The following is a 57,671-nucleotide window of genomic DNA, read 5'->3' as shown; positions in this document are numbered from 1 at the left end:
TTCTCCCGCTGCGCATCCGGCAACACCCGGACGGTCCGGCCACGTCCACACAGGGTTGAACACTGCGCCCAGTGAGTCGATGCGCTGCAGGCGATCCTCGAGCGCGGTGCGGTCGGTGACGTAGATGTTTCCGGTGCCGTCGGTGCAGACGTCGCCCGCCGTACCGATACCGCTGAGCGCGATCTGCGGTCGCGGCGGGTTCGTTGTCGGGGACAGCGAGGTCACCCGTAACAACTTGCCGGACAGCGAGTTCGGGCTGGCAGCCGCAGCCGGATCGCCGTTGTCGCCGGTGAGGACGAGCAGTTCGTTCGGCGTGTAGAAGTCGATCGCCCCGCGATTGCCCGTCGCGCCGCGGGGGATACCGGTCAGGATGTCCTTGGGTACATCGCCCTGGGCCAGGCGGACCACCCTGGTGTCCGCGGATGTGGTGATGAGGGCGTAGAGCAACCCGTCCTCGATGTACGTCGGGGACAACGCGATGTCGAGAAGGCCGCCGTCTCCGGTGCCGTCGACATCGATTCGCGCCACCTCGACCGGCGTCCGGCCGGCGGTGACCTCCATGATGCGACCGGTGCGACGCTCGGCAACCAGCGCCGACTGTCCGTCGGGGAGCGCTACCAGCCCGCCCGTGGTGTCCAGGCATGTCGCGATGACCGCCGGATCGGGGTCGACGCACGGACCGGAGGGCGGTGGCGGTGCATCGGGATCGGACGGCGGCGTCGTCTCGCTGGGGGTCGTCGGTTCCAGTTCGGCCGCGCCCACCTCCGGCGCAGGAGTGAACGGCGACGCATTCGAGTCGTCGAATCGGGCGCACCCGGCGAGCAGGGCAGCGGTCATCGATAGGGCGACGACGGCAGCGGTTGCAGTTCGTGGCGACGCTCCGACCGGCTTCATACTTCGAACGGTACGGAACGCCGGGGAAGACTCGCCACGCGGCCGTGAGCGTCAACGTCGGTGACGAGCACTCATCGGCTCTAGTGTGGAGAGGTGACCGATACACCGCGCGACCCCAACCGGCCGGATACGTCGTACGAACCGGCCGAGAGCCCGTACGACAACCCCACGGAGAAGATTCCACCCTCGCGTTCCACCTCCGAGACGCCGGCGTCCGACCGCACCGACACCTCGGGTGCGCCGACCACGGCGTTCGGCGCTCAGCGTTCGGACCGACTGCCACGAACCGACGACGAACTCGACTTTCCGCACTCGTCCTCGTCCGATTCACGCTCGGCCGATGCACAGCCGACGGAGAAGATGCAGGCATATCGCCCGTCCGCCTTCGCCGAATCGTCGACCGACCGCCCATCGGCCTCCGACAACACGTCGTCGAGTGCCTATTCCGATCGCTCCACCGAGTATCTGGGCACCACCGCAGCCGCGGCTCCGGTAGCAGCAGTCGCGTCCGAGCCGGAGATTCGTACGGAGACCGTCGAGGTTCCCGCGCGCCGCGGCAGCACCGACCTGGGCCTGTTCATCCTTCGCGTCACCATCGGCGCGGTGTTTCTCGGTCACGGACTGCAGAAGCTCGTGGGACTGTGGAACGGCCCCGGCCTCGACGGATTTCAGAACCTGCTGGAGACTTCCGGATTCCGCTACTCGGAGATCCTCGCGATCGCGGCCGCGGCAGGCGAAACCCTCGGCGGCGCGCTGCTGATCCTGGGTCTGGCAACACCACTGGCAGGTGCCGCTGTGCTGGCCACGATCATCAACGCCTGGTGCTTCAAGCAAGCCGTCGAGCCCGGACTGCAGTTCTCGGGCACCGGCGGCGTGGAGTACGAGACGGTTCTCGGCTTCGCCGCTGCCGCGATCATTCTCACGGGCCCGGGCAAGATCGCATTCGACGGCCGACGCGGATGGGCCACCCGGCCGCGGATCGGTTCGTTCCTCGCACTCGTCGTCGGTATCGCCGCGGGCGTGTGCATCTGGATCTTCCTCAACGGGGCCAACCCCGTCGTCCGCTGACTCCGGACACCGTCCAGACCACGTGAGCGGAACCTCGTAGCCTGCTACGACGTTCCGCTCACGTGCGTTTCACCCTCAGGGGACGTAGCGAACAGCACCCTTGTCCGCGGATGTCGCCAACGCCGCGTAGGCGCGCAGAGCGGTGGTGACCGTGCGCTGACGGTCGACCGGCTGCCACGGTCGCTCGGACGCGTTCATCTTCGCTCGCCGCGTCTCGAGGGTCTCCTCGTCGACGAGGATCTCGAGGGTGCGGGTCGCGACGTCGATCCGGACCTGGTCGCCGTTCTCCACGAGCCCGATCACACCGCCGGCAGCGGCCTCGGGGGAAATGTGTCCGATGGACAGTCCCGACGTTCCGCCGGAGAAGCGGCCATCGGTGATCAGTGCGCAGACCTTGCCCAGACCGGCACCCTTGAGGAAAGCCGTCGGGTGCAGCATCTCCTGCATGCCCGGACCGCCCTTGGGTCCCTCGTAGCGAACGACCAGCACGTCACCGGGCTGAATCTTCTTCTGCAGGATGGCCGAGACGGCTTCTTCCTGCGACTCGACGACCAGTGCCGGACCCTGGAAGGAGAACAGGTCCTCGTCGATGCCTGCGGTCTTGAGGATCGCACCGTCGACGGCGATGTTGCCGCGCAGTACCACCAGGCCACCCTCGACCGTGTAGGCATGTTCGAGATCGCGGATGCAGCCGCCTGCGGCGTCGGTGTCGAGCGAGGACCAGCGGTTTCCCGTGGAGAACGGTTCGACGGTGCGGACTCCGCCCGGGGCGGCGTGGAACAACTCGACGGCCTCGGCGGACGCCTTGCCGGATCGGATGTCCCACGTGTCGAGCCACTCCTCGAAGCTCTTCGTGTGCACGGTCGAGACGTCGGTTTCGAGGAGGTTCGCGCGCCGCAGTTCGCCGAGGAGAGCCGGGATTCCGCCGGCGCGGTGCACGTCTTCCATGTGGTAATCGGAGTTTGGGGAGACCTTCGACAGGCACGGGACCTTACGGCTGATGGCGTCGATGGTGTCCAGATCGAAGTCGACCTCGCCCTCCTGTGCGGCGGCGAGGGTGTGCAGCACCGTATTGGTTGACCCTCCCATCGCCACGTCGAGAGCCATGGCATTACGGAACGCGGCCGGAGTGGCGATGTTGCGGGGGAGTACGGATTCGTCCTCGTCGCGGTAGTACTTCAGTGCGGCCTCGACGATGGTGGTGCCGGCACGCGTGAACAGTGCTCGACGGGCCTGATGAGTGGCCAGGGTGGAGCCGTTGCCGGGCAGTGCCAGGCCGAGCGCCTCGGTGAGGCAGTTCATCGAGTTCGCCGTGAACATGCCCGAGCACGAGCCGCACGTGGGGCACGCGCTGCGCTCGACCTCGTCGAGGCCCGCCTCGGACACGGCGTCGTTGGCACTGGCGGAGATCGCGGTGATCAGGTCGGTCGGTGCCTGCGCGACGCCGTCGACGACCACGGCCTTGCCCGCCTCCATCGGTCCACCGGAGACGAACACGGCGGGGATGTTCAGGCGCATCGCCGCATTGAGCATGCCGGGAGTGATCTTGTCGCAGTTGGATATGCAGACGAGCGCGTCGGCGGTGTGCGCATTGGCCATGTACTCGACGGAGTCGGCGATGATCTCGCGGCTGGGCAGCGAGTACAGCATGCCGCCGTGGCCCATGGCGATCCCGTCGTCGACGGCGATGGTGTGGAACTCCCGGGGGACTCCGCCTGCCGCTCGGACGGCGTCGGCGACGATCTCGCCGACGTTCTTCAGGTGCACGTGGCCGGGGACGAACTGGGTGTACGAGTTCGCGATGGCGACGATGGGCTTTCCGAAATCCGAATCGGTCATTCCGGTGGCGCGCCACAGCGAGCGCGCGCCCGCGGCATTGCGTCCGACAGTGGTGACCCGTGAGCGTAGCGGCGGCATAGTGCGTTGTCCTCGTTCGTTGCGGCGGTTTCTCGCAGCGACGAGGTTACTCGCCGCCGACTACTGCTCCTTCGCTGCCTGTTCGTCGCCGTTCTCGCGGTCCTCGCCGTCCTCGCCGTCCTCGCCGTCCTCGAGGTCTCGAGCTTCGGCCTCGGCTTCGGCTTCGGCTTCGGCCGCGGCTGCTGCAGCGGCATAGGGGTCGGTGATCCGGCCGCCACTGGCCGCGGCGAGTTGGGGGAGCAGATCGAATCGCACCAGCGGCAACGACTTCTCGCTCTTGTCGGTCAGGACCACCCGCGCCCAGCGGCGATCCGGGAAGTGCAGACCCGCCACCGATTCCCACGCGATCACATCCGAACCCACGAACCGTCGAGCCGTGATCGCCTCGGGAGAGATGACCGTGCGCACTCGAAACACCCAGATGCCCGCGACGATCGGCAGGATCAGCAGCCATCCCATGGCCGCGGGCCAGCTGGCGGCAGTCAGTCCGGTGCCGAACAGCAGCAGGCCGACGCCGAGGAGCGCGAGGCGCGGGACTCGAATGACCTGGGTTCTCGATGGTTGCGCTCCCTCGGCACCGTTCGGTGACTCGGGTGCGGTGTGGGATGATGGCCGAGGTGGTTCGGACTGCTGCGAAGACGACACCCATTCATCTTCGCATTGCATCTACGCGATCTCACATAATGGGATTGCGTCGTGACGAGTTTGACTCTTCCCTGTGCGCGCGCCTACCGTCGAGCGCGTGAAGCGGAATTGGATACTCGTAATCGGCCGGCGCGTCAACGCCTGAGCCGGTTGTTCAAACTCGCATCGACGCGCCACCCTCGTACAGCTCACGCTGACGGGGGTTTTTTCTTGCCCAGAGATCGCCCAGCAATTTCACATTCCTGAGGAAGCAATCAGTGAGCGCACCAACCGCACGCCCAGGGCCCACGACCCGTAAGTCGGGGACAGCCTCCAGCCCGTCGACCAGCCCGTCCGCAGAAGCGGCGACCAACGGTTCGCGACGCCACGTCGCACCGGAGAAGGTCACCGGCGCACAGTCGGTCGTCCGAGCCCTCGAAGAACTCGACGTCGACACCGTATTCGGCATTCCCGGTGGCGCGGTTCTCCCGGTCTACGACCCGCTCTTCGACTCCGTGAAGGTGCGCCACATTCTGGTGCGCCACGAGCAGGGTGCGGGCCACGCCGCGACGGGCTACGCCCAGGCGACCGGCAAGGTCGGCGTCTGCATGGCGACGTCCGGTCCCGGCGCGACCAACCTCGTGACCCCATTGGCCGACGCTCAGATGGATTCGGTTCCGGTCGTCGCGATCACCGGTCAGGTCGCCCGCAGTCTGATCGGGACGGACGGCTTCCAGGAAGCCGACATCTCGGGTATCACGATGCCGGTCACCAAGCACAACTTCCTCATCACCGACGGTGCCGACATCCCGCGCATCATGGCCGAGGCGTTCTACATCGCCTCCTCCGGCCGTCCCGGTGCCGTGCTCGTCGACATCCCCAAGGACGTGCTGCAGGCGCAGACCACGTTCTCGTGGCCGCCGGAGATGCGTCTGCCCGGATACCGTCCGGTCACCAAGCCGCACGGCAAGCAGGTCCGCGAAGCTGCCCGCTACATCGCCGACGCCAAGCAGCCGGTGCTGTACGTGGGCGGCGGCGTCATCAAGGCCGACGCCTCGGCGGAACTGCTCGAGCTCGCCGAACTGACCGGAATCCCGGTCGTGACCACTCTGATGGCTCGCGGCGCGTTCCCCGACTCGCACAATCAGAACCTCGGAATGCCGGGTATGCACGGCACCGTCGCCGCGGTGGCCGCGTTGCAGCGGAGCGATCTGCTGATCACGCTCGGTGCCCGGTTCGACGACCGCGTCACCGGTCAGCTCTCGTCCTTCGCCCCCGATGCCAAGGTCATTCACGCCGACATCGACCCGGCCGAGATCGGCAAGAACCGCTACGCGGACGTGCCGATCGTCGGCGACTGCCGTGAGGTCATCACCGAACTCATCGAGGCGCTGCGGGCGGACCGCGCGACCGGAACCACGCTCGACCTCGAGCAGTGGTGGGTCTACCTGAACGGCATCCGCAAGACCTACCCGCTGAGCTACGACCGCCCGGCCGACGGATCGATGTCACCGGAGTTCGTCATCAGCTCGGTCGGCAAGTTCGCCGGACCCGACGCTATCTACTGCGCCGGCGTCGGTCAGCACCAGATGTGGGCCGCGCAGTTCATCAACTACGAGAAGCCGCGCACGTGGCTCAACTCGGGTGGCCTCGGCACGATGGGGTACGCGGTCCCGGCCGCAATGGGTGCCAAGAGGGGCCTCCCCGACGCCGAGGTGTGGGCCATCGACGGTGACGGATGCTTCCAGATGACCAACCAGGAACTCGCGACCTGTGCGGTCGAGGGCATCCCGATCAAGGTCGCCCTCATCAACAACGGCAACCTCGGCATGGTCCGCCAGTGGCAGACGCTGTTCTACGAGGAGCGCTACTCCAACACCAACCTCGGTACCCACGGTGCCGTCCGCATCCCCGATTTCGTGAAGCTCGCCGAGGCGCTCGGTTGCGTCGGGCTGCGGTGCGAGCGGGAAGAGGACGTCGATGCGGTGATCGCGCAGGCACGAGCGATCAACGATCGTCCGGTCGTCATCGACTTCATCGTCGGAGCCGACGCGCAGGTGTGGCCGATGGTCGCTGCCGGAACGGGCAACGACGAGATCATGGCCGCCCGCGGAATCCGTCCGCTGTTCGACGAGGACGAGACCGTGGGCAGCGAGCCAGGCCTCGACGAGGCCATGGAGCGCGAGCAGGCCCCGCACCCGCAGATCGACGACGTGAAAGGCACCGACAAGTGAGCACGAGCCATACCCTCAGCGTCCTCGTCGAGGACAAGCCAGGTGTGCTGGCCCGCGTCGCCGCGCTGTTCTCGCGCCGTGGATTCAACATCTCCTCGCTTGCCGTCGGCGGCACCGAGATTCCCGAGATCTCGCGGATGACGATCGTCGTGACCGTCGACGAATTCCCGCTCGAACAGGTGACCAAGCAGCTCAACAAGCTCATCAACGTCATCAAGATCGTAGAGCAGGACGACGACTCCTCGGTGGCTCGCGAGTTGGTGCTGATCAAGGTCCGCGCCGACGCCAGTGTGCGCAGTGAGGTCATCGAAACGGTGAACCTGTTCCGCGCCAAGGTGATCGACGTGTCTCCCGAGGCCGTGACGGTCGAGGCGACGGGCACCCGCTCGAAGCTCGATGCGTTGTTGAAGATGTTGGACCCCTATGGAATTCGAGAAATAGTTCAGTCGGGAGTCGTTGCCGTCGGACGTGGACCGAAATCGATCACAGCGTCGCGCTGAGCGGCGGACGTGATTTTCAGCGAAATCGAAGAGGAAAGGTTACAAACAGTGGCAGTCGAGATGTTCTACGACGACGATGCTGATCTGTCGATCATTCAGGGCCGCAAGGTCGCTGTGATCGGTTACGGAAGCCAGGGCCACGCGCACTCGCTGAGCCTGCGCGACTCCGGTGTCGATGTGCGCATCGGCCTGGCAGCGGGCTCGAAGTCCCGCGCCAAGGCGGAGGAGCAGGGCCTGAAGGTCGGCACTCCCGCCGAGGTGTCCGAATGGGCCGACGTGATCATGGTGCTCGCACCGGACACCGCACAGGCCAAGATCTTCTCCGAGGAGATCGAGCCCAACCTGAAGGACGGCGACGCGCTGTTCTTCGGCCACGGTCTCAACATCCACTTCGACCTGATCAAGGCTCCGGAGTTCGTCACCGTCGGCATGGTCGCACCCAAGGGCCCCGGCCACCTCGTGCGTCGCCAGTTCGTCGACGGCAAGGGTGTTCCCGCGCTCATCGCCATCGACCAGGACCCCAAGGGCGAAGGTCAGGCACTGGCCCTGTCCTGGGCCAAGGGTATCGGTGGAACGCGCGCAGGCGTCATCAAGACCACGTTCAAGGAAGAGACCGAGACCGACCTCTTCGGCGAGCAGGCCGTGCTGTGCGGTGGCACCGAGGAGCTCGTCAAGACGGGCTTCGAGGTCATGGTCGAGGCCGGCTACGCGCCCGAGATGGCGTACTTCGAGGTGCTGCACGAGCTCAAGCTCATCGTCGACCTCATGTACGAGGGCGGCATCGCTCGGATGAACTACTCGGTGTCCGACACCGCGGAGTTCGGTGGCTACCTCTCGGGCCCGCGCGTGATCGACGCAGGCACCAAGGAGCGCATGAAGGCCATCCTGGCCGACATCCAGTCGGGTGAGTTCACCCGTCGCCTGGTCGCCAACGTCGAGAACGGCAACACCGAGCTCGAAGGCCTGCGCAAGGCCAACGCCGAGCACCCCATCGAGGTCACCGGCAAGAAGCTGCGCGACCTGATGAGCTGGGTCGATCGCCCGATCACCGAAACGGCTTGATTCTCATCGAATCACGTTCGCACGCATGCTGATCGAAGGGCACCCCTGCATCGGTAGGGGTGCCCTTCGGTGCGTGCACCAGGTGGCGTCGCAGCTCGACGTCTCCGGCCTCTAAACTGTTTCTGCTGCACCAGCTCCGAATTTTCATCGACAACAGTCTCGAACCGACATAGGGAGTTTTTCACGTGAGCCAGCCAGGCCGTCCTGTCGTTCTGATCGCCGACAAACTTGCGCCGTCCACCGTCGAGGCATTGGGCGACGGCGTCGAGGTCCGTTGGGTCGACGGCCCGGATCGCCCCGCGCTGCTCGCCGCGGTTCCCGAGGCCGACGCGATCCTGGTGCGTTCCGCGACCACGGTCGACGCCGAGGTTCTGGCCGCCGGAACCAAGCTCAAGATCGTCGCCCGCGCCGGTGTCGGCCTGGACAACGTCGACGTACCTGCAGCCACCGAGCGCGGTGTCCTCGTCGTCAACGCCCCGACGTCCAACATCCACACCGCTGCCGAGCATGCGGTGACGCTGTTGCTCTCCGCCGCGCGCCAGATTCCCGCTGCCGACGCCACCCTGCGTCAGCACGAGTGGAAGCGCAGCAAGTTCAACGGTGTCGAGATCTTCGGCAAGACCGTCGGCGTCGTCGGACTCGGCCGCATCGGTCAGCTGTTCGCGCAGCGTCTCGCTGCATTCGAGACCCACATCATCGCCTACGACCCCTACGTCTCGGCCGCGCGTGCCGCCCAGCTCGGCATCGAGCTGGTGAGCCTGGACGAGCTGCTCGAGCGCGCCGACATGTTCTCGGTTCACCTGCCGAAGACCCCGGAGACCAAGGGAATCATCGGCAAGGAAGCCCTCGCCAAGACCAAGCCCGGTGTCATCGTCGTCAACGCCGCTCGCGGTGGACTGGTCGACGAGCAGGCCCTGGCCGACGCCATCACCTCCGGCCACGTCTTCGCCGCGGGAATCGACGTGTACGCCTCCGAGCCGTGCACCGACAGCCCGCTGTTCGAGCTGCCTCAGGTCGTCGTCACCCCGCACCTCGGCGCGTCGACGACCGAGGCCCAGGATCGCGCGGGCACCGACGTCGCCAAGTCCGTACTCCTCGCTCTCGCAGGCGAATTCGTGCCCGACGCCGTCAACGTCAAGGGTGGTGCCGTGGGCGAGGAGGTCTCCCCGTGGCTCGAGATCGTGCGCAAGCAGGGTGTGCTGCTCGGCGCTCTGTCCACCGAACTTCCCACCTCGCTGTCGGTCGACGTCCGCGGCGAACTCGCCACCGAGGACGTCGAGATCCTCAAGCTCTCGGCGCTGCGCGGACTCTTCTCCGCCGTCATCGAGGACTCTGTCACGTTCGTCAACGCCCCCTCGCTCGCCGAGGAGCGTGGCGTCACCGCCGAGGTGACCACAGCCTCCGAGAGCGAGAACCACCGCAGTGTCGTCGACATCCGCGCCGTCTACGGCGACGGTTCGGTGCTCAACGTCGCGGGCACGCTGACCGGCACCACGCAGGTCGAGAAGATCGTCAACATCAACGGTCGCAACTTCGACCTCCGTGCCGAGGGCAAGAACCTCATCGTCAACTACGCGGATCAGCCCGGCAGCCTCGGCCGGATCGGCACCCTGCTCGGCGATGCCGGCATCGACATCCAGGCCGCCGCCCTGAGCCAGGACTCCGAGGGCGACGGTGCAACGATTCTGCTGCGCGTCGACAAGGACGTTCCGGAGGAGCTGAGCGCGAGCATCGCATCGGCGGTCGGCGCGTCCACCATCGAGCTGGTCGACCTGTCCTGAGCATCGCTCGCAGTCGATCGAACGAAGTCGAACAATCACGAGGAGTGAGATGAAGCTGGCCGTCATCGCCGGGGACGGAATCGGACCCGAGGTCGTCACCGAGGCGCTCGCCGTGCTCGACGTGGTTGCACCCGGAGCCGAGAAGACCGAGTACGACCTCGGTGCTCGTCGCTACAACGCCACCGGAGAACTGCTGCCGGACTCGGTGTTGGCAGAACTGCGTGAGCACGACGCAATTCTGTTGGGAGCCATCGGAGATCCGTCGGTGCCCAGCGGCGTGCTCGAGCGTGGACTGCTGTTGCGAGCTCGGTTCGAGCTCGATCACCACATCAATCTGCGTCCGGCCAAGCTGTACCCCGGAGTGGTCGGGCCGTTGGCCGGTGACAAGCAGATCGACGTCGTGGTCGTGCGTGAGGGCACCGAAGGTCCGTACACCGGAAACGGTGGAGCGCTTCGCGTCGGCACGCCGCACGAGGTGGCCACCGAGGTCAGTGTCAACACCCGCTACGGCGTCGAGCGGGTGGTGCGCAACGGGTTCGAGCGGGCTCTGACACGGCGCAAGCACCTGACGCTGCTGCACAAGACCAACGTGCTCACGTTCGCCGGCAGCCTCTGGGCTCGGACGGTGAACGAGGTCGCGACGGAGTTCCCGGACGTCGAGGTCGCGTACCAGCACATCGATGCCGCGATGATTCACCTCGTGACCGACCCGGGCCGGTTCGATGTCATCGTCACCGACAATCTGTTCGGCGACATCGTGACCGACCTCTCGGCAGCGGTGACCGGTGGAATCGGTTTGGCCGCAAGCGGAAACATCGATGCCACCGGTACCAATCCGAGCATGTTCGAGCCCGTGCACGGCAGCGCTCCCGACATCGCAGGGCAGCAGAAGGCCGATCCGACGGCGGCCATCCTGTCGGTGTCGTTGCTACTCGATCATCTCGGCGATGCGGCGGGAGCGGCGCGAGTGGAAGCCGCTGTCGCAGCGGACCTCGCGCAGCGTGGAACCACGACTGCGTCGACGAAAGAGATCGGCGCACGAATCGCCGCTCGCCTCTAGCCGAACCGACACGAATGCCACGGTAGGCCGACCGGCCACCGTGGCATTTCGTGTTTCCGGACATCCCCACCGTGCTGGATCAGCCGGCGCGGTCGGAATTCTTTTCGGGACTGTCGGCCTTCTCGTCGGGACTCTCGGGACGTGGATCGTCGGGGACGATCGGCACGGAGAGTGCGGGGAAGACCGCCGACACCAGGAATGCGACGGGAAAGCTGACCGCCGCGAGGGCCCCGAACACCGGCGGCACGGCCGACGCGAACACGTATTGACTCGTGTTCTGCACGCCGAGGGCGCGTCCGCTCCAATACGGTCCTGATATCTCGGCAACAGCGGTGAAGGCAAGCCCGTTCGGGGCAACGGTGGCGACCGACGCGACGACGAGCATGACGATCGCGACGGGGGAGTCGAACCAGTCGGCCACTCCGAGTCCGAGCATGCTGACGGCGGCAGTCACCGCGACCCACCGGAGGGGCCGCATGCGGCTGCCGACCCGATCGGACAACGCGCCGACGCTCATCCGGCCCAGTGCGCCGAGAATCTGCGTCACCGTGACGAGGACGCCCGCCGCCGCTGCCGTCCATCCTCGGTCGGTCATCAGCCATACGAGCGCATACGTCCAGACCACGTACTGCGGCACCACCAACAGGATCGAGGTGGCGTGAATGCGCCACAGCTGCCTGCTGCCCCGGTACGGGTTGTCGAGCAGACCCTGCTCCGCGGCATCGATGCGATTGGGACGCGGGGGGTCGACGACCGCCAGACACATCACTGCGGCTGTTGCGCACACGGCCGCGGGTACGAGCAGTGCCGCGCCGACGCCGTGGTCCCGGGCGATGGGTGGGATGGTCAGGGCTGCGATGGCGACGCCCAGAGGGACCGACATCTGTCTGATTCCCATGGCCAATCCACGACGCTGCGGCGGAAACCAGCCCACCACCACACGTCCGCTGGCGCTGTTCGCACTCGCCGCTGCCATTCCGCCGAGCAGGAGCAGGATTGCCAGCAGAGCAACGGACGTGGTGAACACGGCGGCTACAGCGGCGAGCGCCGTCAGGCCGAGCCCGACTGCGAGAACCAGTCTTTCGCCTATCCGATCGACCAACACACCCCAGGCGATCAGGGTGAACATGATGCCGACGGTGGGCATGGCGACGACGAGTCCGGCGGCGGGCAGGCTCAGGCCGCGGTCGTCGTGCAGGGCGGGAATGAGAAACGCTGCGCCGTTGATGAACACCGCGCCTGCGGTCTGCGCGAGCATGCCGAGGGCAAGCATGAACCATCGCCTGAACTCGCCGATGTCGGACAGCTGCGCGGTGGCGTCCATCGATTCTCCATCTCAATATATGGACGTGGTTTCTTGCAATATGGAACCGAAGTTCGACCCTACACCGGCCCGAACCGCGCTGAACGGACGGTGGCGGAGTGCACACCACGCTTGTCGATAGACTTCCGACATGCGTCTCGGTCGAATTGCAAGTCCTGATGGTGTGGCATTCGTGAGTATCGAAGGTGAGGGTGACTCGCAGACTGCGAAGGAAATCGCCGAACATCCTTTCGGCACACCCACGTTCACGGGTCGGTCGTGGCCACTGGCCGACGTGCGACTGCTCGCGCCCATCCTCGCCAGCAAGGTCATCGCCATCGGTAAGAACTACGCCGCGCACGTGGCCGAGATGGGCGGTGAAGCACCGAAGGACCCCGTGATCTTCATCAAGCCGAACACCTCCATCGTCGGCCCCGGTGCGTCCATCGTGTTGCCGCCGTCCTCGAACGAAGTGCACTTCGAAGGAGAACTGGCGATCGTCATCGGCCGTCCGTGCAAGGACGTCCCCGCCGCCAAGGCGTACGAGGTGGTGCTGGGATACACCGTCGCCAACGACGTCTCGGCCCGCGATCACCAGAAGCACGACGGGCAGTGGACGCGCGCCAAGGGACACGACACCTTCTGTCCGCTCGGGCCGTGGATCGAGACCTCGCTCGACCCGACCGATCTCGAGATCAAGACCGAGGTCGACGGCGTGGTCAAACAACGGAGCCGCACTTCGCTTCTGCTGCATGACATTCCGAAGATCATCGAGTGGGTGTCCGCGGTGATGACGCTGCTCCCCGGAGATGTCATCCTCACCGGAACCCCCGAGGGAGTCGGACCCATCACCGACGGAGACAGCGTGTCGATCACTGTCGAGGGAATCGGTACCCTCACCAACCCCGTCGCAGCGAAGAAGTAGGGCGAACATGACCACACCAACAGATGTCCGCGTTCGGTTCTGCCCGTCGCCCACCGGTACCCCGCACGTCGGCCTGGTCCGCACCGCACTGTTCAACTGGGCGTTCGCCAGGCATCACGGCGGCACCTTCGTCTTTCGCATCGAGGACACCGACGCCGCACGCGACTCCGAGGAGTCCTACGCCGCCCTGCTCGACGCGTTGCGCTGGCTCGGCCTCGAATGGGACGAGGGTCCCGAAGTGGGTGGCCCGTACGAGCCCTACCGTCAGTCGTTGCGTCGCGACCAGCACCTCGCCGTCGTGCAGCAGTTGCTCGACGCCGGGGAGGCCTACGAGTCCTTCTCCACGCCGGAGGAAGTGGAAGCCCGACACAAGGCAGCCGGACGCGACCCCAAACTCGGCTACGACAACTTCGACCGCGATCTGACGCCGGAGCAGCGACAGGGATTTCTCGACGAGGGGCGCGGCGCCGTCGTGCGACTGCGGATGCCCGATCATGATCTGACATGGAACGACCTCGTGCGCGGGGAGACCACGTTCAAGGCGGGGACGGTGCCGGACTTCGCTTTGACCCGCGGTAACGGAGTTCCGTTGTACACATTGGTCAATCCGGTCGACGACGCACTGATGAAGATCACCCACGTCCTGCGCGGCGAGGATCTGCTGTCGTCGACGCCTCGTCAGCTCGCTCTCTACGAGGCATTGATCCGGATCGGTGTCGCAGAACGCACCCCCGAGTTCGGGCACCTGCCGTTCGTCATGGGCCAAGGCAACAAGAAGCTGTCCAAGCGTGACCCCGAGTCCAACCTCTTCATCCACCGTGATCGTGGTTTCGTGCCGGAGGGATTGCTGAACTACCTCGCGCTACTCGGATGGGGTATCTCGGACGATCACGACGTGTTCACGCTCGACGAGATGGTGGCGGCGTTCGAGATCTCGTCCGTCAATTCCAATCCGGCGCGCTTCGATCAGAAGAAAGCCGACGCGATCAACGCCGAGCACATCAGGATGCTGGCAGCGGAGGATTTCGCGGCGCGTTTGCGCGAATACCTCGTCGCACAGGGCCATCTCACCGAGCCGGTCGACGAGAAGGTCTTCGCTGTCGCGGCCGATCTGGTGCAGACCCGCGTCGTCGTCCTGTCGGACGCATGGGGACTGTTGAAGTTCCTGTTCGTCGACGAGGCGGACTTCGAGATCGCCCCCGCAGCCGCGGCCAAGAACCTCGGTGCCGATGCCGCACCCGTTCTCGACGCCACTGTCGAGGCACTGACGGCGTTGCAGACCTGGACCACGGCCGACCTGGAGGCGACTCTCAAGGACGTGTTGATCGAGAAGCTGGAGCTCAAGCCGCGCAAGGCTTTCGCCCCGATCCGGGTGGGAGTGACCGGGTCGCACATCAGCCCACCGCTGTACGAGTCCATGGAATTGCTCGGACGCGAGAAGACCTTGGCGCGCCTGGCTGCGGCACGCGCCCAGGTGGCGTGAGGGCGCACGGCCGCCGGCGCACCCCGGTCCTCGGGGAGAGCCTCGAATGAGTTTTTCCGATCGACTGGATCGACTCCAGCGCAGGCGGCCGGTTCTCGGATACCCCATTGCGGTGGTGTACAAGTTCGTCGACGATCAGGGTGGCTACCTCGCTGCCCTGATCACCTACTACGCCTTCGTCTCGCTGTTTCCCGCACTGTTGCTGTTCTCGACGGTGCTGGGAATCGTATTGGCCGGTAGTCCGGAACTGCAGCAACAGATCCTGAACTCGGCACTCGGTCAGATCCCGGTGATCGGGGACGAACTGGGCAGGCCCGACCGCATCGGCGGAGGCACCGTGGGTCTGGTGGTGGGTGTCCTGGGCTCCCTGTACGGCGGGCTCGGGGTGGCCGTGGCGCTCCAGAACGCGATGAACACTGCGTGGACGGTGCCGAAGAACCTACGGCCCGATCCCATCCGCGCCCGGGTGCGCGGCTTGGGTCTGCTGAGCACGGTCGGTCTGGCCGTTCTGGCCATCACCGCGCTCAATGTGCTCAGTGCCGCAGGATATTTCGGTCCGGAATCGGGCCTCGTGGTGTTCGTGGTCGGCACGTTCTTCTACGTCGGTGTGTTCGTCGTGGCGTTCAGGCTCGCCACCGCGAGGTCGGTGTCGATCCCACAGGTTCTTCCCGGGGCCGTCGTTGCCGGTCTGATCTGGCAGCTGCTGCAGACCTTCGGCAGTGTGTACGTGAAGTACGTCGTCAGCAACGCGACCGTCACCAACGGTGTGTTCGCTGTCGTTCTGGGACTGCTGGCGTTTCTGTACGTGACGTCGGTGTCGATCGTGATGTGCATCGAGATCAACGTGGTTCGCGTCGATCGGCTCTTCCCGCGCGCGCTGCTGGCCCCGTTCACCGACGACGTCGAACTGACCCAGGGCGACAAGCTCACGTACACCGGGCAGGCAGAAGCGCAACGCAGCAAGCCGTTCGAGGACATCGACGTGACGTTCGTCGACCCGCCGCGAGCTCAGTCCGAATCCAGCTCGGAACCGGCAGCCGAGGCACCGTAGAAGCGGTCGACTCTGGTCTCCATCGGAAACCGGACGGCCGTGTCACCGAACACCAGCCGAGTGGCCGACAACGCCGATCCTGCAATCGCTTCGGCGACACGACCCGACTCGGCGATCGCACAATGCACCACCACTTCGTCGTGCTGAAAGAACACCAACTCGCTGCCGCTTCCGGAATTCTGGTCGCTCCTGCGGGCTCCGCTCCCTTCGTCGGAATTCTGGTCGCTCCTGCGGGCTCCGCTCCCGGCCAACCGACCACGCAGATCGGCCAACAAACACAACGCCCACTCGGCGGCGGTGGCCTGCACGACGAAATTGCGAGTGAACCGGCCACGCGCATGGGCGTCACCGGTGGACCACCACTGCGCCGAGGGCGGTGGGCAGGCCCGTCCCAGCCAGGAACGAACGACCTCGCCCCGTTCACCGGCGCGGGCGGCCTCCTCCACCAGTGCAACGGTACCGGGGAACTTGGCCCGTAGTCGCGTCAGCAGAGCGCGCGCGTCACCCGAGGTTGCGCCGTACAGCACCCCGAGAACGGCGACCTTGGCGTGGCTGCGATCGCCGTCGAACGATTCTGCGGCCACCGGTGCGTACAGATCCGCGGTGCCTGCCGCGGCGACCATACGGGGATCGCCGGACATCGCCGCGAGGATGCGTGGTTCGAGCTGGCCGGCGTCGGCGGCCACAAAGGTGTGGCCGGGATCGGCGATCACACTGGCGCGCAGGGGTTTCGGGATCTGAAGGCCGCCCCCGCCGCGACTGGCCCACCGACCCGACACGATAGCGCCGGGAACGTAGACAGGCCGGAAACGATCGTCGCGGACCCACGCGTCGAGCCACGCCCACCCGTTCGCGGCATGCAGCTTCGAGAGGTCACGGTGCCGCAGCAGTAGCGGAACCGCCGGGTGGTCGATGTTGCGGATGGTATGCGCGCGAGTCGATGTCAGTTCGATACCGACGCGCGCGAACGCGGCGACCAACTCCACGGGCGAGGCAGGATTGACGCGTCGGCCGAACGCCGAGGAGATTTGATTCTCGAGCTCTACGAGGGCCGGGGGAGGGGATCCATCGAGCGGCCGGGTACCGAGCATCGTCTTGAGATGACGGCGATGCGCCGACGCCGAGAACGGCAACCCGTCGAAGGTCATCTCCGCTGCGGCCAGTCCTCCGGCCGACTCGGCCGCTGCCAGCAGGTGCAGTGCGCGATCGTCACCGACGCCGCGGAGCTGACGCCGATACTCGGCGAGAACCGCCGCCGGATCGGAGTTCGGGTTCGCGTCGAACAGACCCGGCCTCAGGTCGGCGGGAGCCGACGGGACAGTCGCCGAGCCGGCCCGCATCGACAGAATGGCACCGACCAGTGCGAGATCGTGACAGCGGCGTACGCGCACTCCTCGTTCGAGCAGCCGAGGGTAGATCCGGCTCGTGTCTTCCCACACCCACCTCGGCCGTTCGTCGCGCTCGAGCTCGGCTACGGCCGCGATGAGATCCTCGGCCACGGTGGGATCGCTCAGCATCGAGCCGTCGTCGGCGAGGTGGGTCAGCACGGCCTGCTCGCCCTGAGGGACGAGCAGAACCTTCATCGGACTCGGCCGGGTCTGCGATCGGTCACGGAGAACAAGTCTGCTCCACTCGTCGGCCGAGGTGTGTAGGGGGCTCTTCCGGTCTCCACTCGACGGTGCCTCGGCCGCCCCCGACGCGTCCACGGCGCGGTTTCGGTGGCTCTGAGCAGCCGATTTGGAGAATGGGTAGTCACCTTTGATAGTCTCTATCCCGGCTCGAAACGCAGTGCACATCGATCGTGATGAGCAATTCGATTCAAGTCCATTGGGGTATGGTGTAATTGGCAACACAGCGGTTTCTGGTACCGCCATTCTAGGTTCGAGTCCTGGTACCCCAGCGAGCAGGTGAAGGCGATTTTGTCGCCGAGGCCGAGGCAGTTAAGCTGGCTCAGCACGTACAAGCTCGAACACAATGCAGGTGAAGTTCCTGGCCCCGTCGTCTAGCGGCCTAGGACGCCGCCCTCTCAAGGCGGTAGCGCGGGTTCGAATCCCGTCGGGGCTACAACTGACAACACCCTCTCGATCCGCGGATCGGGAGGGTGTTGTCGTTTCGGTGCGTGCGTCTCAGACGCTCTTGCGGCGGAACATCTTCTGATGGTCGGCCGGACCGTGGACGTTGTTGACCTTCGGTCCACCGTCCTTGTGTTCGACGGAATTGTGGGACTTGCTGTTCTTCTGTTCCAGAACCTCGCGGAACTTCTTCTTCAGTTCTTCACTGCCGGATTCGGGCATGGGGTGACTCCTCGCAGTCGTCGACCGACCGGGTAGGCCGCTCGAGACGAAGGTACCCCACTCTCGCAGCTCGATCAGCTCGTTTTACTCGGGCCGACGGGGCTGCGGTTTAACTCAGAGTCGCTTGTGCAGAGCGTCCGCGGCGGCAAGAAGATCCGCGGCCCACCGCGCTCCGGGCTTGCGTCCGATTCGATCGATCGGTCCGGATACCGAGATCGCCGCCACCACAGTGTCGTTGCCGTCTCGCACGGGCGCGGCGACGCTCGCGACGCCCGGTTCGCGCTCGCCGGCACTCTGTGCCCATCCGCGCCGCCGAACTTCGAGCAGAACACGCTCGCTGAATTCTGCATCCGGCAGAACTGTTCGTTGGGTCTGCGAATCTGCCCATGCGAGAAGGACTTTGGCACCCGATCCAGCCGTCATCGGCAGACGTGCGCCGACGAGTACGGTGTCTCGAAGTCCGGTCGGCGGCTCCATGGATGCCACGCACACCCGCACTGTCCCTTCGCGCCGATAGATCTGCACACTCTCACCGGTGATTTCGCGCAGGCGTGGGAGGACCGAGGCGGCAGCGTCGAGCAGGGTGTCCGATGCGCTCGCCGCAAGCTCTCCCAATCCCGGGCCGGTCCGCCACAGGCCGTCGGCATCCCGTACGAGAAGGCGGTGGGTCTCCAGTCCTACCGCGAGGCGGTGGGCCGTTGCCCGGGGCAGGCTCGTTCGAGCGCACAGGTCGTTGAGATTGCAGGGCGTCTCCGCCACCGCGTGCAGCACCGTCATCGCCTTGTCGAGGACACCGATACCGCTCGATTTGTCGACGAGGCCATTGGGGCTATGCTGTCTCATAGAACGATATTAGCCTCCCGAATGCTGAGATTGCACAACTACGAGATCTTCAGTGCGTGCCGGGGGCATGATGTCGAGACGATCACGCGAGGTGGACCAGCCCGTTCATCGGCGCGACGACGACAGGGAAGACGAGGTCCGCGACAGCGATGTCCGAAACACCGAAGACTTTGGCGGAGAAGGTATGGGACCAGCACGTGGTGGTCCGAGGCGGCGGAGAAGGCGGAGCGCGTGAGCCGGATCTGATCTACATCGATCTCCATCTGGTGCACGAGGTCACCAGCCCGCAGGCGTTCGACGGCCTTCGGCTGGCCGGCCGCGGACTCCGACGTCCGGATCTGACGATCGCGACCGAGGACCACAACGTCCCGACGGCCGACATCTTCGCGCCCATCGCAGATCTGGTCTCGCGCACACAGGTCGACACTCTTCGCCGCAACTGCGAGGAATTCGGTGTTCGGCTCTACCCGATGGGCGATCTCGATCAGGGCATCGTGCACATCATCGGGCCGCAGTTGGGTCTGACCCAGCCCGGCATGACCGTGGTGTGCGGAGACAGCCACACCTCGACGCACGGTGCCTTCGGCTCGATCGCAATGGGCATCGGTACCAGCGAGGTCGAGCACGTCATGGCGACGCAGACTCTGTCGCTGCGTCCTTTCAAGACGATGGCGATCAACGTCGACGGTGAGCTCGCCCCCGGTGTGACGAGCAAGGACCTGATCCTTGCCGTCATCGCACAGATCGGCACCGGCGGTGGCCAGGGCTACGTCCTCGAGTACCGCGGTGAGGCCATTCGCAAGCTGTCGATGGAAGCGCGAATGACCATCTGCAACATGTCGATCGAGGCCGGTGCACGGGCAGGCATGATCGCACCCGACGAGATCACGTACGAGTACCTGAAGGGACGCCCGCACGCTCCTCGAGGAGCCGACTGGGACGCGGCGGTGGCGGCGTGGGACGAACTGGCGACCGATCCGGATGCAGTGTTCGACAACGAGGTCCACATCGATGCCAGCACGTTGACGCCGTTCGTCACCTGGGGAACGAATCCGGGTCAGGGTGCGCCACTGGGCGATACGGTGCCCGATCCGGAGGCGATGGTCGACGAGAGCGAGCGGGCGGCAGCCCAGAAGGCTTTGCAGTACATGGGCCTGGAAGCGGGTACACCCATCCGCGAGATCGCTGTCGACACCGTGTTCGTGGGCTCGTGCACCAACGGTCGAATCGAGGATCTGCGGGCCGTCGCGTCCGTTCTCGAAGGGCATCGGGTTGCCGACGGAGTGCGAATGCTGGTGGTACCCGGGTCCATGCGGGTGCGAGCGCAGGCGGAGGAGGAAGGCCTGGGTGAGATCTTCACGGCCGCAGGAGCGGAGTGGCGTCAGGCCGGTTGCTCGATGTGCCTGGGAATGAATCCGGATCAGCTGGCGGCGGGCGAGCGATCGGCGTCGACGTCCAACCGGAATTTCGAGGGTAGGCAGGGCAAGGGCGGTCGCACTCATCTCGTGTCGCCTCTGGTTGCCGCCGCTACCGCAATCCGCGGAACCCTGTCCTCTCCGGCGGATCTCGCGTAACGCGCGTCCTCGCTCGGATCGATCGAACGCATAGGAGCACATTCGATGGAAGCTTTCACTCGACACACCGGTATCGGAGTTCCGCTACGGCGGTCCAACGTCGACACCGACCAGATAATCCCCGCGGTCTACCTCAAGCGCGTCACGCGCACCGGATTCGAGGACGGGTTGTTCGCGGCGTGGCGCTCGGACCCGAACTTCATCTTGAATCTCGAGCCCTACAACCGAGGTTCGGTGCTCGTTGCCGGGCCCGATTTCGGTACGGGATCATCACGCGAACATGCCGTCTGGGCACTCTCGGACTTCGGATTTCGGGTTGTGATCGCCTCTCGCTTCGCCGACATCTTTCGCGGAAACTCGGGCAAAGCCGGACTGTTGGCCGCCGAAGTCGATCAGTCGGACGTCGAATTGCTGTGGAAAGCCTTAGAAGAACAGCCCGGTCTGGAATTAATTGTCGACCTCGTCGACAAGACCGTAACGGCTGGAACGTTGGTGGTGCGCTTCGCGATTGACGACTACACGCGGTGGCGTCTGCTGGAGGGTCTCGACGACATCGGATTGACGTTACGCCAGGTAGAGGCCATTACGGAGTACGAAAAGTCAAGGCCTTCATACAAACCCCTGACCCTCCCGGCGCGGATCGAGACACCCTCCGAAGGCTGACCTGGCACCGGTCCGACACGCTTTGGGGCCGTGAACCATTCCGCGACACCGGAATGAAAATTGGCGTGGCGCATAGACTCTTGACGACTTGGGGTTTACCGTTGTAGTAGTCGGTCCGACGATGGACCACCATATAGCGGAGGAAATCCATGAACAAGGCAGAGCTGATTGACGCCCTGACCGAGAAGTTGGGGTCTGATAGGCGGAGCGCCACAGAGGCTGTCGAGAACATCGTCGACACCATCGTGCGCGCGGTCCACCGCGGCGAGAGTGTCACGATCACGGGCTTCGGCGTGTTCGAGCAGCGTCGTCGCGCAGCGCGTGTCGCCCGCAACCCCCGCACCGGTGAGACCGTTCGCGTGAAGCCGACCAACGTTCCGGCATTCCGTCCGGGCGCGCAGTTCAAGGCCGTCATCGCCGGTGGACAGAAGTTGCCCGCAACCGGACCTGCCGTCAAGCGCGGTTCGGCTGCAGCTCCGGCCAAGAAGACTGCGGCAGCGAAGAAGACGGCCGCCAAGAAGGCAGCGGTGAAGACGACCGCCCGCAAGGCCACCACCGCGGCAGCCAAGAAGGCAGCTCCGGCAAAGACCGCCGCCAAGAAGGCAGCTCCTGCAAAGACGGCCGCCAAGAAGGCAGCTCCCGCGAAGACCACCGCGCGCAAGACCACGACGGCTGCTGCCAAGAAGGCTCCGGCCAAGACGACCGCACGCAAGGCCGCAACCACGACGACTCCTGCCAAGAAGGCTCCGGCCAAGACAGCGGCCAAGAAGACCGTCGCCAAGAAGGCCCCGGCCAAGAAGGCTCCGGCCAAGAAGGCACCCGCGAAGCGCGCAGCGAAGAAGTAGAGCCTGCAGGTTTTCACTCGTGAGGCGCAGCCGCTGAAGCGGCAGCGTGAGTGAGACAGACTGTGGACGGCAGAAGGCCCCCGACTCCGAAGATCGAGTCGGGGGCCTTCTGTTTGTCGTTTGGCCGCTCAGCCGTCGGCGGCGAGGGTGGGCAACGGACTGGCGATGTGATCGGCCGAGATGAGCCTGCCGTCGCGGCGTGAGAGCACCCATACGCTGCCCTTGCGATTTCTGTTGGCCGGCAACGTGATTCCGTCCTTCTCGGCCCACCAACGCATCAAGTCCGGGATCACTTTTCCCTGGCTGCAGACAACGGGGGTGCCGGGCAGTTCGGCGATGTCGCGAGCGCGATGGCGGCCCTTGCGCGGGTCGTCGGCATACCCTTCCTCGGACAAGAGGTGCTCGGGAGTGATGTCCACCCCCAACGATTCCGCGAATGGAGCAACGGTCTGCACACACCGAGCACGGTCGGCTGCGTACACGGCATCGCCGCCGAAGGCACGAAGCAACGACACCAGGGATTCGGCCTGTCGGCGTCCGATCCTGTCGAGTGGACGGTCGACGTCGTTGCCCTTGAACCGTGAGCGCGACCCGGCACTGCCGTGCCGAACCAACAGCACTGTGGAGGTGTCTGCAGGCTTGGCCACGAACCGGCGAAGGATCTTGTGGTCCATGGGATACGAGAGTTCGCGGCCGACGTCCTCGGGCGCTACCCAGCGCAGTTCGTCGACCTCGACATTGGGGACGAACTCACCCCCGGTGACCTCCGCTGCCCAGTACAGAACTTTCTTGACCCGACGGTGCCCCGGAATCGGGTACGTGACGTAGGACAGAGACCGTCCGAGTCTCGAGTCGAATCCGGTCTCCTCCTTGACCTCTCGGACTGCTGCGTCGACAGCTGTTTCGCCGGGATCGAGCTTTCCCTTGGGAAACGACCAGTCGTCGTATTTCGGCCTGTGCACCAAGGCGACCTCGACGCCCGAGCCGCCGCTCGGTGAGCGTCGCCACAGGATCGAGCCCGCCGCGAAGATGTTGGCGCGGGGTGAGCCGTCGGAAGTGCCCATCAGGAGCCCTGATTCCTCCGACTGCGCATCAGGTCCACCTGATGCTCACGAACTTTCTCACCCCGAGCCGGTGACGCGACCCAGCCGCCGTCCGGTCCCAGCTCCCAGCATCGAGTGGTGGGGTCGAGTGCAGAATCGAAGATGTCGCTCAGTTGGTTCGCCAATCGAGGATCCTTGACCTGAGCCATCACCTCGACTCGGCGATCGAGGTTGCGGTGCATCATGTCTGCGCTGCCGATCCAGAATTCGTCCGCACCCTGGAAGTGCAGAACACGCGAGTGTTCGAGGAATCGGCCGAGGATGGAACGCACTTCGATGTTCTCCGACAGACCGGGAACGCCTGGCTTGAGTGCACAGATTCCGCGCACCACCACCTTCACCGGCACTCCTGCCATCGACGCTCGGTAGAGCGCGTCGATGACCTGCTCGTCCACCAAGGCGTTGGCCTTGAGGCGAATTCCGGCGCTGCGGCCCTCCTTGAGGTGCTCGACCTCCGCCTCGATGCGCTCGACGATGCCGCGCCGAACTCCGTACGGTGCGACGAGAAGGTTGCGGTACTTGGACTTTCGCGAGTATCCGGTCAGCGAGTTGAACAGATCGGTGAGGTCGGCCCCGATTTCGGGCGACGACGTCAGCAGGCCCACGTCTTCGTAGATTCGCGCTGTCTTGGGGTTGTAGTTGCCGGTACCGATGTGGCAGTACCGGCGAATGACGGATCCCTCTCGGCGCACCACGAGGCACGTCTTGCAGTGCGTCTTGAGCCCGACGAGTCCGTACACCACGTGTACGCCCGCCTTTTCGAGCTTGCGTGCCCACTCGATGTTCGCCTGTTCGTCGAAACGCGCCTTGATCTCGACCAGCGCAACCACCTGCTTGCCCGCGCCTGCGGCATCGACGAGCGCGTTGACGATCGGGGAATCTCCGGAGGTCCGATAGAGCGTCTGCTTGATGGCGAGCACCTGCGGGTCGGCCGCGGCCTGCTCGATGAAGCGTTGAACGCTGGTGGAGAAGGAATCGTACGGATGATGGACCAGGACATCGCCGTCGCGCAGGGTGGAGAAGACACTCTTGGGGGTCTCGCGCTCACCGAATGCCGGGTGGGTGGCCGGAACGAAGGGTGCGTCCTTGAGGTTGGGGCGGTCGACGCTGTAGACCTGCCACAGGCACGACAGGTCGAGCAGTCCGGGAACCTGAATGACGTCGCCTGGATCGACATCGAGTTCGCGGAGCAACAATTCGAGCATGTGCTCGGTCATGTCGTCGGCGATCTCGAGGCGGACCGGAGAGCCGAAACGCCTACGGGCGAGCTCTCGCTCCAGTGCCTGGAGGAGATCCTCGTCGCGGTCTTCCTCGACCTCGAAATCGGCGTTGCGCGTGATCCGGAACGCGTGAGACTCGACGACCTCCATCCCGGGGAAGAGCACGTCCAGATGAGCCGAGATCAACTCCTCCATCGACAGGAAGGCGTCGATGCGGTGGTTGCCCTCGCCGCGCTTGACCCGCACGAAGCGATCGACGTTGTCGGGCACCTTCACGCGGGCGAAGTGCTCACCGGTGGTGGAGTAATCCTTCACTGTCACAGCGAGATTCAGGCTCAGCCCGCTGATGTACGGGAAGGGGTGGGCCGGGTCGACGGCCAGCGGTGTGAGAACCGGGAAGACCTGCTCGGTGAAGTACTCCGACAGCCGGGAGCGCTCGTCGCTGTCCAGGTCGGACCACCGGATGATCGCGATGCCCTCGGCGGTGAGCTCGGGCAGGATCGAATCCAGCAGCACTCGCGCATGTTTGAGCGCGAGCTCCTGGGTGCGTTGACCGATCACCGCGAGCTGCTCGCGTGGGGTCATGCCGTCGGCGGAGCGGACCGACAGTCCGGTTTCGTCACGGCGCTTGAGGCCCGCAACCCGAACCATGTAGAACTCGTCGAGATTCGACGCGTAGATCGCGAGGAACTTCGCCCGTTCGAGCAAGGGGAGCGACGAGTCCTCCGCGAGCGCGAGAACGCGCGAGTTGAAATCGAGCCAGCTCAATTCCCGGTTGAGATAGCGATTTTCGGGGAGCACGGTGGCAGCGTCGACGGATTCCGGTGTGGCGGCCGGAAGCGCGGAGGGAATACTCGGCATCGTCGCCGCGATCGGAGCGCTCCATGCCGGGTCCGAACCGGTGGCCTTTCCGGTATCGATCGGAGGATCCTGGTTCGCTGACTGCGCGTCGTCTTTGCTCACCGCACGATCATCCCCCATACCGGGCGTCGGTGAAACTCCGATGGCAGAACTCGAGTCTCCGTTCACTCGACTCCCACGGCGGTACGCGCCGTCAGGCAGTCGTCGCCGATGCTTCGTCACTCCACCCGAGCGAGTGGAGCACGGCCGCCGTCGCCGGTCCGACTCCCAGACGGTGCGCTCTGCGGACGTCGTCGGCGGTGTCCACGTCCAGTCGAAGACCCGGCCAGGTGCCGTCGAGTTCCAGTGCGCCCGAGACGGTGTGGCGACGCGCGGAGTCCCGTCCGAACAATGGTGCCAACTCGTCGGGGGAGTCCTTGAGGATCAGGGCGGCGGTCCCCGTGCCGTGATGGTCGATCACGAGCGATCGGCCTCCCCGGCGGGCACTGGCGTAGGCCTGCGCGAGTTCTGCCGAACGCATCGCAGGCAGGTCTGCTTGCAACGCGATGATGTCGACGCGGCGCGCGGCGACAGTCTCGCCCCCACCTACATCCACACCGACATCCACACCGACGTCACCGTGACGCAGTACGTGCGCTGTAGCCGCGAACGCGTGGTTCAGGCGTTGGTCCGGTTGCAGCGCAGGGTCGCGGACCGGTTCGTCGAACACCAGTGCACCGATCCTTCGGGCCGTCTCTGCGACGAGAGGATCGGGGGTGACCACCGTGACCGAATCGACCACCGAGACGGCGTCGGCGGCCGCAACGGTGTCGCTGAGCATCGCGAGCACCAATCGAGTCCGATCGGGTGCCGAGAACTCCGCCGCCAAGCGCGACTTCGCCGCGGTGAGATCCTTCACCGCGATGAGAACCCTGACGACACGGTCGCCGTCGTCGTCTCGTGATGCACCCATGGTGCTCGATCCTGCCAGCGTCACCGATCTGTGCCGACTCCGACCGCCCGAGCAGGTCTGCGAGTTAGGGTGATGCGCGCGTGGACAGGGCATCGGCGAAGTAGGCGAGGGGTTGGCGGAATGAGCAGAGCAGCGGTATTGGGGTCGGGTTCGTGGGGGACCGCATTCGCCAAGGTGTTGGCCGATGCCGGAACGGACGTCACCATGTGGGCCCGCCGCGAGGAACTCGCTGCATCCATCACCGACGACCACGAGAACAAGGACTACCTTCCGGGAATCGAGCTACCGTCGTCCATCCGCGCGACGAGTGATCCGGTCCGTGCCCTCGACGGAGCCGACATCGTGGTTCTCGCCGTGCCGTCGCAGAGTCTGCGGGCCAATCTGGGGGCGTGGACCGACTCGATCCCGCCGCAGGCAACGCTGCTCTCCCTGGCGAAGGGAATCGAGACCGGAACGCTCATGCGGATGAGTCAGGTGATCTCTCAGGTCACCGGTGCCGATCCCAGCCGGGTGGCGTGCCTGTCCGGGCCGAATCTTGCGCGCCCGATCGCCGAGGGGCAGCCCGCAGCCACCGTCATCGCCTGCTCCGACTCCCAGCGAGCCCTCGAGATTCAGAAGTCCTGCGCAACCGGATATTTCAGGCCTTACACCAACAGTGACGTCATCGGTGCCGAGATCGGTGGTGCCTGCAAGAACGTCATCGCCCTCGCCTGCGGGATGGCCGCAGGCGTCGGATACGGAGAGAACACCCTCGCGTCGATCATGACCAGGGGTCTGGCCGAGATCATCCGCCTCGGAGTGGCGCTCGGTGCCAAGCCGTCGACGCTGTCGGGCCTGGCCGGCGTGGGCGACCTGGTCGCCACCTGCTCGTCGCCTCTCTCGCGCAATCGCACGTTCGGAGAGCGACTGGGTTCGGGTGGCTCCCTCGAGAGTGCGCAGGAGGCAGCGCACGGGCAGGTGGCCGAGGGCGTCAAATCCTGCACCTCGGTGCGAGCGCTCGCCGAGAGTTACGACGTCGAGATGCCACTGACCGACGCGGTGCATCGGGTGTGTCACGGCGGCATGTCCGTTCCGGATGCGGTCGGGCACCTGCTGGGACGTCGTATCAAGCCCGAGTGAGGCAGTGATCGCGGTCTCGCGACGAACAGGGCGAATCCGCGTTCGATGAGCCGCGACGGTACGGTTTCTCATCGTGAGTACTCCCCGCATCAAAGTTGCCGTCGTCTTCGGTGGCCGCAGCAGCGAGCATGCCGTGTCCTGTGTATCGGCAGGTAGCGTGCTGCAGAACCTCGATCCGGCCAAGTACGAGGTTGTTCCGGTGGGGATCACCGCGGACGGTGCCTGGGTACTCGGCTCCTCCGACATCGATGCGCTGGCGATTCACGACAGGGTGCTGCCGACCGTCGACAAGACGGGAGCCGCGCTTGCTCTCAGTACCGACCCCGGCCACGCCGGTGCTCTGCTCGCGCTCGGCGAGGGGGAAGGCGGGACGGTGCTTGCATCCGTCGACGTCGTGTTCCCCGTTCTGCACGGACCGTACGGCGAGGACGGCACCCTGCAGGGTCTGCTCGAACTAGCCGGTGTTCCGTACGTCGGGCCGGGCGTGTTGGCCAGCGCTGCAGGCATGGACAAGGAATTCACCAAGAAGCTGCTCGGAGCCGAAGGACTGCCGATCGGTCGCCAGGTCGTACTCCGACGCGCGGTCGACGACCTGACGGCTGCCGAGCGTGACCGAATCGGCCTGCCCGCATTCGTCAAACCGGCCCGAGGTGGATCGTCCATCGGAATCTCGCGCATCACCGCGTGGGACCAACTACCCACCGCGATCGCCGTCGCACGCGAACACGACCCCAAGGTGATCGTCGAGGGCATGATCCACGGCCGCGAGGTCGAGTGCGGAGTGCTGGAATTTCCCGACGGCACCGTACGCGCGAGCGCCGTCGCCGAGATCCGAATTCCCGACGCGGACATCGACGATCATGCTTTCTACGACTTCGACACCAAGTACCTCGACGATGTCAGTGAGTTCGACATCCCGGCGGCACTCGACGACGCTACCAGCGACCGCATACGTGAACTCGCCGTCGCGGCCTTTCGGGCGTTGGACTGCCAAGGCCTGGCGCGCGTGGATTTCTTCGTCACCGAGAACGGTCCGGTCATCAACGAGATCAACACGATGCCCGGGTTCACCTCGATCTCGATGTACCCCAAGATGTGGGCGGAATCGGGCGTCGACTACCCGACGCTCATCGCGACTCTGATCGACACCGCCCTCGCCCGCGGCACCGGCTTGCGCTAGAGCCGTTGCGGCCCAGCGCTACTGCAACGGAGCCGGGTCGAGAGGTTGCTGGGGCAGCGCATCCGACACGGCCGAGGACGCGTCCTGCAACGGGGTGGGGCCCGAGTCGCCCGGAATCGTCAGGGCAACATAGACGCCGCGATCGACGACGAACCATGTGCTGGCATCGATCCCGTCGTCTTCCCCGGACACCTCGAACCACTGAACGCCGTTGATCACCTGCAGCGGTGCGGCCACATCGAACCCGATGGGCCGGGGCAGGCCGCACCGCAACACGACCGGCTCGGCGTTCTCCACGTCCGAGGCCCACGCGCGGACTCCGACCGGGGCCGGGTCGGCCAACTCGGCTCCGGTGTAGTCGCCGAGGTTTTCGGGCAAGGCGTCGAGCAGGGACGTGCACTGCGCGCTCGCGGCATCGGGGGAGTCGACCGGGCCCAGCGCGACCGGATCGCGGACGGGTGAGCGGTTGACCGCGATGGCGGCAACCAAAACCCCGACGACCAGCGCGACCGGCAACGCGATCGCGGTGGCGATGACTGCGGGATGGCGCTGCTCGCGAGTGCTCTCGGTCTCGGCCGGGCTGTCTTCGGTGCCGGCGTCGTTGCCGGTGTCGGGTGAATTCACGAGCTATCCGACGGACGTCGTCGACTGCGGGGCCACGGGGCAGGTGAGGGTGCGAGTGATGGCATCGACCTTCTGGATGCGCGAGACGATCTCGGCGATCTCGGCGTCGGAGGCACCGTCGGCGCGCGCGATCACGTCGTAGGGCCCGACGACGGCCTCCGCCGACACGACACCGTCGACGGCCTCGATCTGCTGTGCGACGGCCGTCGCACGGCCCACCTCGGTCTGAACGAGAACGAATGCTTGCACCATCGGTGGTCCCTTTCCCCTGCCGGACTTCTCGACTGTAGGTTGGTTCGACTACGTTCTCTTCGCACGTAACCTGCTGCATCGGTACTGTCCCGACCGCCGCTAAAAGGTACCGCAGGCTCGGCGCGCGCTCCGCGTGAGACCGTCGCGCACGCACCGCGTTCTCAGGGAGGAACATCATCGACGACACCGTCACCGACTCGTCCACCGGCAGCGAGCGCACCGTCGCGCAGGTCGGTGAATTCGACGTGATCGCCCGCGCAATCGCAGACCGTGTGCAGCCACCGTCGACCATCGTCGGGCCGGGTGACGACGCAGCCGTCGTCGCCGCCTCCGACGGCCGGATCGCGGCGTCGACCGATATGTTGGTGCACGGCAGGCACTTTCGGCTCGACTGGTCGAGTCCGATACAGATCGGCCGCAAGTCGATCGCGCAGAACGGCGCGGATATCGCTGCAATGGGTGCGCAGTGCTCGGGTTTTCTCGTCTCTCTCGGATGCCCGGCCGACACGCCGGTGAGCGTGACCGACGGCCTCAACGAGGGCATGTGGCTCGAGGCGGTCGCTGCTGGATCGGCCATCGTCGGCGGCGATGTGGTGCAGTCGCCGGGGCTGGTGATCTCGATCACCGCGCTCGGCGACCTTCAGGGCCGGGCACCGGTTCTTCGATCGGGGGCGCGAGCCGGTGACGTGATCGCGTACGCGGGACGGCTCGGCTGGTCGGCGGCCGGACTCGCCCTCCTGCTCGGCGACAGGGACAGAACCGGCCACGACGCCGTGGTGGACGCGCACCGAGTGCCCGTCCCTCCGTATCGCGCCGGGATCGACGCGGCAGAGGCGGGAGCGACCTCTCTCACCGACGTCTCCGACGGCTTGTTGGCCGATCTCGGCCACATCGCCGACGCATCGGGCGTTCGGCTGGACGTCGATCCCGACCTGCTGGACATCCCGTTCGAAGTGCGTTCGGCCGCAACTCTGATGGGTCACGATCCGCTGGACTGGGTGCTCACCGGAGGCGAGGATCACGCTCTCGTGGGCACCTTCCCCGATACCGCAGGCGTTCCCCGGGGATGGACGGTGATCGGCCGTGTCCAGCACGGCGGTGACGGACAAGGCCCGCGAGTGACGGTCGGCGGACGCCCTCATTCGGGTAGATCGGGATGGTCGAGTTTCGAGGGCGAGTGAACGCGGTCGGGTTCATCGGGTCGGCTAAGTTGCAGAGATGGCTATCTACGCACTCGGTGATCGTGAACCCGACATCCACCCCGACGCCTACGTCCATCCCGACGCCGTCGTCATCGGAGCGGTGACTCTGGCGGCCGGATCGTCGGTGTGGCCCACTGCCGTTCTGCGGGCCGATTACGGCACCATTTCGATCGGCAAGGGCACCAACGTGCAGGACGGGACCGTGGTGCACTGCACCCCGATCGACGCAACGGTCATCGGTTCCGGGTGCGTACTGGGCCACAACGCGCACGTCGAGGGTGCGACCATCGGGAACAACTGCCTCATCGCCTCGGGCTCGGTGGTACTGAACGGCTCGAGGATCGGTGCCGGCTCGATCGTGGGAGCAGGCGCAGTGGTGCCGTTCAAGTTCGTCGTTCCCGAACGCTCCATGGCACTGGGGGTTCCGGCGAAAATCCGCGAGGGGTACCAGGTTCCCGAAGGGCATGTCGACATCAACGTGCAGATGTACTCGGCCAATGCCGCGTACTACCGCGACGCGCTGCGCCGGATCGATCGGTGACGCCGCGTCCGCTCGCCGAGAGCGTCGAATCGGGGTGGGCGGCTGCCCTCGCGCCGGTCGAGTCGAATGTTGCTGCGATGGGCGACTTCCTACGGGCAGAACTCGCCGCAGGCCGTCATTACCTCCCCGCCGGCGAGAACGTACTGCGCGCTTTTCGCCACCCCTTCGATGGAGTTCGCGTTCTCATCGTCGGTCAGGATCCGTATCCGACGCCGGGACACGCAGTGGGGCTGAGCTTTTCCGTTGCCCCGGATGTGCGACCAGTACCGCGCAGTCTGAGCAACATCTTCAAGGAGTACTCGGACGATCTGGGGTTGCCCACGCCCAGCAACGGTGATCTCACACCCTGGGCGGACCGCGGGGTGATGCTGCTCAACAGGGTGCTCACCGTAGAGCCGGGTCAGGCTGCGTCGCACCGGAAGAAGGGGTGGGAAGCGGTAACCGAGCAAGCAATTCGTGCACTTGTCGCCCGGGCCGAGAATCCCGACGCGCCCGGACTGGTCGCCGTTCTGTGGGGACGCGACGCGGCTAGCCTGAAGCCGATGCTCGGATCGGTGCCCTACATCGAATCCGCGCACCCGTCTCCGCTGTCCGCGTCACGCGGATTCTTCGGATCCAAGCCTTTCAGCCGTGTCAACGAATTGTTGGTCGAGGGGGGAGACGAACCGATCGACTGGACGCTGCCGTGATCGAATCAGGAGAAGTCGGGCCGACGCTTCTCGACGAACGCGTCGACGCCTTCACGTCCGGCAGGTGACGACGCGGCTGCGGAGATCGAGGAGGCTTCGGCGTCCAACTGCTGTGTCAGCGTGACCGATTCGGCGGCCCGCAGCAGAGTCTTGATTCCCTGATACGCCGATGTCGGCCCGACGGCAAGGGTTCGCGCCAGGCGCTCGGCCTCGCTGTCGACGATGTCGTCGCCCACCAGTCGGCTGAGAATCCCGAGACGAACGGCCTCCTCTCCATTGATGATCGAGTCGTTCAGGAGAATGTCCATCGCGCGGCCCGAACCGACTATTCGGGGGAGTGTCCACGACATGCCACCGTCCGGAGTGAAACCGATCGAGGGATACGCGGGGCGAAGCTTGGTCGACGGCCCGCCGATGGCGATGTCGGTGAGGCAGACCAGGCTCATTCCTGCACCGGCAGCCCAACCGTGCACACCGGCCACGACCGGGACGGTGACGGCGGCCAATTCACGAACGAAGGCGTGAAACGTGTCGGCGACAGAACCCACGAAGGCACCGCGATCGGCCGCACCGGCGAAATCGCGAACATTGCCACCTGCGCAGAAATTCGGCCCTCGACCGATGAGCAGGACGCTTCCGATCGCGGTGCTGCCGTCGTTGGCGGAGCGCAGAGCCGCGGTGCCGTCGGCGATACCATCCAGATCGAGCGACGCACCGCCGGCGTCGGTGGCGACGACGATGCGAAGTACACCGTCCTCGATGCGGACCTTGCTGGAAATGTCGGCGTCCGAATAAGTCACGTTCCGGACTCTAACCGACGTCGTGATTCCGTCGTGGGGCCGCGGTGCCTCGGTACGGATGCACGATCCCGCTTCCGGCACTTACCGGCTGTGTAGCAGAACGGAACGGAACGGTCCGGATGCACGAACGACTGTGCCCCGCCTCCGAAAATCGGAGGCGGGGCACAGTGCTCGCACGCAGTCGAGGCCGTGGAGGAAATCGAAGAGCGAGGCCGAAATCAGCCCCGGACCACCTTGCCTGCCTTCAAGCAGGAGGTGCACACGTTCATGCGCTTGGAGTTACCAGGCGCAACCTGAGCGTGAACGGTCTGGATATTCGGGTTCCAACGACGGTTGGTCCGTCGGTGCGAGTGCGAGACCGACTTACCGAAGCCGGGCCCCTTGGCGCATACGTCGCAGACGGCAGCCATAGTCGCGAACTCCTTGATAGATGTTGATCGATACATGTGGTCGAAGACATCGAAACGAACTACGAGCAGATGCAAGGATTGCAATGCGTGAAGATCGCCTCGAGGCAACCCTGCAAGAATAGCGGCGCGGCCCGCAATCACCAAACCGCCACGGCAGACGCTGCGTGAGGGCTCACGGACGGCGCGCCACCGATCATGCCCGACTAAGCTTCGGGCACTGTCCGCGAGGGAGTTCGGACCAGGTAGCGGATGTGACGCGGGGGGAGGCTGCTCGACGTGGTCGACGTGGTCGACGTTCTCGAATCGATCGATGCGGCGGCCCTACGACGGTGGGCCTACCGCTGTGTCGATTCTCTGACCGCGCGGTGCGACGAGATCGATGCGCTCAACGTGTTCCCCATCCCCGACTCGGACACCGGCACCAATCTCATGTTCACCTTCCGTGCCGCGGTGGAGTCGATGCGCGCAGCCGGGCCCACTGCGGACGCCCGCGCCATCGGGCGGGCACTGGCCGTGGGGGCGGTCGCGGGCGCGCGGGGCAACTCGGGAGTGATCGTGTCGCAGTTGTTGCGCGCTGTTGCCGAGGCCTCAGCGGACGGCCCGCTCGACACGGTGTCGATCCAGGCGATGTTGCGACGCGCGAAAGTCCTGGTCGCAGCGGCAGTGAGCGTTCCCGTCGAGGGCACGATGCTCACCGTTCTGGACGCCGCCGATCGGGAGGCCTCCGCCCACGACGCCAATGTCAGCCTCTCGACGCTGGTGGTCGACATCGGCGAGGCCACCGCTCGGGCTGTCGACAGCACGACCGATCAACTCGCCGAACTCCGCGAGGCGGGAGTGGTGGACGCAGGTGCTCTCGGTCTTTCGGTGATCGTCGATGCCCTCGTGGAGGTGGTGATCGGCCGCACCCCGCCGCGCCGGCGTTACCGTCGCCCACACGAGCACGAACGCCGGGCGGTGAGCGGTGCGTCGAACGTTTCGTCGGAGTGCGGCGGTGCACCCGAGAGTGTGTCGGGGCACGGGTCGAGTCGCCCTCTCGGGTACGAGGTGGTCTACGTCGTGCACGGCCCGAACGACGCGAGGGCGGCGGAACTTCGACGGGATCTGGCCGACATCGGAGATTCCGTCGTGGTCGCCGGTGACGGTTCCGGGGCATGGTCCGCGCATGTGCACACCACCGACCCCGGCAGTGCCGTCGATCTCGGCATCGCAGCCGGAGACGTTCGCGGAGTGCGCATCTCGTGTTTCGGATTCGCCGAGTTCGACGGGGCGGTGAGCCCCCGAGCGCACGACGGAGCAGCGTTGTCGGTGGGTCGCGATATTTTGGCGCTGGTGGCCGGTGAGGGTGCCGCGGATCTCTACGTTCAGGAAGGCGCGACGGTGGTGCGGTGCGACGAGGCGATCGACTCCTCGGTGCTGCATCGTGCGATCGTCGGGATGAAGCACCGCGAGGTGTTGGTGTTGCCGAACGGCGCGTTGTCCGCGCAGGAACTGGTTGCCGTCGGCGCAGCTGCCCGAGCGGACGGCAAAGACGTGGTGATGTTGCCGTGCTCGGCAATGGTGCAGGGTTTGGCCGCGCTCGCGGTGCACGATGCAGCCAGGGCTGCGGTCGACGATGCATTCACGATGTCCGAGGCGGCGGCGGGCACGAGATGGGGATCTCTGCGTATCGCGCGGGAGCGATCGCTGACGTGGGTCGGCACGTGTGAGCCGGGCGACTGCATCGGGCTCGCGGGGCAGGAAGTGGTGATCGTCGCCGCCCGTCCGCTCGATGCGGGGTGTCGGTTGATCGATCAGCTCCTGGCGACGGGCGGGGAGATGGTGACAGTGCTCGTCGGTGCCGAGGCGTCGGAGGATTTCGGCGATCAGTTGGCCGAATACGTGGCGGGCGCACACCCCGGAGTCGACGTGGTGGTCTATACAGGTGGGCAGCCGGGGGATCTCGTGCAATTCGGAGTGGAATAGGGAATCTCGGACAATGGCAACGTTGGTGGACCGGCTCGATCACGTTCTCGGAGCCGCGGCGGCGACGCCGCTGGCCGACGTCTTCGGTATTCACACTGTCGAGGATCTGCTTCGGCACTATCCACACCGCTACATGACGCACGGTTCGGAGCTGGGGGAGAAGGAGCCGACCGAGGGCGAGCACATCACCATCGTCGCGACGGTCGAGTCCGCGACTCTGCGGTCGATGAAGAACCGCAACGGCCAGTTCCTCGCGGTGACACTCGCCGCCGACGGACAGCGCATCGAAGCCACCTTCTTCAGTCCGCACAAGCTCAAGCATGTGGTGGTGCCGGGTCGACGCGGGATGTTCTCCGGCAAGGTCAAGTATTTCGGCAAGCGGTGGAATCTCACGCACCCCAGCTACGTGATTCTCGGTGGCGACGACAACGACGGTGCCGTCGTGCCCGCAGGTCGAATCGTCGGCGGCGGCACCCTGGCCGGACTCGCTCGTGGCTCGGTCGATTCCTCCGGAGCGGTCGACATGTCGGTGTTCGATCGAGCATTCGTGCCCATCTACCCGGCCGCGAAGGACGTCGAGAGCTGGACGTTCATGCGCTGCGTGCGGCAGGTACTCGACCAACTCGACGCAGTGGTCGATCCGCTGCCCGAGTCGGTACGTGCGCAGCGCGGTCTCGTCGACATCGACACCGCACTGCGGTCGATCCATTTCCCGGACACCGCACAGGACAAGGACTCCGCGCGCGAGCGGCTCAAGTTCGACGAGGCGCTCGCCGTTCAACTCGTTCTCGCCGACCGCCGACGCGACGCATCCACCCGGGTGGCAGCGCGATGCCCACCGATCACCGACGGTATCGCGGCGGAGTTCGATCGGCGTCTGCCGTTCGAGTTGACGGCCGGTCAGCACCAGGTCGCGGCCGAGATCGCCCACGATCTGTCGGCACCACACCCGATGTCGCGGCTGCTGCAGGGTGAGGTCGGCTCCGGTAAGACGATCGTTGCGTTGCGGGCGATGCTGCAGGTCATCGACGCTGGACACCAGTGCGCGTTGCTGGCACCGACGGAGGTGCTCGCCTCCCAACATGCGCGCTCGATTCGCTCGATGCTCGGAAGCCTCGCAGCCGGTGGGGAACTCGGATCGCACGAGCTGGCGACCAAGGTCGCCTTGTTGACCGGCTCGATGTCCACTGCGGCCAAGCGGTCCGCGTTGCTCGATGCGGTCACCGGTGATGCAGGCATCGTGATCGGTACCCACGCCCTGATCGAGGACCGAGTGGAGTTCCTCGATCTCGCGATGGTCGTCGTCGACGAGCAGCACAGGTTCGGCGTCGAGCAACGAGATGCGTTGCGCGCGAAGGCTCGCGACAACACCAGTCCGCACTTGCTGGTGATGACCGCCACCCCCATCCCGCGCACCATCGCGATGTCGACCCTCGGCGACCTCGAGACGTCGGTGCTCACCGAACTGCCCCGCGGCAGATCGCCCATCGTCAGCAACGTGGTGCCCGCCAGGAGCAAACCGGGCTGGGTCGATCGAGCGTGGCAGCGTATTCGCGAGGAAGTGGCAGCAGGTCGGCAGGCGTACGTGGTGTGCTCCCGCATCGGCGACGACGAGGACACCGAGACCGGGAAGAAGAGCGCTGCGAAGAAGAAGAGCGCGAGCGCGGATGACGGCCCCGAGACGACTGCAGCGGTGGACCTGTACGAGACCCTCTCCACCGGACCGATGCACGATCTGCGCGTGGGGCTGCTGCACGGACGATTGTCGGGGGACGACAAGGACATCACCATGTCCGAGTTCAACTCCGGCGAGATCGACGTCCTGGTGTGCACCACGGTGGTCGAAGTGGGAGTGGACGTTCCCAATGCCACGGTCATGGTCATCATGGACGCGGACCGATTCGGCGTGAGCCAACTGCATCAGTTGCGAGGCCGAATCGGCCGAGGCGGGCACCAGGGCCTGTGCATCATGATCAGCTATCTCAGCCCCGCGGGCGGCTCCTTCGCCCGGCTCGAGGCGGTGGCAGCGACCAACGACGGCTTCGAGTTGGCCAAGCTGGATCTGGCCACTCGTCGCGAGGGCGACGTTCTCGGTGCCGCACAGTCGGGCACGGTCAGCGGGTTGCGACTGCTCTCGTTCATCGACGACGAGGACATCATCGCCGACGCACAGGACTGCGCACGATCGCTGTTCGCGCGGGACCCGTCGCTGGCGAACGATCCCGGCATCGCGTCGATGATGCGGTCGGCCTGGAGATCGGATCGAGTCGACTACCTGCAGAAGTCCTGACGGGGCAGGAGTGGAGCCTGCAGGAACGACAGGGGAAGTCAGGAGTGGAGCCTGCAGGAACGACCGGGAACGATCAGGAACGGCCGTCGGGATGCACTGCACCGTTTCAGTCGGCCGATTCGAGCAATTCGTCTCGAATGGTGAGATCAGTACACCTCGGTGGCTCACTCTGCCGGGTAAGTTGAGCCAATGTTCTCCAAAGTTTTGGTTGCCAACCGCGGCGAAATCGCCATCCGCGCCTTCCGCGCCTCCTACGAACTCGGGGCCTCGACCGTTGCGGTGTTCCCGTTCGAGGACCGGAACTCGGTGCACCGGACGAAGGCCGACGAGGCGTATCAGATCGGGGAGAAGGGTCATCCCGTTCGCGCGTATCTCTCGGTCGACGAGATCGTCGCCGCTGCCAAGCGCAGCGGTGCGGACGCGGTCTACCCCGGGTACGGATTCCTTTCCGAGAACCCGGATCTGGCCGCAGCGTGCGCCGAGGCCGGCATCACCTTCGTCGGCCCGTCCGCCGACGTGCTCGAACTGACCGGCAACAAGGCGCGGGCCATCGCGGCAGCCAAGGCCGCAGGACTGCCGGTGCTGGCGTCGTCGGAACCGTCGTCCGACGTGGACGAGCTGGTCGCGGCGTCCGAGACCATGACGTTCCCGTTGTTCGTCAAGGCGGTCGCCGGTGGCGGTGGTCGCGGGATGCGCCGGGTGGCCGAGCCCGAGCAGCTACGCGAATCCATCGAAGCTGCTGCGCGCGAGGCGGAATCGGCCTTCGGTGATCCGACGGTGTTCCTCGAGCAGGCCGTGATCGATCCTCGGCACATCGAGGTTCAGATCCTCGCCGACGGCCAGGGCAACGTGGTGCACCTGTTCGAGCGCGACTGCAGTGTGCAGCGTCGGCATCAGAAGGTCATCGAGCTCGCTCCGGCTCCCAATCTGCCCGAAGGATTGCGAGAGAAGATCTGCGCCGATGCCGTGGCGTTCGCGAAGCAGATCGAGTACTCGTGTGCCGGTACCGTCGAGTTCCTGCTCGACACCCGCGGCAATCACGTCTTCATCGAGATGAACCCTCGAATCCAGGTGGAGCACACCGTCACCGAAGAGGTGACCGATGTGGATCTGGTGCAGTCCCAGCTGCGGATCGCCTCGGGAGAGACGCTCGCGGATCTGGGTCTGCAGCAGGAGAACATCGTGTTGCGCGGTGCGGCGCTGCAGTGCCGCATCACCACCGAGGATCCGGCGAACGGATTCCGCCCGGACGTCGGACGCATCACGGCATACCGCACGCCCGGCGGTGCCGGAGTACGTCTCGACGGCGGAACCACGTTGGGTGCCGAGGTCGGGGCCTATTTCGACTCCATGCTCGTCAAGCTCACCTGCCGTGGCCGTGATTTCGACACCGCTGTGGCCCGTGCTCGACGAGCGTTGGCGGAGTTCAGGATTCGCGGTGTGGCCACGAACATTCCGTTCCTGCAAGCGGTTCTGGTCGATCCCGACTTCACGGCCGGTCGCGTCACCACCTCGTTCATCGAGGAGCGCCCCGAACTGCTCACCTCGCGATCCTCGGGCGACCGCGGCACGAAGATCCTCGCCTACCTCGCCGATGTGACGGTCAACAAGCCGCACGGTGAGCGTCCGTCTCCGGTGTACCCGCACGACAAGCTCCCCGCGGTCGACTTCGAGGCTCCGATTCCCGATGGTTCGAGGCAGCGTCTGCTGGCGCTCGGACCCGAGGGCTTCGCTCGCGATCTGCGGAACCAGAAGGCTCTCGGCGTCACTGACACCACGTTCCGTGACGCACATCAGTCGTTGCTGGCGACGCGAGTGCGGACGAGCGGACTGCTCGGCGTCGCCCCGTACGTGGCGCGCACGACGCCGCAGTTGCTCTCGATCGAGGCGTGGGGCGGTGCCACCTACGACGTGGCACTGCGATTCCTGCACGAGGATCCGTGGGAGCGACTGGCGAGCCTGCGAGAGGCCGTGCCCAACATCGCAATTCAGATGTTGCTGCGCGGCAGGAACACCGTCGGCTACACCCCGTATCCGGAGAAGGTGACCCGCAGCTTCGTTGCCGAGGCCACCGACACCGGCATCGACATCTTCCGAATCTTCGACGCGCTCAACAATGTCGATCAGATGCGTCCGGCCATCGATGCCGTGCGCGAGACCGGCACGGCGCTCGCCGAGGTGGCACTGAGCTACACCGGTGATCTGTCGAACCCGAACGAGAACCTCTACACCCTCGACTACTACCTGAAGTTGGCCGAGCAGATCGTCGACGCGGGCGCGCACGTGCTCGCGATCAAGGACATGGCAGGACTGCTTCGCGCACCTGCAGCCAAGACCCTGGTGACGGCGCTGCGCTCGAATTTCGATCTACCCGTGCACGTCCACACGCACGACACCCCCGGTGGGCAGCTCGCGACATACCTGGCGGCCTGGGAGGCCGGGGCGGACGCCGTCGACGGTGCCAGTGCGGCGATGGCAGGCACCACCAGTCAGCCCGCGTTGTCCGCGATCGTTGCGGCGGCGGCACACACCGAGCGCGACACCGGTCTGAATCTGCAGGCCGTCTGCGACCTGGAGCCGTACTGGGAAGCCGTGCGAAAGGTGTACGCGCCGTTCGAGTCCGGGCTGCCTGCACCGACGGGTCGCGTCTACACCCACGAGATTCCCGGTGGACAGCTCTCGAATCTACGGCAGCAGGCGATTTCGCTCGGGCTCGGTGATCGGTTCGAGACCGTCGAGGCCAATTACGCTGCAGCCGACCGTATGTTGGGCCGCCTGACCAAGGTGACCCCGAGCTCGAAGGTCGTCGGCGACCTGGCTCTGGCTCTGGTCGGTGCAGGCGCGTCCGCCGAGGAGTTCGCCGAGAACCCCGGTCGTTACGACATCCCCGATTCGGTGATCGGCTTCCTGCGCGGTGATCTGGGTACGCCCGCGGGCGGATGGCCGGAACCGTTGCGGACGAAGGCGCTGGAGGGGCGCGGTGAGGGCAAGCCGGTGACACCACTCACCGAGGAGGACGAGAAGAGCCTCGACGGAACGTCGGCTCAGCGCCGCGAGACTCTCAACCGTCTGCTGTTCCCCGGTCCCACAGCCGAACTCGCTGCTCATCGCGAGAAGTACGGCGATACGACGCGGCTGTCGGCCAATCAGTTCTTCTACGGCCTGCGGCAGGGCGAGGAGCATCGGGTGGCACTGGAGAAGGGCGTCGAACTGCTCATCGGGCTCGAGGCGATCTCCGACCCCGACGAGCGCGGGATGCGTACCGTGATGTGCATTCTCAACGGACAGTTGCGTCCTGTCTCGGTGCGTGACCGGTCCATTTCGAGTGAGGCACCCACTGTCGAGAAGGCGGACCGGTCGAATTCCGGTCATATCCCGGCACCGTTCGCCGGTGTCGTGACGCTCTCCGTCGAAGAGGGACAGAAGATCTCGGCCGGTGACACCGTCGCCACGATCGAGGCCATGAAGATGGAGGCCGCGATCACCGCACCTCGCGGCGGCACCGTGACCCGTCTGGCGATCTCGGGCGTGCAGCAGGTGGAGGGCGGCGATCTGCTCGTCGTCATCGGTGGGGGGTCGACGGGCGAAGAGGCCGGCAGCGAATGACGCGGATCGTGGCGGGTGTCGCGGGCGGTCGACGTCTGTCGGTACCCGGCCAGGGCACCCGTCCCACCTCCGAGCGAGTGCGCGAGGCGCTGTTCAGCTCCCTGGAGAGTCGGATGGAACTGGGTGGTGCCGCGGTGCTGGATCTGTTCGCGGGATCGGGGGCACTGGGGCTCGAGGCACTCTCGCGCGGCGCGTCGTCGGCGGTGTTGGTCGAGTCGGACGCCCGAGCGGCAGCGGTGGTGCGAAAGAACATCGAATCCGTGGGTCTGCCCGGTGCGTCGGTCCGGTGTGCCCCGGTGGCCTCGGTACTGGCCGGGACAGCGGATGCGGCGTACGACCTGGTGTTGGCCGACCCGCCGTATGCCGTCACCGACACTGCCGTCGCCGGTCTGCTGGACAGGCTCGTCACCGGGGGATGGCTCACCCCCGACGCGGTCGTCGTCCTCGAGCGCTCGTCGCGGTCGCCGGAGACCCGATGGCCGACCGGACTCGTTCCGGAGAAGTCGAAGAAGTACGGCGAGAGTCGAATCGAGATCGCGGCACGCGCGTGACGGGTGAGCCCGGGATCGGCTGATAGGTTCGCGGGCATGACTGGCGCACTCTGCCCTGGATCCTTCGACCCGGTGACCAACGGTCACCTCGACATCTTCGAGCGCGCAGCCGCCGCCTTCGACGAGGTGGTGGTCACGGTGATGGTGAACAAGAGCAAGAAGGGCATGTTCAGCATCGACGAGCGGATCGAGATGCTCGAGGTCGCCACGGAGCATCTGCCCAACGTCAGAATCGGTTCGTGGTACGGCTTGTTGGTCGATTATGCTCGGCAAGAAGGCTTCTCGGCGATAGTCAAAGGTCTGCGCAGTGCCAACGACTTCGATTACGAGTTGCAGATGGCGCAGATGAACAGAACGTTGACCGGTGTGGACACGCTGTTTCTTCCGGCGAATCCTGCGCACAGCTTCCTGTCGAGTTCGTTGATCAAGGAGGTCGCGACCTTCGGGGGAGACGTCACCGGCATGCTGCCGCCGTTCGTTCAGGACCGACTGCTGGCCCGTATCGCCGAGCGGGCGGCAGACTAGTTCGAGGAGCGACACACCGGGCCGGTATAGCGCAGACGCGCGCGTCGGCGGGCAGACTGGGTAGCGCAGCACTGCGAGTGAAGACCGCGCAGTGGCAGATTCGACGATTGGGGTAACCGGTGTACCGCGTATTCGAGGCGCTCGACGAGCTCGTCGCCATTGTCGAGGAGGCGCGCGGCGTTCCGATGACTGCCGGGTGTGTCGTCCCTCGCGGCGACGTCCTGGAACTGCTCGACGACGTCCGAGACGCCATCCCCGGCGAGCTGGACGACGCCCAGGACGTACTGGACCATCGCGACAAGCTCGTCGGCGATGCCAGGGCCACTGCAGAGAAGACGGTGAGCACCGCCAATGCCGAGGCCCAGGACACCGTCGAGAACGCCAGGGATTCGGCCGATCGCATTCTCGCCGACGCCAAGGCCCAGGCGGATCGCATGGTGTCCGAGGCGTCGGCGCACGCCGACCAGCTCGTGGCCGATGCCGAGGCAGAAGCAGAGCGCACGGTGCTGGAAGGCCAGCGTGAGTACGAGGCACTGACCGTTCGCGCCCGCACCGAAGCCGATCGGATGATCGAGTCCGGTACGGCGTCGTACGAGCGGTCGGTCGCAGACGGCACCGCCGAACAGAACCGTCTCGTGTCGGAAACCGAGGTCGTTCAGGCGGCCCACGCCGAGTCGGCTCGGGTGATCGACAGCGCGCACGCCGAATCGGATCGGATGCGCAGCGAGTGCGACGTCTACGTCGATACCAAGCTGGCAGAGTTCGAGGAGTTCCTCAGCGGCACCATCCGTTCGGTCGGCCGTGGGCGTCAGCAACTGCGAACCGGCTCGGGTGTACCGGAATACGGCAGCGAGCCGTACGGCGAATCGGCGTACGGAAGCCCGGAGCAGGGGCGTCGCAGCCGCCACTGAACGGCAGCAATTTGCCCTCGTATGCGTGTATGCGTATCGTTGTGGGGTTGCTTACCGACAGTAGGCATACCGACAGTAAGGAAGATCAGCCGTGCCCCCGCCCAAGAGAACGACCCGTCCGGAATTGGACGACGGATTCGTTCTGGACATTCTCAACCTCGGTCGTCGACCCGGGTCGACGAAGGCCATCGAGCGGACGGTTCCGGCTCCTTCCCGAATCGGCCTCGATGCCATTGCCATCGAAGCCGGTGTACCGGTCTCGCTCGATCTGCAGCTGCAGGCGGTCTCGGAGGGCGTTCTCGTCACCGGCTCCGTACGAGCAGCCACGGCCGGAGAGTGCACACGGTGCCTCGACCCGGTCAGTGGCAACGTCGACGTCTACCTGACCGAGTTGTTCGCTTACCCGAACAGCATCACCGAGGAGACCACCGATGCGGACGAGATTCACCGCATCGCCGACGACCTGATAGACCTCGAACCCGTCATCGTCGACGCGGTCGGTCTGGAGCTTCCACTCCACCCCGTCTGCAGTGACGAGTGCGAGGGATTGTGCCCAGAATGCGGCGTTCGCCTGGCGATTGCTGAATCCGGCCACTCTCACGATACAATTGATCCTCGCTGGGCTGGTCTTGCAGCCAAATTTGGCGTGGATCCAGAACCGAGCACAGAACTTGTGAACAACGAAGCCGAGGAGAAGTAAGTGGCTGTCCCGAAGCGCAAAATGTCGCGTTCCAACACGAGGTCGCGTCGTGCACAGTGGAAAACCACTGCGCCCACCCTCGTGACGTGCCCCAACCGCGGTTGTGGCGAGAAGACTCTGCCCCACATCGCGTGCCCCTCGTGCGGCACCTACAAGGGCCGCCAGGTCGTCGCAGCGGTCTGATTTCCGCTTACGTGACAGACGAAGTAGTGGACCGGCACAACAGCGGTTCACAGAAGAATAGCTCCACTGCCGCCAGCGGCGGGGACGACCGAGAGTCGCTCCTCGCCGCTATCGGTGTCTCTCTGTCGGAACCGTTGTTGACATTGGCTCTGACGCACCGATCGTTCGCGTACGAGCACGGTGGTCTGCCGACCAACGAGCGTCTCGAGTTCCTGGGGGACTCCGTCCTCGGTCTTGCTGTGACCGAGCATCTCTACGCGGTGCACCCTGCGAAGTCCGAAGGTCAGCTGGCCAAGATCAGGGCGAGTGTGGTCAACATGCATGCCCTGGCCGAGGTCGCGCGCGGACTCGGCGACGGCGGTCTGGGTCGCCACCTGCTGTTGGGTAAAGGTGAGGAGCAGACCGGTGGACGCGACAAGCCGAGCATTCTTGCCGACGGCATGGAGTCGTTGCTCGGTGCAATCCACCTGCAGCACGGCATCGACGTTGCGCGCACCGTCGTTCTGACGTTGTTCGCAGGCCTGCTCGATCGGGCTCCCAAGCTCGGTGCAGGACTGGACTGGAAGACGAGCCTGCAGGAATTGACCGCCGAACGTGCACTCGGCGTTCCCGCGTACGAAATCTCGTCCACCGGGCCCGATCACGACAAGGAATTCACCGCGACCGTGCTGGTCGGTGGATTCCCCCGCGGCGTCGGTATCGGCCGATCGAAGAAGGAAGCCGAACAGAAGGCTGCCAGTCTGGCGTGGAATGCGTTGTCGGACAACGACACTGCGATTCCGGCCGAGTCGGCCCCAGACCCTTCCTGATGCCGGAACTACCCGAGGTCGAGGTCGTCAGACTCGGTCTGGAATCTCATGTCGTCGGTAGGACGGTGCGATCGGTGGAGGTCTTGCACCCCCGCGCCGTGCGGCGTCACGATCTCGGTGGTCTCGATCTGATCGGCCAGTTGCGCGGTCAACGCATCTCCTCCGCTCGACGGCGCGGAAAATACCTCTGGCTGGTGATGGAACCCGGCGATTTCGCGACCGTCGTGCATCTGGGTATGAGCGGGCAGATGCTGGTGCAGCCGCCGTCCGCCCCGGACGAGAAGCACCTGCGGATTCGTGCTCGACTCGACGACGGCACCGATCTGCGCTTCGTGGATCAGCGCACGTTCGGCGGCTGGGCACTCGCCCCGATCGTCACCGTGGACGGCACAGAGGTACCCGAACCGGTCGCACACATTGCCCGCGACCCGATCGATCCACTGTTCGACGCCGAATCGGTGGTGAACGTGTTGCGCGGCAAGCACACCGAGATCAAGCGGGCACTGCTCGATCAGACCGTGCTGTCGGGCGTTGGCAACATCTATGCCGACGAGGCGCTGTGGCGTGCGAAGATCCACGGCAATCGAATCGCGGAGACTTTGACACGGCCGGCGCTGCGGCGCCTTCTCGCAGCGGTGCACGCGGTGATGGGCGAGGCCTTGGCACAGGGCGGAACCTCGTTCGACGCGCTGTACGTGAACGTCAACGGTCAATCCGGCTACTTCGATCGATCCCTCGACGCCTACGGGCAGGAGGGCCTGCCCTGCTCGCGATGCGGAGCCCCGATCAGACGCGAGAAGTTCATGAACCGCTCGTCGTTCAGCTGCCCCACGTGCCAGCCGCGACCCCGACACGTGCGCGGCTGACCGGACGCAGGTCATTCCGCGGGCTCCACTCCTGTCCGAATAGGTCATTCCGCAGGCTCCACTCCTGTCCGAATAGGTCATTCCGCAGGCTCCACTCCTGAGCGGCCCGCCTAGTATTTCGGTCATGGCAGAACAGAGCACGCCGACCAACCTCTGGGTCGAGCGCACAGGCACACGTCGCTACACCGGCCGCAGCTCGCGAGGAGCCGAAGTGCTCATCGGGTCCGAGTCGGTCGACGGCGTCTTCACCCCCGGCGAGCTGCTCAAGATCGCCCTCGCAGCGTGCACCGGGATGAGCTCGGACCTACCGCTCTCGCGTCGAATGGGAGACGACTACTCCGCCACCGTCGAGGTGTCGGGTACCGCAGATCGGGAGAACGAGCTGTACCCGGAACTGAACGAGATTCTTCGGGTCGACCTGAGCGAAATGGACCCCGAGGCACAGGAGCGGCTGCTCACGGTCGTCCAGCGCGCCATCGACAAGGTGTGCACGGTAGGCCGGACCCTGAAGGCCGGCACGACTGTCACCCTGGACATCGACGTGGACGCCTGATGAAAGCCAGAGCAGCCGTGGTCGTCACGGGTCTGCTCCTCGGCGCGGCGACCGCCCTGGCTCCCACCGCGGAGGCGTCGAGCACCTGCAGTCCGTGGTCGGTGAGCACGGTGGCGTCGGGATTCGGGATGCTCGAGAATCTGGAGTTCGACGGCCGCGGTTCGATGATCGTCTCCGAGATCTCTCCCATTGGACCCGACGCTCTGCGTACCGTGGCTCCGAACGGTGACCGGGGCACACTCGTTGCCGACGTCGATTCGCCGGGTGGACTGGTCACCGACGGTGACACGCTCTATTTCACGACCGGAAACAGCGCTGCAGCAGGGCTTTTCGATACGCGAACCGGCACCGTCGACACGATCGATCTCGGTACCGGGGTTCGGTCGACGTACGCGTCGGGTCTGGCGATGCCCAACGGGCTGGCGCGGTCGGAGGCCGGCGATCTGTTCACCACCCGGAACCTGGGTGCTGCCGCAGGACTGACCCGGATCGCGACCGATCGCACCGTGTCGACGGTACGTACGGACGTGGGAACGGCCAACGGAATCGGCATCGGCGGCGGAAAGTTGTACGTGGCCAACACGTTCGATCTCGAGACGACGCTCACCGTGCTCGACGAGAACAATCCGTCCGGACCCTCCGAGCGCATTCGCATCGACGGCGTCGGACCGCTCACGATGTCGGACGACCTGACCGTCGGCGACGACGGAACGGTCTATCTCGCACAGAATCTCGCCGGCAGGGTAGTTCGTATCGATCCCGAATCCGGAGCGTCCTGCGTGATAGCCACCGGTGTTCCGCTGACCTCGTCGGTAGCCTTCGGCGGGGTCGGATTCGACGAGACGGCTTTGTACGCCACCAGTTTCGACGGAACCGTCCGAAAGTTGGCTCGCTCGTGAGCGAAGAACGGCTGACGGCGTGGGTGCACGGGCTCGTTCAGGGCGTCGGGTTCCGGTGGTGGACGCGCTCGCGCGCCCTCGAACTCGGACTGGTCGGTCACGCGACCAACCACGCGGACGGACGGGTCCTGGTGATAGCGGAGGGCCCACGTGAGCGTCTCGAGGCACTGCTGGCCTTGCTCCGAGGCGATCGGACGCCGGGCACGGTCACGCTCGTCGTGGAGAGTTGGGACACCGCCCGCGGGGATCTGACGGGCTTCGTCGAACGCTGATCGCCCGTTGCGGACGGCTCGGCGCACATCGCTGCGTACTACCGGTAAAGTACGGACGCTATGTATCTCAAGAGTCTGACGCTGAAGGGCTTCAAGTCCTTTGCTTCGGCGACGACTCTGCGTTTCGAGCCGGGAATCACCTGTGTCGTCGGCCCCAACGGCTCGGGTAAATCCAATGTCGTGGATGCCCTGACCTGGGTGATGGGTGAACAGGGTGCCAAGGCGTTGCGCGGCGGGAAGATGGAAGATGTCATCTTCGCGGGCACCTCGGGGCGGGCCCCGCTGGGCCGCGCAGAGGTCACTCTGACGATCGACAATTCCGATGGCGCACTTCCGATCGATTACTCCGAGGTCTCCATCACTCGGCGTATGTTCCGCGACGGCGCGGGCGAGTACGAGATCAACGGCAGTTCGTGCCGTTTGATGGACGTCCAGGAACTGCTCAGCGACTCCGGTATCGGCCGCGAGATGCACGTGATCGTGGGGCAGGGTCGGCTCGCAGCGATCCTGGAATCGCGGCCCGAGGACCGGCGAGCCTTCATCGAGGAAGCAGCCGGGGTACTCAAGCACCGCAAGCGCAAGGAAAAGGCCGTCCGCAAGCTCGACGCGATGCAGGCCAACCTGGCGCGGTTGACCGACCTGACGACCGAATTGCGCCGCCAACTCAAGCCTCTCGGCAGGCAGGCCGAGGTTGCGCGCCGCGCGCAGACCGTCCAGGCCGACCTACGCGATGCCCGATTGCGACTGGTGGCCGACGATCTGGTGGCCAGGCGCGAGGAATTCGCGAACCAGACCCAAGACGAGGAAGCGGCCCGCGAGCAATACGCGATGGTGCAGGACGCCCTCGAAGCCGGCTCGGTGGCACTCGGCGAACACGAGCAGGCCGTCGCCCGGCTGACCCCCAGTGCCGAAGCGGCCGGGCAGACCTGGTTCCGCCTGTCGGCCCTGGCCGAGCGCGTCAACGCGACGGTGCGCATCGCACACGAACGGGCTCGGCATCTCGACGCCGTTCGATCCACCGGTCGAGGGCAGGACCCGGACGAGCTCGAAGCGCAGGCCGAGCGGGTCGCCGAAGAAGAGATGGAACTCGTCGAAGCAGTCGAGATGGCACGTGAAACCCTCGAGGCGGCACGCGAGCAGCTGGCCGAGCGCGAAGCTGCCGCTGCGGCCGCCGAGCGCGCCCACCTCGCCGCTGTACGCGCGGTGGCCGACCGGCGCGAAGGGTTCGCTCGCCTGTCCGGCCGAGTCGACACCTTCCGAACCAAGGTCGAGTCGATCGACTCGGAGGTGGCGCGCTTGTCGGTGGCCATCGACGAGGCCCGAGAGCGCGGCGAATCGGCTCAGCGTGAGTTCGAGAGCGTGCAGGATCAGATCGGCACGCTCGACGCGAGTGAACTGAGCCTCGACACCCATTACGAACGCGCCGTTGCCGCGCTGCGACATGCCGACGCCCGAGTGACGGAGCTGCAGGCAGAAGAACGCATCGCGGGCAAGAGGGTCGCGTCGTTCGAGGCCAGGATCGAGGCGCTCACGATGGGCCTCGAACGCAAGGACGGTGCCGGGTGGCTGGTGGAGAATCAGCAGGACGGCCTGTCCGGCCTGCTCGCCGGCCATCTCACGGTCGAGCCTGGATACGAGGTCGCGGTGGCAGTGGCCATGGGTCCGGCCGCCGATGCCGCACACGCCGAATCGTTCGACGCCGCGCGGGATGCCGTGCTGGCGCTGCGTGCGGCCGACGGCGGGCGCGCGTCCATCGTGCACGGCAGTGTCGCTGCAGCGCAGTCGTTTTCACGTCCGGAACTGCCGGACGGCGCTCGATGGGTGCTGGACCTGATCGAGTATCCGGACCGGTTGGCCGGAGCCATGGCGGCCCTGCTCGACGGTGTGGTCGCCGTCGAATCGCTCGACGCTGCACACCGTCTCGTCTCCCGTTTCGGTGATCTGCGCGCGGTCACCAAGGACGGCGACGTCGTCGAACCCGGCTGGGTCACCGGCGGCTCGGATCGTCGTCCGAGCACCCTCGAGGTGCAGTCGGCCATCGACACGTCCACCGTGGAGTTGGCGGCGGCAGTCCGCCGCGCGGAGGAACTCGACGCAGCGCTGTCGGGAGCGTTGGACGAACAACGGGACCGGCGCGAATCGGCCGAGCAGGCGCTCGCGGCGCTCAACGAATCCGATGCTGCCATGGCAGCGGTGTACGAGCAGTTGGGCCGATTGGGTCAACTGGCGCGTTCGGCGCATGCCGAGTCGGCGCGATTGACGACGCAGCGTAGCTCTGCCGAGGCCAGCCGAGAAGAAGCGATTGCGCGGCTGGCCGAGCTCGAGGAAAGTCTGCGGACGGCCGAGGACGAACAGTCGGGTTTCGCGGGAGACGGCGAGAGCAGTGACGCAGCGACCACGATGGAACGGGAGATGGCGGCAGCGGCACTGACCGAAGTGCGTGCCGTCGAGGTCGAGGCTCGGTTGAACGTGCGGACCGCCGAAGAGCGCGCACAGTCCGTGCGCGGCAAGGCGGATTCGCTTCGACGGGCGGCGCGAGCCGAGCGTGAGGCCAGGGCGCGAGCCGAGCGTGAGAGCGCGGCGCGTCGGCATGCGGCCGCAGTGGCGGCGGCGGTCGGAGAATCGGGCGAGGAAGTCGCTGCGCGGTTGGCCACGGTCGTGGCAGCCGCTGCCCGTAGGCGAGACGAGCTTTCTGCCGAACGTGCAACGCGCACAATCGAACTCGACAAGGTCAAGGAGCAGGTTCGAGCCCTGCAGGGGCAGCTGGCGTCGATCACCGACGCCGTGCACCGGGACGAGGTGGCCCGCGCCCAGGCCGCGCTGCGGATCGAACAACTCGAGACGACGATTCTCGAGCAACACGGCATCGGCCTCGACGATCTGGTGGCCGAGTACGGGCCCGATGTGGCCCTGCCACCCACCGAACTCGAGATGGCCGAGTACGAGGCGGCCAAGGAGCGGGGCGAGCAGGTGGTGGCACCGGCTCCGATGCCGTTCGACCGCGCCACTCAGGAGCAGCGCGCCAAACGCGCCGAGCGTGACCTCGCGACACTCGGCAAGGTGAATCCGCTCGCTCTCGAGGAGTTCGCCGCCCTCGAGGAGCGCTACAACTTCCTGTCCACCCAGCTCGAAGACGTCAAGTCCGCGCGCAAGGACCTGCTCGGCGTGGTCGCCGACGTCGACGAACGGATTCTGCAGGTCTTCACGGAGGCCTGGCTCGACGTCGAACGAGAATTCACCGGGGTGTTCGCCAAACTTTTCCCCGGCGGCGAAGGACGACTGATCCTGACCGACCCGTCGGACATGCTCACCACCGGAATCGAGGTCGAGGCCCGCCCACCCGGCAAGAAGGTCAAGCGGCTCTCGCTGCTCTCCGGTGGCGAGAAATCGCTGACCGCAGTGGCCATGCTGGTGGCCATCTTCCGCGCCCGACCGTCACCGTTCTACGTCATGGACGAGGTCGAGGCAGCACTGGACGACACCAACCTGCGTCGACTGATCGGACTGTTCGAGCAGCTCCGCGAGAAGTCGCAGTTGATCGTCATCACGCACCAGAAACCGACGATGGAAGTGGCCGACGCGCTGTACGGCGTCAGCATGCGCGGCGACGGAATCACCACGGTCATCTCGCAGCGATTGAACCGAGAACGCGTCGCAGTGGACGCAGTACAGCCGGACCCGACCGAGCCGGATGCGGTCGCTGAATCCGACACCGTCTCCTGAGCAGCGTCCTCCGTGGCTACTGCTTCGGGTAGAGCTGTTCGGCGTAGGACGGACCGTAGTACTCCCGCAGTTCCTCCACCGTTTCGGGAGCCTGAGGAATCAACGCTTTCGTCAGCGTCGCGACGTCGGGGATGGCGTCGGCATCCCAGGACTCGGGCTGCCACAGCTTTGACCGCATGAACGCCTTCGCGCAGTGATGGAACACCTGCTCGATGTCGACGACCAGACACATGATCGGGCGGTGGCCCTTGACCTGCAGTTCGTCGAAGAACGGGGCGTCGGTGACCAGGGAAGCGCGACCGTTGACGCGGAGGGTGTCACCGCGACCGGGGACGAAGAAGTTCAGCCCGACGAACGGGTTCTCGACGATGTTGCGATAGCCGTCCATCCGGCGGTTGCCCGGCCGTTCGGCGAGAGCGATCGTGGCGTCGTCGAGGACGTGCACCAGGCTCCCGGGCGGATCACCCTTGGGCGAAACGTCGCATCGCCCGCTCGCGTCCGAGGTCCCGATGAGGCAGAACGGTGAGGTAGCGAGCCACTGCACGTCCAGAGGGTGCAGCGTGCGCCGGTCCTTGTTGGCGGCTCGGAAGCTCGGCTCTCCGAACATCTCGGTCAGTTCGGCGGCGTCGCGCACCGTGGTCCACTCCATGACCGTGAATGTTATCGACACGGACTTGCGGGCGGGAAGCGCATTTTCACGGTCGGTGCACCACCGGTGACGAACGGACGCGATCGCCTGAGAGGATGTTCCACGTGAGTAACCAAGCGTGGATCATCGTCGCGGCGATCGCTGCCGTCCTGCTCGTCGTCCTCGTCGTCGGGCTGGTTCTCTCCCGTCGCCGGAGAGTGTCCCTCAAGTCGGACGAGGCAGCGCGAATCGAGGGCGCGGCCACCAAGGACAAATCCGGTGGGTACACCGCGGGCAGCGGCTTTTCGTTCAGTCAGGGAACGGCGACAGCCGAGCCTGTTGCCCCGAAGGCCCCCGAGCCCGAGCCGAAGCCGGTCGTGCCGAAGCCTGCCGAGCCGAAGCCGGTCGAGAACATCCCCGTCGAGTCCACGCCGGTCGAGCGGCCGCCGGTGGTACCCACGCCTGAACCGGTCGAATCGGAGACCGTCTGGATCGAACCGGAGGTGTCCGAGCCGGAGGCCCCGGCAACCGATGCCACCGTCGAAGATCCCGTTGCGCCCGAGCGGTCGGTGGCCGACACCGTTGCTCCCGCGCCTCGCCGCTTGGACACCATCGAACCGACCGAGGGACGACTCGACCGTCTCCGTGGCCGGCTGGCACGATCTCAGTCGGCGGTTGGCAAGAGCCTGCTCGGCCTTCTCGGCGGCGGCGATCTGGACGAGGACTCGTGGGAAGAGGTCGAGGACACCCTCCTGATCGCCGATATAGGTTCTGCCACCACCGCGGAGATCATGCGGACGCTGCGTGAGCAGATGGCGGCGCGCAGTATTCGCACCGAAGCCGACGCCAGGGCTCTGCTGCGCGAGATCCTCGTGGCGCAGCTGCACCCCGAGTTCGATCGTTCGATTCGCGCGCTGCCGCACGACGGCGCGCCCGCGGTGTTGCTGGTGGTGGGGGTCAACGGAACCGGCAAGACCACGACTACCGGCAAACTGGCTCGCGTGCTGGTCGCGGACGGGCGGCGGGTGTTGCTCGGTGCCGCCGACACGTTCCGCGCAGCTGCGGCCGATCAGCTGCAGACCTGGGCCGAGCGAGTGGGTGCAGAGGTGGTTCGCGGCAAGGAGGCCGCGGATCCGGCCGCTGTCGCGTTCGACGCGGTGAGCAAGGGGATCGAGAACGGTGTCGATGTGGTTCTGATCGACACAGCGGGACGATTGCACACCAAATCGGGTCTGATGGACGAACTGAGCAAGGTCAAGCGAGTCGTCGAGAAGCGGGCCCACGTGGACGACGTTCTGCTCGTTCTCGACGCAACCGTGGGCCAGAACGGACTGACGCAGGCCCGTGTCTTCGCCGAAATCGTGAACATCACGGGAGTCGTGCTGACCAAGCTCGACGGAACCGCGAAGGGTGGCATCGTTTTTCAGGTGCAGCGTGAACTCGGAGTGCCCGTCAAGCTCGTCGGTCTCGGCGAGGGTGCCGACGATCTGGCACCGTTCGAGCCGGGTGCCTTCGTCGACGCGTTGCTGGGTTGATCTCGACTCGGGGGTAGTTCCCGAACCGGGGCAAAAGCACAAACGCCAGCACGAAACCTTTTTGCAACAGAATTCGGTCATGCGTTCACATGCCCGAAACACCCGAGTGTCACGGATGAAACTTCGTGAAACCACTCTTCTTGCGTAACGGCGCGCCAACCGGTGTGCAGGAGAATGGAGGGTGTACGTGAGTCCCGAGGATATGTTGGCCAACTCCGGCAACGCCGCGTGGATGCTGATGGCAGCATCGCTGGTACTGCTGATGACGCCGGGCTTGGCGTTCTTCTACGGCGGTATGTCGCAGTCGAAGTCCGTGTTGAACATGATGATGATGTCGTTCGGAGCAATGGCCGTCGTCTCGATCATCTACTTCCTGTGGGGATGGTCGATGTCCTACGGAACCCAGGACATCGGCGGTGTCTTCGCCAACCCGTTCGAGTTCTTCGGACTCAAGGATTCGATCACCGATGCCGACGGTAACTACATCGCCGGCGCATGGGGCTACGCCAACGTCATCGACGTGGCATTCCAGGTCACCTTCGCCATCATCACGGTCGCACTGATCAGCGGCTCGATCGCCGGTCGCGTCAAGTACGGCACCTGGCTCGCCTTCGCCGGCATCTGGGTCACCCTCGCGTACTTCCCGCTGGCCCACATGGTCTGGGGCGGCGGACTGCTCTCCGGATCCGAGAACGGTCTGGCGGCGATGATCTTCGGAACTACCGACGACGGTGAGGGCGGGCTCGTAGCCAACGTCGCTCCGATCGACTTCGCCGGTGGCACGGTCGTGCACATCAACGCCGGTATCGCCGGCCTGATTCTGGCGATCATCATCGGCAAGCGCGCAGGCTTCGGCAAGGTCGCCTACCGCCCGCACAACCTTCCGTTCGTCATGCTCGGCGCAGCACTGCTGTGGTTCGGCTGGTTCGGATTCAACGCAGGATCCGCCTTCGCCGCCGACGGCATCGCCGGCGTGGCCTGGGTCAACACCACCGCCGCCACGGCAGCGGCGATCGTGGGCTGGCTCATCACCGAGCGTATCCGCGACGGTCATGCCACCAGCCTCGGCGCTGCCTCGGGCATCGTCGCCGGTCTGGTCGCCATCACTCCGGCCGCAGGCGCACTGACGCCGGTCGGTGCCATGATCCTCGGCGTCATCGCCGGTGTGCTCTCCGCACTCGCTGTCGGACTGAAGTTCAAATTCGGCTACGACGACTCGCTCGACGTCGTGGGCGTTCACCTCGTCGCAGGACTCTGGGGAACGATCGGAATCGGCTTCCTCGCATCCGAGACCGGCCTGTTCTACGGCGGCGACTACAAGCAGCTCGTCGTGCAGATCGTCATCGCACTGTTCGCGCTGGTCTTCACCGCCATCGTCACCGCGGTCGTCGCGTTCGCGCTCAAGCCCCTCGGCTGGCGCGTCTCCGACGAAGAGGAGGCGAACGGCATCGACGAAGCCGAGCACGCTGAGACTGCATATGATTTCGCCTGACAAGGTAGAGATAGACGTGAACGCTGCACCGTACGACAACGGGCACTCGAGGTCTTGTGAAGGGAAGCAAAAATGAAGCTGATCACGGCAATCGTCAAACCGTTCACCCTGGAGGACGTCAAGACGGGGCTGGAGCAGGCCGGCGTACTCGGAATGACAGTCAGTGAAGTTCAGGGATACGGCCGCCAGAAGGGCCACACCGAGGTGTACCGAGGTGCGGAGTACTCCGTCGACTTCGTCCCGAAGGTCCGTGTCGAGGTAGTCGTCGACGACGCCGCTGTGGAGAAGGTCGTCGAGGTCATCGTCGAGGCTGCACGCACCGGCAAGATCGGTGACGGCAAGGTCTGGGTTTCCCCGGTCGACTCGGTCATCCGAGTCCGCACCGGAGAACGTGGCGCTGATGCACTCTGACCCCAAAGGGTCTCGGGCCGTGGGCCCCGGTTCTGGCGCGAAAGCGTCAGGATCGGGGCCTTCGGTCTCCATGGGCTCCGCATCGAAGGGCACGAGCGATGCTGCAGCAGATCTCGCTCGGGCCAGAAAACAATTGCTCGACGGCGGAACGCGCAATCGTCGACTCGATGCACCCTCGCTTCGGCAGGCTCTGGTCGATCTCCACGAGTTCTGGCTGACCACCAAAGGTGCAGAGCTCGGGATCAAACCGGACTCCGGTTTCGCGATCGTCGCCGTGGGCGGTCTTGCTCGACGCGAACTGCTGCCGTACTCGGATCTGGACCTGATACTGCTGCACGACGATCTCGAACCACGCATCGTCTCCGATGTCGCCGACAAGCTCTGGTACCCGTTGTGGGACGCACACATCAAGCTCGACCACAGCGTGCGAACGGTGCCGCAGGCTCTGCAGGTGGCGGCGGCCGACATGACGGCATCTCTCGGAATGCTCGAGGCGCGGCACATCGCCGGCGACGTCGAATTGAGCAACCTCCTCATCGGCGGCGTACGTCGCCAGTGGCGCAACGGTATTCGAGGGCGCTTCGACGAGCTGATCGAGCAGACCCGCGGGCGGTGGTCGCGCAGCGGTGAGATTGCACACCGCGCCGAACCCGATCTCAAGAGCGGCCGCGGAGGGCTGCGTGATGTTCAGTTGCTCGACGCCCTCTCCATCGCACAATTGACCGACGGCATGCCCGGTCTCGGACCCGAATCGCCCGGTGGCGGTTTGGCTTTCGCACACGGACGTCTGTTGGACGTGCGCACCGAACTGCACCGCGTAGCCGGTCGGGCACGGGATCAACTGCGCGCCCAGGATGCCGACGAGATCGGTGCCGCGCTGCGGATCGGTGACCGCTTCGATCTCGCTCGCGTACTGAGTGATTCGGCCCGCACCATCAGCTACTCGGTCGACGTCGGACTGCGCACTGCCGGCAATTCGCTTCCTCGAAAGGGTCTTTCACGCCTCCGTCGAGTTCCGGTCCGGCGGCCCCTCGACGAGGGGGTCGTCGAACATGCCGGCGAAGTCGTTCTCGCCCGCGACGCTCGACCCAACAAGGACCCCGGCCTGATCATGCGCGTCGCCGCCGCCTCGGCGCAGACCGGAATGCCGATGTCGGCCTCGACCCTGAACCGACTGTCCGACAGTGCTCCCGAGCTCCGCGAGCCCTGGCCGAAGGAAGCCCTCAACGATCTGCTCGTGTTGCTCGGATCGGGTCGCAAAGCCATCGCGGCGATCGAAGCTCTCGATCGAACCGGTCTGTGGGGCAGGCTCATTCCGGAATGGGGTGCGGTCCGCGATCTGCCGCCACGAGATGCCGTGCACACGTGGACAGTCGATCGGCACCTGGTCGAAACTGCCGCCTACGCAAGCGCATTGACCACCCGAGTTGCGCGTCCGGACCTGTTGGTGCTCGGCGCGCTGATCCACGACATCGGCAAGGGACGCGGCGGCGACCACAGCGTCGTCGGAGCCGATCTGGCCATCCAGATCGGCAACAGGCTCGGACTGTGGCCGTCCGACGTGGCACTGCTGACGTCGATGGTGAGATACCACCTGCTGCTGCCGGAGACCGCTACCAGACGCGACCTCGACGACCCCGCAACCGTGCAAGCCGTCGTCGACGCTCTCGGTGCCGACACCATCCTGCTCGAGCTCCTCCACGCACTGGCAGAGGCGGATTCGCTCGCCACCGGACCGGGGGTGTGGGGCGATTGGAAGGCCTCGCTCATCCGCGAGCTCGTGCGCCGTTGCCGATTGGTGATGGCGGGGGAGAGTCTGCCCTCTCCGGATCCACTCGACCCTGCGCACGTCGAACTCGCGTCGCGGGGAGGCGTCCATGTCGACATCGCGCCGACCGACGGGCTGCACACCTTCGTCGTCACCGTCATCGCCCCCGACACACCCGGGCTGCTCTCCGACGCCGCGGGAGTTCTCGCACTGCATTCGCTTCGCGTTCTTTCGGCCTCCCTCGGAAGTCACGAGGGATCGGCGATCAACTCGTTCGACGTCGCGCCGCTCTTCGGATCCCCGCCACAGGCCGGTCTCCTGCGGCAGGAAATCATCCGAGCCCAGGCCGGCGAACTCGACCTCGTCGCCGTGCTCGACGCCAAGGAACGCGACGCCAGAGCCGAAACCGTCGACGACGATTCCGAGGATTCTGCAGTCCCGGTTCTCTACGCCCAAGCCCCGCCTCGGGTGCTGTGGTTCGACGACAACGAACCGGGTCAGGTGGTGCTCGAGCTACGAGCAGAGGACCGGCTCGGTCTGCTCTGCCGACTGGCCAGCGCGATCGAACAGCAAGGATCGGACATCCGGTGGGCCCGCGTCTCGACCCTGGGTAGCTCGGTGGTCGACTCCTTCTGCATCGACCTTGCGGGAGCCGACAGCAGGGCGGTTCGCGAGGACCTCGAGCGCGCGATCCTCGCGGTGGTGCCTGCCCCGGAACCACCCAAGCCCCCGGAAAAGCCCGAAGGCACCTGACCGCGGGTCGGAATGCGAGAGCAGACCGACTCGCGCTGGTGACTATTCACGAACTTCCGGCCACCGGGCCTGCCGCCGATGCCGATTTGTTACATTCGTCCCAGACGCAGAAACGACACTCTCGACCGTTCGAGCGACCTCCACACTGCTCGAACCA

50 protein-coding genes and 2 tRNA genes (1 of these 52 cut by a window edge) are annotated in these 57,671 nt (G+C 65.7%); 37 read left to right on the top strand and 15 right to left on the bottom strand.

The annotated features are described in order from the left end of the window. On the bottom strand, window positions 1-894 hold the 5' portion of the coding sequence (locus QM615_RS03295; protein WP_149405534.1) for a PQQ-dependent sugar dehydrogenase. It extends 255 nt beyond the left edge of the window; the window shows 894 of its 1,149 coding nt (coding positions 1-894); its start codon is at window positions 892-894; the stop codon falls past the left edge of the window. A gap of 93 nt (window positions 895-987) precedes the next feature. On the opposite strand from QM615_RS03295, the gene QM615_RS03290 reads away from it, so the two are divergent. Further along, window positions 988-1,962: a DoxX family protein gene (locus QM615_RS03290; RefSeq protein ID WP_149405535.1), complete on the top strand. Its 975-nt coding sequence runs from the start codon at window positions 988-990 to the stop codon at window positions 1,960-1,962. A gap of 75 nt (window positions 1,963-2,037) precedes the next feature. Here the strand turns inward: QM615_RS03290 and ilvD are convergent, their stop codons facing one another. Both ilvD and QM615_RS03280 read right to left on the bottom strand, forming a co-directional pair. Further along, on the bottom strand, window positions 2,038-3,879 hold the full coding sequence (ilvD, locus tag QM615_RS03285) for a dihydroxy-acid dehydratase (RefSeq protein ID WP_149405536.1): 1,842 nt from the start codon (window positions 3,877-3,879) through the stop codon (window positions 2,038-2,040). A gap of 60 nt (window positions 3,880-3,939) precedes the next feature. Then, a complete protein-coding gene (locus tag QM615_RS03280) occupies window positions 3,940-4,524 on the bottom strand; it encodes a PH domain-containing protein (protein ID WP_262498306.1) in 585 nt (194 codons plus the stop codon). 257 nt (window positions 4,525-4,781) lie between these two features. Here QM615_RS03280 and QM615_RS03275 point away from each other — a divergent pair, with 257 nt between their 5' ends. The 5 genes from QM615_RS03275 (at window position 4,782) to QM615_RS03255 (ending at window position 11,140) form a co-directional block, all read left to right on the top strand. After that, on the top strand, window positions 4,782-6,737 hold the full coding sequence (locus tag QM615_RS03275; RefSeq protein ID WP_068049511.1) for an acetolactate synthase large subunit: 1,956 nt from the start codon (window positions 4,782-4,784) through the stop codon (window positions 6,735-6,737). Then, a complete protein-coding gene (ilvN, locus tag QM615_RS03270) occupies window positions 6,734-7,237 on the top strand; it encodes an acetolactate synthase small subunit (protein WP_032397758.1) in 504 nt (167 codons plus the stop codon). Before QM615_RS03275 ends, ilvN begins: the two co-directional genes overlap by 4 nt. A 60-nt stretch (window positions 7,238-7,297) precedes the next feature. Next, window positions 7,298-8,299 carry a ketol-acid reductoisomerase gene (gene ilvC / locus QM615_RS03265; RefSeq protein ID WP_170944858.1) on the top strand — a complete coding sequence of 334 codons (1,002 nt, stop codon included), beginning with the start codon at window positions 7,298-7,300 and terminating at the stop codon, window positions 8,297-8,299. Window positions 8,300-8,484: 185 nt separating this feature from the next. Further along, entirely contained in the window at window positions 8,485-10,080 is a 1,596-nt protein-coding gene (serA, locus tag QM615_RS03260; RefSeq protein ID WP_149405537.1) for a phosphoglycerate dehydrogenase, read from the top strand. Window positions 10,081-10,129: 49 nt separating this feature from the next. After that, window positions 10,130-11,140, top strand: a complete 1,011-nt coding sequence (locus tag QM615_RS03255) for a 3-isopropylmalate dehydrogenase (protein ID WP_149405538.1) — start codon at window positions 10,130-10,132, stop codon at window positions 11,138-11,140. A 79-nt stretch (window positions 11,141-11,219) separates the two neighbouring features. On the opposite strand, the gene QM615_RS03250 is transcribed toward QM615_RS03255, so the two are convergent. Then, complete coding sequence (locus QM615_RS03250; protein WP_188078579.1) at window positions 11,220-12,464, bottom strand: MFS transporter; 1,245 nt, start codon at window positions 12,462-12,464, stop codon at window positions 11,220-11,222. Window positions 12,465-12,594: 130 nt separating this feature from the next. On the opposite strand from QM615_RS03250, the gene QM615_RS03245 reads away from it, so the two are divergent. From QM615_RS03245 to QM615_RS03235, 3 genes are read left to right on the top strand one after another with little or no spacing between them, the layout of a single operon-like run. After that, on the top strand, window positions 12,595-13,368 hold the full coding sequence (locus tag QM615_RS03245) for a fumarylacetoacetate hydrolase family protein (protein ID WP_094642252.1): 774 nt from the start codon (window positions 12,595-12,597) through the stop codon (window positions 13,366-13,368). Window positions 13,369-13,375: 7 nt separating this feature from the next. Next, window positions 13,376-14,851, top strand: a complete 1,476-nt coding sequence (gltX, locus tag QM615_RS03240; protein WP_149405539.1) for a glutamate--tRNA ligase — start codon at window positions 13,376-13,378, stop codon at window positions 14,849-14,851. Window positions 14,852-14,897: 46 nt separating this feature from the next. Further along, window positions 14,898-15,902: a YihY/virulence factor BrkB family protein gene (locus tag QM615_RS03235; RefSeq protein WP_188078580.1), complete on the top strand. Its 1,005-nt coding sequence runs from the start codon at window positions 14,898-14,900 to the stop codon at window positions 15,900-15,902. Here QM615_RS03235 and QM615_RS03230 read toward each other — a convergent pair. Continuing rightward, the gene (locus QM615_RS03230; protein WP_149405540.1) at window positions 15,860-17,485 is read right to left on the bottom strand and encodes a bifunctional 3'-5' exonuclease/DNA polymerase; all 1,626 of its coding nucleotides are present in this window, start codon (window positions 17,483-17,485) and stop codon (window positions 15,860-15,862) included. The genes QM615_RS03235 and QM615_RS03230 overlap by 43 nt on opposite strands. A 245-nt stretch (window positions 17,486-17,730) precedes the next feature. Between QM615_RS03230 and QM615_RS03225 the strand changes: the two genes are divergently transcribed. Beyond that, window positions 17,731-17,802 (top strand) — tRNA-Gln (locus tag QM615_RS03225). 91 nt (window positions 17,803-17,893) lie between these two features. Further along, window positions 17,894-17,966 (top strand) — tRNA-Glu (locus tag QM615_RS03220). A 62-nt stretch (window positions 17,967-18,028) separates the two neighbouring features. Here QM615_RS03220 and QM615_RS03215 read toward each other — a convergent pair. Further along, the gene (locus QM615_RS03215) at window positions 18,029-18,196 is read right to left on the bottom strand and encodes a DUF5302 domain-containing protein (protein WP_176460484.1); all 168 of its coding nucleotides are present in this window, start codon (window positions 18,194-18,196) and stop codon (window positions 18,029-18,031) included. 114 nt (window positions 18,197-18,310) lie between these two features. After that, window positions 18,311-19,039: an IclR family transcriptional regulator gene (locus QM615_RS03210; protein WP_094688811.1), complete on the bottom strand. Its 729-nt coding sequence runs from the start codon at window positions 19,037-19,039 to the stop codon at window positions 18,311-18,313. Between the two features lie 149 nt (window positions 19,040-19,188). Here QM615_RS03210 and leuC point away from each other — a divergent pair, with 149 nt between their 5' ends. From leuC to QM615_RS03195, 3 genes are all read left to right on the top strand, one after another. Beyond that, window positions 19,189-20,613, top strand: a complete 1,425-nt coding sequence (gene leuC, locus QM615_RS03205; RefSeq protein ID WP_149405541.1) for a 3-isopropylmalate dehydratase large subunit — start codon at window positions 19,189-19,191, stop codon at window positions 20,611-20,613. 45 nt (window positions 20,614-20,658) lie between these two features. Next, window positions 20,659-21,276 (top strand): 3-isopropylmalate dehydratase small subunit, encoded by a 618-nt coding sequence (leuD, locus tag QM615_RS03200; protein WP_149405542.1) that lies wholly within the window; start codon window positions 20,659-20,661, stop codon window positions 21,274-21,276. Window positions 21,277-21,425: 149 nt separating this feature from the next. Beyond that, window positions 21,426-22,121: an HU family DNA-binding protein gene (locus tag QM615_RS03195; protein WP_149405543.1), complete on the top strand. Its 696-nt coding sequence runs from the start codon at window positions 21,426-21,428 to the stop codon at window positions 22,119-22,121. A gap of 128 nt (window positions 22,122-22,249) precedes the next feature. On the opposite strand, the gene QM615_RS03190 is transcribed toward QM615_RS03195, so the two are convergent. From QM615_RS03190 to QM615_RS03180, 3 genes are all read right to left on the bottom strand, one after another. Further along, window positions 22,250-23,185, bottom strand: a complete 936-nt coding sequence (locus QM615_RS03190) for an NUDIX hydrolase (protein WP_149405544.1) — start codon at window positions 23,183-23,185, stop codon at window positions 22,250-22,252. Further along, window positions 23,185-25,305 carry an RNA degradosome polyphosphate kinase gene (locus QM615_RS03185; RefSeq protein ID WP_255183299.1) on the bottom strand — a complete coding sequence of 707 codons (2,121 nt, stop codon included), beginning with the start codon at window positions 25,303-25,305 and terminating at the stop codon, window positions 23,185-23,187. Before QM615_RS03185 ends, QM615_RS03190 begins: the two co-directional genes overlap by 1 nt. Window positions 25,306-25,498: 193 nt before the next feature. Then, entirely contained in the window at window positions 25,499-26,275 is a 777-nt protein-coding gene (locus QM615_RS03180) for a CofC family guanylyltransferase (protein WP_410482228.1), read from the bottom strand. Between the two features lie 102 nt (window positions 26,276-26,377). On the opposite strand from QM615_RS03180, the gene QM615_RS03175 reads away from it, so the two are divergent. Together QM615_RS03175 and QM615_RS03170 are read left to right on the top strand one after the other, a co-directional pair. Further along, complete coding sequence (locus QM615_RS03175; RefSeq protein WP_094642242.1) at window positions 26,378-27,376, top strand: NAD(P)H-dependent glycerol-3-phosphate dehydrogenase; 999 nt, start codon at window positions 26,378-26,380, stop codon at window positions 27,374-27,376. Window positions 27,377-27,449: 73 nt separating this feature from the next. Then, window positions 27,450-28,556: a D-alanine--D-alanine ligase family protein gene (locus QM615_RS03170; RefSeq protein ID WP_068049539.1), complete on the top strand. Its 1,107-nt coding sequence runs from the start codon at window positions 27,450-27,452 to the stop codon at window positions 28,554-28,556. Between the two features lie 18 nt (window positions 28,557-28,574). Here the strand turns inward: QM615_RS03170 and QM615_RS03165 are convergent, their stop codons facing one another. Further along, window positions 28,575-29,180 carry a DUF3515 domain-containing protein gene (locus QM615_RS03165; protein WP_068049543.1) on the bottom strand — a complete coding sequence of 202 codons (606 nt, stop codon included), beginning with the start codon at window positions 29,178-29,180 and terminating at the stop codon, window positions 28,575-28,577. 3 nt (window positions 29,181-29,183) lie between these two features. Further along, the gene (locus tag QM615_RS03160) at window positions 29,184-29,432 is read right to left on the bottom strand and encodes an Lrp/AsnC ligand binding domain-containing protein (RefSeq protein WP_037189711.1); all 249 of its coding nucleotides are present in this window, start codon (window positions 29,430-29,432) and stop codon (window positions 29,184-29,186) included. A 173-nt stretch (window positions 29,433-29,605) separates the two neighbouring features. Here QM615_RS03160 and QM615_RS03155 point away from each other — a divergent pair, with 173 nt between their 5' ends. Genes QM615_RS03155 through QM615_RS03145 form a run of 3 tightly spaced genes read left to right on the top strand, consistent with a single transcriptional unit; the run spans window position 29,606 to window position 31,864 of the window. After that, a complete protein-coding gene (locus tag QM615_RS03155) occupies window positions 29,606-30,613 on the top strand; it encodes a thiamine-phosphate kinase (protein WP_149405546.1) in 1,008 nt (335 codons plus the stop codon). A gap of 37 nt (window positions 30,614-30,650) precedes the next feature. Next, on the top strand, window positions 30,651-31,175 hold the full coding sequence (locus QM615_RS03150) for a gamma carbonic anhydrase family protein (RefSeq protein WP_149405547.1): 525 nt from the start codon (window positions 30,651-30,653) through the stop codon (window positions 31,173-31,175). After that, window positions 31,172-31,864: a uracil-DNA glycosylase gene (locus tag QM615_RS03145; RefSeq protein ID WP_094642232.1), complete on the top strand. Its 693-nt coding sequence runs from the start codon at window positions 31,172-31,174 to the stop codon at window positions 31,862-31,864. Before QM615_RS03150 ends, QM615_RS03145 begins: the two co-directional genes overlap by 4 nt. 5 nt (window positions 31,865-31,869) lie before the next feature. On the opposite strand, the gene QM615_RS03140 is transcribed toward QM615_RS03145, so the two are convergent. Then, a complete protein-coding gene (locus QM615_RS03140; protein ID WP_149405548.1) occupies window positions 31,870-32,664 on the bottom strand; it encodes an enoyl-CoA hydratase/isomerase family protein in 795 nt (264 codons plus the stop codon). A 218-nt stretch (window positions 32,665-32,882) separates the two neighbouring features. Then, on the bottom strand, window positions 32,883-33,074 hold the full coding sequence (gene rpmB, locus QM615_RS03135; RefSeq protein ID WP_008717389.1) for a 50S ribosomal protein L28: 192 nt from the start codon (window positions 33,072-33,074) through the stop codon (window positions 32,883-32,885). Window positions 33,075-33,359: 285 nt separating this feature from the next. Between rpmB and QM615_RS03130 the strand changes: the two genes are divergently transcribed. The 14 genes from QM615_RS03130 to smc all read left to right on the top strand — a co-directional run bounded on the left by QM615_RS03130 (window position 33,360) and on the right by smc (window position 50,927). Continuing rightward, entirely contained in the window at window positions 33,360-35,039 is a 1,680-nt protein-coding gene (locus QM615_RS03130; RefSeq protein WP_149405549.1) for a DAK2 domain-containing protein, read from the top strand. A 13-nt stretch (window positions 35,040-35,052) separates the two neighbouring features. Beyond that, window positions 35,053-37,329, top strand: a complete 2,277-nt coding sequence (gene recG, locus QM615_RS03125; protein WP_149405550.1) for an ATP-dependent DNA helicase RecG — start codon at window positions 35,053-35,055, stop codon at window positions 37,327-37,329. Window positions 37,330-37,518: 189 nt separating this feature from the next. Beyond that, window positions 37,519-40,935 carry a pyruvate carboxylase gene (locus QM615_RS03120; protein WP_149405551.1) on the top strand — a complete coding sequence of 1,139 codons (3,417 nt, stop codon included), beginning with the start codon at window positions 37,519-37,521 and terminating at the stop codon, window positions 40,933-40,935. Beyond that, a complete protein-coding gene (rsmD, locus tag QM615_RS03115; protein ID WP_149405552.1) occupies window positions 40,932-41,486 on the top strand; it encodes a 16S rRNA (guanine(966)-N(2))-methyltransferase RsmD in 555 nt (184 codons plus the stop codon). Before QM615_RS03120 ends, rsmD begins: the two co-directional genes overlap by 4 nt. Before the next feature lie 36 nt (window positions 41,487-41,522). Next, entirely contained in the window at window positions 41,523-42,011 is a 489-nt protein-coding gene (coaD, locus tag QM615_RS03110) for a pantetheine-phosphate adenylyltransferase (protein WP_094642224.1), read from the top strand. A 119-nt stretch (window positions 42,012-42,130) separates the two neighbouring features. Continuing rightward, entirely contained in the window at window positions 42,131-42,922 is a 792-nt protein-coding gene (locus QM615_RS03105; protein WP_094642222.1) for a DivIVA domain-containing protein, read from the top strand. A gap of 91 nt (window positions 42,923-43,013) precedes the next feature. Beyond that, window positions 43,014-43,622, top strand: coding sequence for a YceD family protein (locus QM615_RS03100; protein WP_176460482.1), 609 nt, complete (start codon window positions 43,014-43,016; stop codon window positions 43,620-43,622). Then, a complete protein-coding gene (gene rpmF, locus QM615_RS03095; protein WP_032397784.1) occupies window positions 43,623-43,805 on the top strand; it encodes a 50S ribosomal protein L32 in 183 nt (60 codons plus the stop codon). A 26-nt stretch (window positions 43,806-43,831) separates the two neighbouring features. Beyond that, window positions 43,832-44,614: a ribonuclease III gene (gene rnc, locus QM615_RS03090; RefSeq protein WP_149405658.1), complete on the top strand. Its 783-nt coding sequence runs from the start codon at window positions 43,832-43,834 to the stop codon at window positions 44,612-44,614. Then, window positions 44,614-45,480: a bifunctional DNA-formamidopyrimidine glycosylase/DNA-(apurinic or apyrimidinic site) lyase gene (gene mutM, locus QM615_RS03085; RefSeq protein WP_149405553.1), complete on the top strand. Its 867-nt coding sequence runs from the start codon at window positions 44,614-44,616 to the stop codon at window positions 45,478-45,480. The genes rnc and mutM overlap by 1 nt, the downstream gene beginning before the upstream one ends. A 124-nt stretch (window positions 45,481-45,604) precedes the next feature. Next, window positions 45,605-46,033, top strand: coding sequence for an OsmC family protein (locus tag QM615_RS03080; protein ID WP_283346998.1), 429 nt, complete (start codon window positions 45,605-45,607; stop codon window positions 46,031-46,033). Next, window positions 46,033-46,932, top strand: coding sequence for an SMP-30/gluconolactonase/LRE family protein (locus tag QM615_RS03075; RefSeq protein WP_269593612.1), 900 nt, complete (start codon window positions 46,033-46,035; stop codon window positions 46,930-46,932). The genes QM615_RS03080 and QM615_RS03075 overlap by 1 nt, the downstream gene beginning before the upstream one ends. After that, complete coding sequence (locus QM615_RS03070) at window positions 46,929-47,204, top strand: acylphosphatase (RefSeq protein ID WP_149405555.1); 276 nt, start codon at window positions 46,929-46,931, stop codon at window positions 47,202-47,204. Before QM615_RS03075 ends, QM615_RS03070 begins: the two co-directional genes overlap by 4 nt. Window positions 47,205-47,264: 60 nt before the next feature. Further along, window positions 47,265-50,927: a chromosome segregation protein SMC gene (smc, locus tag QM615_RS03065; RefSeq protein WP_269593613.1), complete on the top strand. Its 3,663-nt coding sequence runs from the start codon at window positions 47,265-47,267 to the stop codon at window positions 50,925-50,927. Between the two features lie 16 nt (window positions 50,928-50,943). Here the strand turns inward: smc and QM615_RS03060 are convergent, their stop codons facing one another. Continuing rightward, window positions 50,944-51,576 carry an MSMEG_1061 family FMN-dependent PPOX-type flavoprotein gene (locus QM615_RS03060; protein ID WP_269593614.1) on the bottom strand — a complete coding sequence of 211 codons (633 nt, stop codon included), beginning with the start codon at window positions 51,574-51,576 and terminating at the stop codon, window positions 50,944-50,946. 104 nt (window positions 51,577-51,680) lie between these two features. On the opposite strand from QM615_RS03060, the gene ftsY reads away from it, so the two are divergent. From ftsY to QM615_RS03040, 4 genes are all read left to right on the top strand, one after another. After that, window positions 51,681-53,090: a signal recognition particle-docking protein FtsY gene (gene ftsY, locus QM615_RS03055; protein ID WP_411567292.1), complete on the top strand. Its 1,410-nt coding sequence runs from the start codon at window positions 51,681-51,683 to the stop codon at window positions 53,088-53,090. 202 nt (window positions 53,091-53,292) lie between these two features. After that, complete coding sequence (locus QM615_RS03050; protein WP_269593726.1) at window positions 53,293-54,582, top strand: ammonium transporter; 1,290 nt, start codon at window positions 53,293-53,295, stop codon at window positions 54,580-54,582. Between the two features lie 72 nt (window positions 54,583-54,654). After that, window positions 54,655-54,993: a P-II family nitrogen regulator gene (locus tag QM615_RS03045; protein ID WP_019664269.1), complete on the top strand. Its 339-nt coding sequence runs from the start codon at window positions 54,655-54,657 to the stop codon at window positions 54,991-54,993. Continuing rightward, window positions 54,983-57,514, top strand: a complete 2,532-nt coding sequence (locus tag QM615_RS03040) for a [protein-PII] uridylyltransferase (RefSeq protein ID WP_269593616.1) — start codon at window positions 54,983-54,985, stop codon at window positions 57,512-57,514. Before QM615_RS03045 ends, QM615_RS03040 begins: the two co-directional genes overlap by 11 nt. Window positions 57,515-57,671: the final 157 nt, after the last annotated feature.

This window comes from Rhodococcus sp. IEGM 1341, assembly GCF_030056895.1.
In the GTDB taxonomy this organism is placed as follows: Bacteria; Actinomycetota; Actinomycetes; order Mycobacteriales; family Mycobacteriaceae; genus Rhodococcoides.
This window is presented reverse-complemented; position numbering and strand designations above follow the sequence as displayed.

Bases quoted from the DNA above. Each gene is read 5' to 3' on its own strand.
- QM615_RS03230 (WP_149405540.1), bottom strand. From the start codon at position 17,485: ATGAAGGTTCTGCTCGTCCCTCAGGGCGAGCAGGCCGTGCTGACCCAC.
- QM615_RS03255 (WP_149405538.1), top strand. From the start codon at position 10,130: ATGAAGCTGGCCGTCATCGCCGGGGACGGAATCGGACCCGAGGTCGTC.
- QM615_RS03175 (WP_094642242.1), top strand. From the start codon at position 26,378: ATGAGCAGAGCAGCGGTATTGGGGTCGGGTTCGTGGGGGACCGCATTC.
- mutM (WP_149405553.1), top strand. From the start codon at position 44,614: ATGCCGGAACTACCCGAGGTCGAGGTCGTCAGACTCGGTCTGGAATCT.
- rpmB (WP_008717389.1), bottom strand. From the start codon at position 33,074: ATGGCTGCCGTCTGCGACGTATGCGCCAAGGGGCCCGGCTTCGGTAAG.
- coaD (WP_094642224.1), top strand. From the start codon at position 41,523: ATGACTGGCGCACTCTGCCCTGGATCCTTCGACCCGGTGACCAACGGT.
- ilvC (WP_170944858.1), top strand. From the start codon at position 7,298: ATGTTCTACGACGACGATGCTGATCTGTCGATCATTCAGGGCCGCAAG.
- recG (WP_149405550.1), top strand. From the start codon at position 35,053: ATGGCAACGTTGGTGGACCGGCTCGATCACGTTCTCGGAGCCGCGGCG.
- QM615_RS03040 (WP_269593616.1), top strand. From the start codon at position 54,983: ATGCACTCTGACCCCAAAGGGTCTCGGGCCGTGGGCCCCGGTTCTGGC.
- QM615_RS03160 (WP_037189711.1), bottom strand. From the start codon at position 29,432: ATGGTGCAAGCATTCGTTCTCGTTCAGACCGAGGTGGGCCGTGCGACG.
- QM615_RS03120 (WP_149405551.1), top strand. From the start codon at position 37,519: ATGTTCTCCAAAGTTTTGGTTGCCAACCGCGGCGAAATCGCCATCCGC.
- QM615_RS03060 (WP_269593614.1), bottom strand. From the start codon at position 51,576: ATGGAGTGGACCACGGTGCGCGACGCCGCCGAACTGACCGAGATGTTC.
- QM615_RS03195 (WP_149405543.1), top strand. From the start codon at position 21,426: ATGAACAAGGCAGAGCTGATTGACGCCCTGACCGAGAAGTTGGGGTCT.
- QM615_RS03050 (WP_269593726.1), top strand. From the start codon at position 53,293: ATGTTGGCCAACTCCGGCAACGCCGCGTGGATGCTGATGGCAGCATCG.
- QM615_RS03250 (WP_188078579.1), bottom strand. From the start codon at position 12,464: ATGGACGCCACCGCGCAGCTGTCCGACATCGGCGAGTTCAGGCGATGG.
- QM615_RS03075 (WP_269593612.1), top strand. From the start codon at position 46,033: ATGAAAGCCAGAGCAGCCGTGGTCGTCACGGGTCTGCTCCTCGGCGCG.
- QM615_RS03210 (WP_094688811.1), bottom strand. From the start codon at position 19,039: ATGAGACAGCATAGCCCCAATGGCCTCGTCGACAAATCGAGCGGTATC.
- QM615_RS03080 (WP_283346998.1), top strand. From the start codon at position 45,605: ATGGCAGAACAGAGCACGCCGACCAACCTCTGGGTCGAGCGCACAGGC.
- QM615_RS03215 (WP_176460484.1), bottom strand. From the start codon at position 18,196: ATGCCCGAATCCGGCAGTGAAGAACTGAAGAAGAAGTTCCGCGAGGTT.
- QM615_RS03045 (WP_019664269.1), top strand. From the start codon at position 54,655: ATGAAGCTGATCACGGCAATCGTCAAACCGTTCACCCTGGAGGACGTC.
- gltX (WP_149405539.1), top strand. From the start codon at position 13,376: ATGACCACACCAACAGATGTCCGCGTTCGGTTCTGCCCGTCGCCCACC.
- QM615_RS03235 (WP_188078580.1), top strand. From the start codon at position 14,898: ATGAGTTTTTCCGATCGACTGGATCGACTCCAGCGCAGGCGGCCGGTT.
- rsmD (WP_149405552.1), top strand. From the start codon at position 40,932: ATGACGCGGATCGTGGCGGGTGTCGCGGGCGGTCGACGTCTGTCGGTA.
- QM615_RS03150 (WP_149405547.1), top strand. From the start codon at position 30,651: ATGGCTATCTACGCACTCGGTGATCGTGAACCCGACATCCACCCCGAC.
- QM615_RS03185 (WP_255183299.1), bottom strand. From the start codon at position 25,305: ATGCCGAGTATTCCCTCCGCGCTTCCGGCCGCCACACCGGAATCCGTC.
- leuC (WP_149405541.1), top strand. From the start codon at position 19,189: ATGTCCGAAACACCGAAGACTTTGGCGGAGAAGGTATGGGACCAGCAC.
- QM615_RS03190 (WP_149405544.1), bottom strand. From the start codon at position 23,185: ATGGGCACTTCCGACGGCTCACCCCGCGCCAACATCTTCGCGGCGGGC.
- leuD (WP_149405542.1), top strand. From the start codon at position 20,659: ATGGAAGCTTTCACTCGACACACCGGTATCGGAGTTCCGCTACGGCGG.
- QM615_RS03245 (WP_094642252.1), top strand. From the start codon at position 12,595: ATGCGTCTCGGTCGAATTGCAAGTCCTGATGGTGTGGCATTCGTGAGT.
- ilvD (WP_149405536.1), bottom strand. From the start codon at position 3,879: ATGCCGCCGCTACGCTCACGGGTCACCACTGTCGGACGCAATGCCGCG.
- smc (WP_269593613.1), top strand. From the start codon at position 47,265: ATGTATCTCAAGAGTCTGACGCTGAAGGGCTTCAAGTCCTTTGCTTCG.